This window comes from Candidatus Moraniibacteriota bacterium (genome assembly GCA_035390125.1).
Lineage (GTDB): Bacteria > Patescibacteriota > Minisyncoccia > Moranbacterales > GWC2-37-73 > DAOOTD01.
Genome location: DAOOTD010000001.1, coordinates 115,344 through 171,487, shown reverse-complemented (window position 1 = coordinate 171,487; position 56,144 = coordinate 115,344). Strand labels below are relative to the sequence as shown.

General features: G+C 36.0%; 65 protein-coding genes and 1 pseudogene (2 of these 66 cut by a window edge). 31 read left to right on the top strand and 35 right to left on the bottom strand.

What is annotated here, in order from left to right; translation table 11 throughout:
* The 15 genes from PLR68_00890 to PLR68_00820 all read left to right on the top strand — a co-directional run.
* Nucleotides 1–952, top strand: partial view of a hypothetical protein gene (locus PLR68_00890; GenBank protein HOW60299.1) — the 3' portion only. The gene continues 422 nt to the left of window position 1, outside the view; 952 of the gene's 1,374 nt are visible here — the last part of the coding sequence; its start codon lies beyond the left edge, outside the window; its stop codon occupies nucleotides 950–952.
* 62 nt (nucleotides 953–1,014) lie between these two features.
* Nucleotides 1,015–1,506, top strand: coding sequence for a hypothetical protein (locus PLR68_00885; protein ID HOW60298.1), 492 nt, complete (start codon nucleotides 1,015–1,017; stop codon nucleotides 1,504–1,506).
* A gap of 273 nt (nucleotides 1,507–1,779) precedes the next feature.
* A complete protein-coding gene (locus tag PLR68_00880) occupies nucleotides 1,780–2,832 on the top strand; it encodes a hypothetical protein (protein HOW60297.1) in 1,053 nt (350 codons plus the stop codon).
* A gap of 100 nt (nucleotides 2,833–2,932) precedes the next feature.
* The gene (locus PLR68_00875; GenBank protein HOW60296.1) at nucleotides 2,933–3,388 is read left to right on the top strand and encodes a dTDP-4-dehydrorhamnose 3,5-epimerase family protein; all 456 of its coding nucleotides are present in this window, start codon (nucleotides 2,933–2,935) and stop codon (nucleotides 3,386–3,388) included.
* Nucleotides 3,389–3,396: 8 nt separating this feature from the next.
* Complete coding sequence (gene rfbB, locus PLR68_00870) at nucleotides 3,397–4,401, top strand: dTDP-glucose 4,6-dehydratase (GenBank protein ID HOW60295.1); 1,005 nt, start codon at nucleotides 3,397–3,399, stop codon at nucleotides 4,399–4,401.
* A complete protein-coding gene (locus tag PLR68_00865) occupies nucleotides 4,391–5,086 on the top strand; it encodes a hypothetical protein (GenBank protein ID HOW60294.1) in 696 nt (231 codons plus the stop codon). Before rfbB ends, PLR68_00865 begins: the two co-directional genes overlap by 11 nt.
* Nucleotides 5,087–5,090: 4 nt before the next feature.
* Nucleotides 5,091–6,020, top strand: coding sequence for a dTDP-4-dehydrorhamnose reductase (gene rfbD / locus PLR68_00860; GenBank protein HOW60293.1), 930 nt, complete (start codon nucleotides 5,091–5,093; stop codon nucleotides 6,018–6,020).
* The gene (locus PLR68_00855) at nucleotides 6,021–6,431 is read left to right on the top strand and encodes a hypothetical protein (protein HOW60292.1); all 411 of its coding nucleotides are present in this window, start codon (nucleotides 6,021–6,023) and stop codon (nucleotides 6,429–6,431) included. It begins immediately after the preceding gene.
* Between the two features lie 7 nt (nucleotides 6,432–6,438).
* Nucleotides 6,439–7,689 (top strand): serine hydroxymethyltransferase, encoded by a 1,251-nt coding sequence (gene glyA, locus PLR68_00850; protein HOW60291.1) that lies wholly within the window; start codon nucleotides 6,439–6,441, stop codon nucleotides 7,687–7,689.
* A 42-nt stretch (nucleotides 7,690–7,731) separates the two neighbouring features.
* Nucleotides 7,732–8,529, top strand: coding sequence for a sugar phosphate nucleotidyltransferase (locus PLR68_00845; protein ID HOW60290.1), 798 nt, complete (start codon nucleotides 7,732–7,734; stop codon nucleotides 8,527–8,529).
* A 23-nt stretch (nucleotides 8,530–8,552) separates the two neighbouring features.
* On the top strand, nucleotides 8,553–10,025 hold the full coding sequence (locus tag PLR68_00840) for a hypothetical protein (GenBank protein ID HOW60289.1): 1,473 nt from the start codon (nucleotides 8,553–8,555) through the stop codon (nucleotides 10,023–10,025).
* A gap of 102 nt (nucleotides 10,026–10,127) precedes the next feature.
* Nucleotides 10,128–10,826, top strand: a complete 699-nt coding sequence (locus PLR68_00835; protein ID HOW60288.1) for a hypothetical protein — start codon at nucleotides 10,128–10,130, stop codon at nucleotides 10,824–10,826.
* Nucleotides 10,827–10,889: 63 nt separating this feature from the next.
* The gene (gene rplI, locus PLR68_00830; protein HOW60287.1) at nucleotides 10,890–11,327 is read left to right on the top strand and encodes a 50S ribosomal protein L9; all 438 of its coding nucleotides are present in this window, start codon (nucleotides 10,890–10,892) and stop codon (nucleotides 11,325–11,327) included.
* 87 nt (nucleotides 11,328–11,414) lie between these two features.
* Nucleotides 11,415–13,055, top strand: coding sequence for a CTP synthase (locus PLR68_00825; GenBank protein ID HOW60286.1), 1,641 nt, complete (start codon nucleotides 11,415–11,417; stop codon nucleotides 13,053–13,055).
* Nucleotides 13,056–13,069: 14 nt separating this feature from the next.
* Nucleotides 13,070–13,237, top strand: coding sequence for a hypothetical protein (locus PLR68_00820; protein HOW60285.1), 168 nt, complete (start codon nucleotides 13,070–13,072; stop codon nucleotides 13,235–13,237).
* 681 nt (nucleotides 13,238–13,918) lie between these two features.
* On the opposite strand, the pseudogene rpmA reads toward PLR68_00820, so the two are convergent.
* A pseudogene (rpmA, locus tag PLR68_00815) lies at nucleotides 13,919–14,146 on the bottom strand (50S ribosomal protein L27).
* A 148-nt stretch (nucleotides 14,147–14,294) separates the two neighbouring features.
* Here rpmA and PLR68_00810 point away from each other — a divergent pair.
* From PLR68_00810 to pyrH, 3 genes are read left to right on the top strand one after another with little or no spacing between them, the layout of a single operon-like run.
* A complete protein-coding gene (locus PLR68_00810) occupies nucleotides 14,295–14,726 on the top strand; it encodes a hypothetical protein (GenBank protein ID HOW60284.1) in 432 nt (143 codons plus the stop codon).
* A gap of 7 nt (nucleotides 14,727–14,733) precedes the next feature.
* Nucleotides 14,734–15,291: an alpha/beta hydrolase gene (locus PLR68_00805; GenBank protein HOW60283.1), complete on the top strand. Its 558-nt coding sequence runs from the start codon at nucleotides 14,734–14,736 to the stop codon at nucleotides 15,289–15,291.
* A gap of 24 nt (nucleotides 15,292–15,315) precedes the next feature.
* On the top strand, nucleotides 15,316–16,008 hold the full coding sequence (gene pyrH / locus PLR68_00800) for a UMP kinase (GenBank protein ID HOW60282.1): 693 nt from the start codon (nucleotides 15,316–15,318) through the stop codon (nucleotides 16,006–16,008).
* Between the two features lie 69 nt (nucleotides 16,009–16,077).
* Here the strand turns inward: pyrH and PLR68_00795 are convergent, their stop codons facing one another.
* Entirely contained in the window at nucleotides 16,078–16,536 is a 459-nt protein-coding gene (locus PLR68_00795) for a DUF2062 domain-containing protein (GenBank protein ID HOW60281.1), read from the bottom strand.
* 71 nt (nucleotides 16,537–16,607) lie between these two features.
* On the opposite strand from PLR68_00795, the gene PLR68_00790 reads away from it, so the two are divergent.
* Complete coding sequence (locus PLR68_00790) at nucleotides 16,608–17,315, top strand: ribonuclease H-like domain-containing protein (GenBank protein HOW60280.1); 708 nt, start codon at nucleotides 16,608–16,610, stop codon at nucleotides 17,313–17,315.
* Here PLR68_00790 and PLR68_00785 read toward each other — a convergent pair whose 3' ends face one another.
* Nucleotides 17,316–18,443: a PD-(D/E)XK nuclease family protein gene (locus PLR68_00785; protein HOW60279.1), complete on the bottom strand. Its 1,128-nt coding sequence runs from the start codon at nucleotides 18,441–18,443 to the stop codon at nucleotides 17,316–17,318. It lies immediately after the preceding gene.
* A gap of 116 nt (nucleotides 18,444–18,559) precedes the next feature.
* On the opposite strand from PLR68_00785, the gene PLR68_00780 reads away from it, so the two are divergent.
* The 4 genes from PLR68_00780 to PLR68_00765 are packed head-to-tail and all read left to right on the top strand — an operon-like array spanning nucleotide 18,560 to nucleotide 21,039.
* Nucleotides 18,560–18,949 (top strand): Rrf2 family transcriptional regulator, encoded by a 390-nt coding sequence (locus PLR68_00780; protein ID HOW60278.1) that lies wholly within the window; start codon nucleotides 18,560–18,562, stop codon nucleotides 18,947–18,949.
* Between the two features lie 24 nt (nucleotides 18,950–18,973).
* Complete coding sequence (locus tag PLR68_00775; protein HOW60277.1) at nucleotides 18,974–20,203, top strand: cysteine desulfurase family protein; 1,230 nt, start codon at nucleotides 18,974–18,976, stop codon at nucleotides 20,201–20,203.
* Nucleotides 20,204–20,216: 13 nt separating this feature from the next.
* A complete protein-coding gene (locus PLR68_00770) occupies nucleotides 20,217–20,648 on the top strand; it encodes an iron-sulfur cluster assembly scaffold protein (protein HOW60276.1) in 432 nt (143 codons plus the stop codon).
* The gene (locus tag PLR68_00765; GenBank protein HOW60275.1) at nucleotides 20,626–21,039 is read left to right on the top strand and encodes a GNAT family N-acetyltransferase; all 414 of its coding nucleotides are present in this window, start codon (nucleotides 20,626–20,628) and stop codon (nucleotides 21,037–21,039) included. The genes PLR68_00770 and PLR68_00765 overlap by 23 nt, the downstream gene beginning before the upstream one ends.
* Before the next feature lie 675 nt (nucleotides 21,040–21,714).
* Here PLR68_00765 and PLR68_00760 read toward each other — a convergent pair.
* The 8 genes from PLR68_00760 to PLR68_00725 all read right to left on the bottom strand — a co-directional run bounded on the left by PLR68_00760 (nucleotide 21,715) and on the right by PLR68_00725 (nucleotide 29,326).
* Entirely contained in the window at nucleotides 21,715–23,034 is a 1,320-nt protein-coding gene (locus tag PLR68_00760) for a C39 family peptidase (protein ID HOW60274.1), read from the bottom strand.
* Nucleotides 23,035–23,048: 14 nt separating this feature from the next.
* Nucleotides 23,049–25,244 carry a glutamate--tRNA ligase gene (gene gltX, locus PLR68_00755; protein ID HOW60273.1) on the bottom strand — a complete coding sequence of 732 codons (2,196 nt, stop codon included), beginning with the start codon at nucleotides 25,242–25,244 and terminating at the stop codon, nucleotides 23,049–23,051.
* A gap of 7 nt (nucleotides 25,245–25,251) precedes the next feature.
* Entirely contained in the window at nucleotides 25,252–25,791 is a 540-nt protein-coding gene (gene thpR / locus PLR68_00750; protein HOW60272.1) for an RNA 2',3'-cyclic phosphodiesterase, read from the bottom strand.
* Between the two features lie 499 nt (nucleotides 25,792–26,290).
* Entirely contained in the window at nucleotides 26,291–26,806 is a 516-nt protein-coding gene (locus PLR68_00745) for a Gmad2 immunoglobulin-like domain-containing protein (GenBank protein ID HOW60271.1), read from the bottom strand.
* Between the two features lie 20 nt (nucleotides 26,807–26,826).
* Entirely contained in the window at nucleotides 26,827–27,405 is a 579-nt protein-coding gene (locus tag PLR68_00740; GenBank protein ID HOW60270.1) for a lipoprotein, read from the bottom strand.
* Nucleotides 27,406–27,433: 28 nt separating this feature from the next.
* The gene (locus tag PLR68_00735; protein ID HOW60269.1) at nucleotides 27,434–28,492 is read right to left on the bottom strand and encodes a hypothetical protein; all 1,059 of its coding nucleotides are present in this window, start codon (nucleotides 28,490–28,492) and stop codon (nucleotides 27,434–27,436) included.
* A 72-nt stretch (nucleotides 28,493–28,564) separates the two neighbouring features.
* Nucleotides 28,565–28,909: a pyrimidine dimer DNA glycosylase/endonuclease V gene (locus PLR68_00730; GenBank protein HOW60268.1), complete on the bottom strand. Its 345-nt coding sequence runs from the start codon at nucleotides 28,907–28,909 to the stop codon at nucleotides 28,565–28,567.
* Between the two features lie 12 nt (nucleotides 28,910–28,921).
* Entirely contained in the window at nucleotides 28,922–29,326 is a 405-nt protein-coding gene (locus tag PLR68_00725; protein HOW60267.1) for a tryptophan-rich sensory protein, read from the bottom strand.
* 53 nt (nucleotides 29,327–29,379) lie between these two features.
* On the opposite strand from PLR68_00725, the gene PLR68_00720 reads away from it, so the two are divergent.
* Nucleotides 29,380–29,628 carry a hypothetical protein gene (locus PLR68_00720; protein HOW60266.1) on the top strand — a complete coding sequence of 83 codons (249 nt, stop codon included), beginning with the start codon at nucleotides 29,380–29,382 and terminating at the stop codon, nucleotides 29,626–29,628.
* Nucleotides 29,629–29,789: 161 nt separating this feature from the next.
* Here PLR68_00720 and PLR68_00715 read toward each other — a convergent pair whose 3' ends face one another.
* The 16 genes from PLR68_00715 to PLR68_00640 all read right to left on the bottom strand — a co-directional run bounded on the left by PLR68_00715 (nucleotide 29,790) and on the right by PLR68_00640 (nucleotide 42,349).
* Nucleotides 29,790–30,539, bottom strand: coding sequence for a PD-(D/E)XK nuclease family protein (locus tag PLR68_00715; protein HOW60265.1), 750 nt, complete (start codon nucleotides 30,537–30,539; stop codon nucleotides 29,790–29,792).
* 27 nt (nucleotides 30,540–30,566) lie between these two features.
* A complete protein-coding gene (locus PLR68_00710) occupies nucleotides 30,567–31,145 on the bottom strand; it encodes a hypothetical protein (protein HOW60264.1) in 579 nt (192 codons plus the stop codon).
* Nucleotides 31,146–31,621: 476 nt separating this feature from the next.
* The gene (locus PLR68_00705) at nucleotides 31,622–32,650 is read right to left on the bottom strand and encodes a metallophosphoesterase (GenBank protein HOW60263.1); all 1,029 of its coding nucleotides are present in this window, start codon (nucleotides 32,648–32,650) and stop codon (nucleotides 31,622–31,624) included.
* Between the two features lie 3 nt (nucleotides 32,651–32,653).
* Nucleotides 32,654–33,394 carry an arsenite methyltransferase gene (gene arsM / locus PLR68_00700; protein HOW60262.1) on the bottom strand — a complete coding sequence of 247 codons (741 nt, stop codon included), beginning with the start codon at nucleotides 33,392–33,394 and terminating at the stop codon, nucleotides 32,654–32,656.
* Between the two features lie 159 nt (nucleotides 33,395–33,553).
* Complete coding sequence (locus PLR68_00695) at nucleotides 33,554–33,670, bottom strand: multidrug transporter (GenBank protein HOW60261.1); 117 nt, start codon at nucleotides 33,668–33,670, stop codon at nucleotides 33,554–33,556.
* Nucleotides 33,671–33,889: 219 nt separating this feature from the next.
* The gene (locus PLR68_00690; protein HOW60260.1) at nucleotides 33,890–34,465 is read right to left on the bottom strand and encodes an ImmA/IrrE family metallo-endopeptidase; all 576 of its coding nucleotides are present in this window, start codon (nucleotides 34,463–34,465) and stop codon (nucleotides 33,890–33,892) included.
* 245 nt (nucleotides 34,466–34,710) lie between these two features.
* Nucleotides 34,711–35,952 (bottom strand): DNA (cytosine-5-)-methyltransferase, encoded by a 1,242-nt coding sequence (gene dcm, locus PLR68_00685; GenBank protein HOW60259.1) that lies wholly within the window; start codon nucleotides 35,950–35,952, stop codon nucleotides 34,711–34,713.
* 80 nt (nucleotides 35,953–36,032) lie between these two features.
* Nucleotides 36,033–36,737 carry an Eco47II family restriction endonuclease gene (locus PLR68_00680; GenBank protein HOW60258.1) on the bottom strand — a complete coding sequence of 235 codons (705 nt, stop codon included), beginning with the start codon at nucleotides 36,735–36,737 and terminating at the stop codon, nucleotides 36,033–36,035.
* Between the two features lie 59 nt (nucleotides 36,738–36,796).
* The gene (locus tag PLR68_00675) at nucleotides 36,797–37,357 is read right to left on the bottom strand and encodes a GNAT family N-acetyltransferase (protein ID HOW60257.1); all 561 of its coding nucleotides are present in this window, start codon (nucleotides 37,355–37,357) and stop codon (nucleotides 36,797–36,799) included.
* Between the two features lie 112 nt (nucleotides 37,358–37,469).
* Complete coding sequence (locus PLR68_00670; GenBank protein HOW60256.1) at nucleotides 37,470–38,093, bottom strand: HAD family hydrolase; 624 nt, start codon at nucleotides 38,091–38,093, stop codon at nucleotides 37,470–37,472.
* A gap of 132 nt (nucleotides 38,094–38,225) precedes the next feature.
* Nucleotides 38,226–38,690, bottom strand: a complete 465-nt coding sequence (locus PLR68_00665; protein ID HOW60255.1) for a GNAT family N-acetyltransferase — start codon at nucleotides 38,688–38,690, stop codon at nucleotides 38,226–38,228.
* 54 nt (nucleotides 38,691–38,744) lie between these two features.
* Complete coding sequence (locus PLR68_00660; protein HOW60254.1) at nucleotides 38,745–39,266, bottom strand: GDYXXLXY domain-containing protein; 522 nt, start codon at nucleotides 39,264–39,266, stop codon at nucleotides 38,745–38,747.
* Nucleotides 39,263–40,468, bottom strand: a complete 1,206-nt coding sequence (locus PLR68_00655; GenBank protein HOW60253.1) for a DUF2157 domain-containing protein — start codon at nucleotides 40,466–40,468, stop codon at nucleotides 39,263–39,265. The genes PLR68_00660 and PLR68_00655 overlap by 4 nt, the downstream gene beginning before the upstream one ends.
* 116 nt (nucleotides 40,469–40,584) lie before the next feature.
* The gene (locus PLR68_00650; protein HOW60252.1) at nucleotides 40,585–40,923 is read right to left on the bottom strand and encodes a hypothetical protein; all 339 of its coding nucleotides are present in this window, start codon (nucleotides 40,921–40,923) and stop codon (nucleotides 40,585–40,587) included.
* 143 nt (nucleotides 40,924–41,066) lie between these two features.
* Complete coding sequence (locus PLR68_00645; protein HOW60251.1) at nucleotides 41,067–41,375, bottom strand: hypothetical protein; 309 nt, start codon at nucleotides 41,373–41,375, stop codon at nucleotides 41,067–41,069.
* 179 nt (nucleotides 41,376–41,554) lie between these two features.
* On the bottom strand, nucleotides 41,555–42,349 hold the full coding sequence (locus PLR68_00640; protein ID HOW60250.1) for an N-acetylmuramoyl-L-alanine amidase: 795 nt from the start codon (nucleotides 42,347–42,349) through the stop codon (nucleotides 41,555–41,557).
* A gap of 172 nt (nucleotides 42,350–42,521) precedes the next feature.
* Between PLR68_00640 and PLR68_00635 the strand changes: the two genes are divergently transcribed.
* Nucleotides 42,522–43,775, top strand: a complete 1,254-nt coding sequence (locus PLR68_00635) for an insulinase family protein (protein HOW60249.1) — start codon at nucleotides 42,522–42,524, stop codon at nucleotides 43,773–43,775.
* A gap of 159 nt (nucleotides 43,776–43,934) precedes the next feature.
* Here PLR68_00635 and PLR68_00630 read toward each other — a convergent pair whose 3' ends face one another.
* Both PLR68_00630 and PLR68_00625 read right to left on the bottom strand, forming a co-directional pair.
* A complete protein-coding gene (locus PLR68_00630; GenBank protein HOW60248.1) occupies nucleotides 43,935–44,483 on the bottom strand; it encodes an isochorismatase family cysteine hydrolase in 549 nt (182 codons plus the stop codon).
* A gap of 149 nt (nucleotides 44,484–44,632) precedes the next feature.
* Nucleotides 44,633–44,917 (bottom strand): hypothetical protein, encoded by a 285-nt coding sequence (locus tag PLR68_00625; protein ID HOW60247.1) that lies wholly within the window; start codon nucleotides 44,915–44,917, stop codon nucleotides 44,633–44,635.
* 99 nt (nucleotides 44,918–45,016) lie between these two features.
* On the opposite strand from PLR68_00625, the gene PLR68_00620 reads away from it, so the two are divergent.
* The 5 genes from PLR68_00620 to PLR68_00600 all read left to right on the top strand — a co-directional run bounded on the left by PLR68_00620 (nucleotide 45,017) and on the right by PLR68_00600 (nucleotide 48,347).
* Complete coding sequence (locus PLR68_00620; GenBank protein ID HOW60246.1) at nucleotides 45,017–45,289, top strand: hypothetical protein; 273 nt, start codon at nucleotides 45,017–45,019, stop codon at nucleotides 45,287–45,289.
* A gap of 100 nt (nucleotides 45,290–45,389) precedes the next feature.
* Nucleotides 45,390–45,791: a hypothetical protein gene (locus PLR68_00615; protein ID HOW60245.1), complete on the top strand. Its 402-nt coding sequence runs from the start codon at nucleotides 45,390–45,392 to the stop codon at nucleotides 45,789–45,791.
* Between the two features lie 114 nt (nucleotides 45,792–45,905).
* Nucleotides 45,906–46,388 (top strand): peptide deformylase, encoded by a 483-nt coding sequence (gene def, locus PLR68_00610; protein HOW60244.1) that lies wholly within the window; start codon nucleotides 45,906–45,908, stop codon nucleotides 46,386–46,388.
* Nucleotides 46,361–47,350, top strand: coding sequence for a methionyl-tRNA formyltransferase (gene fmt, locus PLR68_00605; GenBank protein ID HOW60243.1), 990 nt, complete (start codon nucleotides 46,361–46,363; stop codon nucleotides 47,348–47,350). Before def ends, fmt begins: the two co-directional genes overlap by 28 nt.
* Nucleotides 47,351–47,525: 175 nt before the next feature.
* Complete coding sequence (locus tag PLR68_00600) at nucleotides 47,526–48,347, top strand: rhodanese-like domain-containing protein (GenBank protein HOW60242.1); 822 nt, start codon at nucleotides 47,526–47,528, stop codon at nucleotides 48,345–48,347.
* Nucleotides 48,348–48,432: 85 nt separating this feature from the next.
* Here the strand turns inward: PLR68_00600 and PLR68_00595 are convergent, their stop codons facing one another.
* The 6 genes from PLR68_00595 to PLR68_00570 are packed head-to-tail and all read right to left on the bottom strand — an operon-like array spanning nucleotide 48,433 to nucleotide 55,743.
* Nucleotides 48,433–49,731 (bottom strand): S41 family peptidase, encoded by a 1,299-nt coding sequence (locus tag PLR68_00595; GenBank protein ID HOW60241.1) that lies wholly within the window; start codon nucleotides 49,729–49,731, stop codon nucleotides 48,433–48,435.
* 7 nt (nucleotides 49,732–49,738) lie between these two features.
* Nucleotides 49,739–50,548, bottom strand: coding sequence for a glycosyltransferase family 2 protein (locus PLR68_00590; protein HOW60240.1), 810 nt, complete (start codon nucleotides 50,546–50,548; stop codon nucleotides 49,739–49,741).
* A gap of 39 nt (nucleotides 50,549–50,587) precedes the next feature.
* Complete coding sequence (locus PLR68_00585) at nucleotides 50,588–51,811, bottom strand: LCP family protein (GenBank protein HOW60239.1); 1,224 nt, start codon at nucleotides 51,809–51,811, stop codon at nucleotides 50,588–50,590.
* Between the two features lie 41 nt (nucleotides 51,812–51,852).
* Nucleotides 51,853–52,992: a glycosyltransferase family 1 protein gene (locus PLR68_00580; GenBank protein HOW60238.1), complete on the bottom strand. Its 1,140-nt coding sequence runs from the start codon at nucleotides 52,990–52,992 to the stop codon at nucleotides 51,853–51,855.
* Nucleotide 52,993: 1 nt separating this feature from the next.
* Complete coding sequence (locus PLR68_00575; protein HOW60237.1) at nucleotides 52,994–54,532, bottom strand: O-antigen ligase family protein; 1,539 nt, start codon at nucleotides 54,530–54,532, stop codon at nucleotides 52,994–52,996.
* Nucleotides 54,533–54,573: 41 nt separating this feature from the next.
* Entirely contained in the window at nucleotides 54,574–55,743 is a 1,170-nt protein-coding gene (locus tag PLR68_00570) for a glycosyltransferase family 1 protein (GenBank protein ID HOW60236.1), read from the bottom strand.
* Nucleotides 55,744–55,844: 101 nt separating this feature from the next.
* On the opposite strand from PLR68_00570, the gene PLR68_00565 reads away from it, so the two are divergent.
* Nucleotides 55,845–56,144, top strand: the 5' end (the start) of a protein-coding gene (locus PLR68_00565) for a nucleotide sugar dehydrogenase (protein HOW60235.1). Its footprint extends 981 nt past the window's final position; only the first 300 of its 1,281 coding nucleotides appear in the window; the start codon lies at nucleotides 55,845–55,847; its stop codon lies off the right edge, out of view.

Genomic DNA, 56,144 nt, shown 5'->3' with positions numbered 1-56,144 from the left:
TGTCTGTGATCCAGACTATAGCCAATTCACCTACGGTGAGCTGAAAACCATGGCCGATTCAGGTCGGCTAATGGATGGTCGCGGGAGTATATGGAATGCGATGACTTCTCAAAAAGTTAAAGGTTCGGTACGTAGCCGAATCAATAATCGCATTGATGATAACACTATCATTAAAGTTATAAATGTAGCCCCTAACGCTTCAGTTAGGAGACTGGGTGTTTACCAAGGCGTTGGCGACTGGAACTGGCCAGTAGATGAAGTATTGGCTAAGACGGTTTTACAGGCCGTCGAAGAAACCGGTTCCACTAACGTAGCAATTTACTGGGACTCTGTGGTTGACAGGCATAATTCCGGTTCCAGTTTAGGAATCGGTTTCACTGGCTCCGGCGTGGACGGAAAAGGTGCTGGGTCAGGCTCTTTAGGAGCCGTTACCGGCAATGCCTTTTCCCTTACAGAAGTGGCATACCAAGTTAAGGTGGTAGCGTATGCGAATGTCGGGTACCAACCTGATGTTTGTACGCCCCCTCCGCCTCCGGCGCCGAAACCTGAGCCTAAGGTCGTTCCTCCTCCGGCAGCTCCGGCACCGCAAGTGAAAGCTTGCGATCCGAGCAGTATTTTTACTCGGATTGAAGAGTTGAAACAGCGTATCAAAGAGTGCACCAGATGGTGCTTAAATAACCTCCAGTTGCGCTCCAAGTTGGCAGAAGCGTATGTTGACCTGTACCAGTGTACAGGAGATAAACGATATCTCAACTCGGCGATCGAACAGTTTAAGATCGCGGAACGCAATTACTTCCGTGGGCATGATATTCGTGCCAATCAAGCGGAAGCGGATCGGCTGATTGCCCAAGATTATTTCTTATGGGCAGGTTGCATTGATGTTCTTTATGGACCGGATGCGGCCGACCGGTTTGCGAAGGAGAAGCGGGTTGAGAAAGTCCCGCAACTGTAACACTAACCGGGTGAGCTTCTTCGGAAGCTCGCCCGAACTCAATACATAAAGAGGAGGAAAAAATGAAAAAGACTTTTCTGGCCTTAGTGGCCATTGCAGTTGTAGTGGGGTTTGTTCCTATGGGACAAGCCGTAACGATTAACGGAGAGCGCCAGGTGATAGCAGGTCCGCAATATGAAGCTCCTCCGCCTCCAGAGGCCGAGGTTTCGCCTGCTGACTTCAGAAAGCTGAAAACTGAAGTCACTAATCTTAAAAAGTCGACAAATAGTCAATTCGCCAGAATAAATGGGGAGTTGGAAGCGCAAAAAGAAGTTTCCAACGATATCGAGGCGAAAGTCGACGGCCAGCTAAAGGATCTGTCGGTTAAAATAGACAGACATGAGGGTTGGTTATCCAACCTGACTGGCGCGTACAACACGACTGCCGGAACTGTAATAAAGCAGGGCCGGTCGATAAATAAGATAGCGGGGAAATTAGTAGATTTATTCTACTTCGTCCTTGCTATGATTGGCGCTTTTATTATAATTGCGTTCTTCATAGGAAGACGGAAATAACCCCGAAACAATTTAACAAAGGGCGGGAAGTTCAAATGAACTGACCGCCCTTTTTCTATGCCAATTTTTGAAAAAAGCTCACGCTATTGACAGATAGCGTATATTTGCTATACTCCCAAGTCATCTAAAAAATCATTTTCACCCTGTTAAATAATCTTGTTCTGCAAAATTAAGATTAAAAAGAGGGGGAAAATTTACAAGTTAAATTGCAAATATATTAGAAATAAGTTGTTTCTACGATAAAGTAGACTCAAATCTTATTTAACAGGGTAAATGGAAAAAATCAATCAATATTGGCAAAAGATCAGCGTGGATTCGGAATATTTTTCTCTGAGATTTTTTGTTGCAGGCATAGTGCTTTCATTTTCATTTTTATTGCTGTTCATCAGCCTGTCCAAAACCTACACTTCCAGTGTTATAATTTTAGTAAATGCAAAATCGGAAACTGCAGCTCAGCAAAAAAACCAGATTATCCGCAATGTTTCCGAATTTCCAAAAACTTTGGCTCTCTACGACCGCTTGCTGAAATACAATTCCGATGTGAAAGATTTTGCCGCCGGAAAATCATCGGCAGAAAGAAAAGACTATTGGAATGGACTGGTTTCAACCAAAAAAATAGGCAGAGATTCTTCTTTAATAAAAATTTCAATCAACACCAAACAAAAAAATGATGCTGAAAAACTGGCAGAAAAAACTACTGAAACTCTTTTCTATTTCACCGCTTTCTATTATGACATCAAGAAGGATGTTGATTTGCTCACAGTTGAAGGACCGATCACGCATCCCCGCATTGCCGGAATTTTAAGTGTGATTCCGCTAAGCTTAATTCTCGGATTTCTGTTAGCTTTTATTTTCCAATATACACTAATAAAAAGAAAGGACTTATTGATAGAAAACTACAAGGAATCTAAGGAAAAGTTTTTATTTGATTTACAAAATAAGTCCGGAGAAAAAAAATCTGAAAAAGATGAATTGAAATCTCTTGAAAATTTATACATGTCTGATATTCCTGCCGAGATAAAGCTCGCTCCTAAAGAAGAGCTGGGAAATATATTTACCCGTAAATTCCAGGAGATGAAAAAGCTGACAAAGATTCTTGAAAAAAATACCAAATATCCTAATTTTGCAGAAGTCCCTAAATATAATGGGGGTAAAGGAGATGCACCTGACAATCTTCCTGTCGCTGACGATTTTTCATTAAATAAGACCATGGAAGAACCTAATCAGGAAAAAACTGAAGAAAAAAAGATAAATAAGACATATCCTGAACCCGACATGGAGAAGCTAAAGAAAAGACTAAATGCCTTACTGAAAGGTGAATTATAAAAAAGACAAAAGGTTGTCGCGAAGACAGCCTTTTTATTTTGCCAAAAATATCCGTTCATAGTATCATTAAAAAGCTTTAATAAAGAAAAATAAAGAAGATATGATCAAGGGAATAGTCATAAAAAACATCAGTAAAAATGAAGATGAAAGAGGCTGGCTTAGCGAAATATTCCGCCAGGATGAACTTAATGGATATCAGCCAGTGATGAGCTATGTGAGTTCGACGAAACCCGGAGTCGTCCGTGGACCGCATGAACACAAATTCCAAAGTGATTGCTTTGTTTTCATAGGTCCGGGAACTTTTGAACTTTATCTTTGGGACAGGCGGGAAGATTCAGAAACCAACGGGGAACATTTGAAAATAGAAGTGGGAGAAAAAAATCCTGTTCTTGTGATTGTTCCGCCGGGAGTCGTTCATGGATATAAATGCATAGGAGACAAGGATGCCTGGTCAATCAATCTGCCCAACAAGCTTTATAAGGGGAAAAATAAAAGCGAAGAAGTGGATGAAATAAGATGGGAAAAAGATCCTGATTCACTATATAAAATTTTATAAATAAAAATATGAAAATTTTAGTTACAGGGGGATGTGGATTTATAGGAAGTAATTTTATTCATTATTGGCTGAAAAAATATCCCGATGATCAAATCATTAATTTGGATGCTTTGACTTATGCAGGCAATTTGGAAAATTTACGTGAGATAGAAAAAAACAAAAATTACAAATTTATCAAAGGTGATATATGTGATAAAAATTTAGTTAATGATTTAATCAAAGACGCTGACTTGGTTGTTCATTTTGCCGCTGAATCTCATGTTGACCGTTCCATTTTAGACGCAGAAAATTTTGTCCGGACCAATGTCTTTGGAACATATAATTTATTGGAAGCAGCCAAAAACAACGGCAACAAAAGATTCCATCATATTTCTACAGATGAGGTTTTCGGCCATTTAGGTCCATTTGATCCTGCTTTTAGTGAAAACACGCCTTATGAACCTAGAAGCCCTTATAGCGCTTCCAAGGCAGCTTCAGACCAGTTGGTCAGGGCTTATTTCCATACCTATGGCTTGCCAATAACAATCTCCAATTGTTCCAATAATTACGGCCCCTTTCAATTTCCGGAAAAAATGATTCCGCTTTTTATTACTAATTTAATGGAAAACAAGAATGTGCCTGTTTATGGTGACGGCATGAATGTCCGCGACTGGCTTTATGTTGAAGACCATTGTGAGGCGATTGATCTTGTTATTAAAAAAGGGGAAATAGGAGAAACATATTGCGTCGGAGGAAATTCTGAAAAACCAAACATTGAAATTACAAAAAAAATAATTGGACTTATGGATAAAAGTGAAGATTTCATCGAATATGTAAAAGATCGGCCAGGACACGATAGGAGATATGCCATTAATTTTTCAAAAATTAAAAATGAGCTGGGTTGGAAACCAAAAGTTTCTTTTGAAGAGGGAATAGTTAAAACTATTGAATGGTATAAAAACAATGAAGATTGGTGGAAAAATATAAAATCAGGATCTTATAAAGAATACTATGCAAAGCAATATGGGAAATAGCAAAATTTTACTAGGGCTAACAACCACTCCCGGTTCTGATTGGAAAGATAAAATTGAAGAATGTAGGAAATTCAATATAACCGAAGTTGCTCTTTTTCCAACATTTCTTAAACTTCAGGAACGCCAGGAACTTTATGAATTATTAGAAAAAAGCACGATTAAAAGCATCCCTCACGTTCACTTGCGCAGTGACATGGAAACATGGGAGTTAGATCTTTTTATTGAAAAATATGGAACGCAAGTTTTTAATGTTCATCCGCTTAAGTCAAAATATAATTTTGACTATGAAAAACTTTCCAGATACAAAGACATGATTTATTTAGAGAATCAGGAACACATCCCTACCGACAATGAAATAAAAATGTTTGCCGGATATTGCATAGATTTTACCCACTGGGCCTCTGATTTTATTAAAGGAAGCATTACCCGAAAGAAATCTTATCGCAATTTTGAAGAAAAAATCAGAAAGTTTGGAGTGGGAGTGGGACATGTTTCTGCAATAAGATCTTTCCTTGGTTTTTTAAACTATGATAGTCACATGATGCATGAACTCAAAGACTTGGATTATATGAAAAACTATTTGGATTTTCTGCCGCCAATTATCAGCTTGGAACTTGAAAACACTTTTGAAGAACAGTTAGATGCAAAGGCTTATTTGGAAGAAATAATAAATAGTAAAAAATAAATTTATGCAAAAAATTTTAATAATCGGAGCTAAGGGAATGCTTGGGCAGGAATTAGTCTCTGTTTTCAGAAAAGATAAAGATTATAAAGTGGCAGCTTGGGATAAAGAGAAAATTGATATTACCAATCAAAAACAGGTTCAAGAAAAAATTGTAAAATTAAAGCCCGCAATTATTCTAAATGCGGCAGCATATAATAATGTTGATGGATGCGAAAAAGATAAGGCTGAATTTGAAAAAGCTAAAAAAATAAATGGTAAGGCGCCTGGATATCTGGCAAAAATTGCCAAAAAAATTGGTGCTACATTTGTACATTATTCAACAGACTATGTTTTCAACGGCATGCCTGAATTAACTGAACCAGCAGGATGTACCGGCTCTTGCGGGTCATGCGGATTACACCAAAATTTTATTCCGCAAATAGGCTTTGATGAAAATGCAATTCCTGCTCCGCTCCAAAAATACGGAAAGACAAAATTAATGGGAGAAGATGCCGTTCAGGAAAAAGGTGAAAATTATTATATTATCCGCCTTTCAAAATTATTCGGCAAACCAGGAAAAGCCAGGGATGCCAAGAAGAGTTTTTTTGACACAATGTTAAAAATAGGCAAAAAACAGAAAGAAGTCAGAGTTGTTGACGAAGAAACCAGCTGTTTCACATATGCTCCCGACTTGGCCAGAAAAACTAAGGAAATTATTGAATCAAAAAAACCTTTTGGCATATATCATGTCTCTAATACAGGTGCTTGCACATGGTATGAGGCGGTTGTAGAATTGTATAGGCAAGCCAAAATTAAAGCCAAAATTATCCCCGTAAATTCAAATGAATTCCCGCGTCCAGCTCAAAGGCCATATGTTTCCATTCTTATAAACACTAAACTCAACCCACTAAGAAACTATAAACTGGCATTAAAAGATTATTTAAAGAATAAATAAATGGAAAATATATCTAATATAAACCCAGAATCAGAAAAATCACTCAAGGTCCGTTCTAAAATGGAATACCTTGATAATTATTTTAAACAAAAATTGCTTTATCATGCCGCAGATGTTTGGGATCAGATACAACTTGCCTTGATAGATCCGGAAAGTGTTTCGGAACTTAAGCCCATGCTTCATTATGAAAAATATTACAGGGAAGAATATAAGAATGTAGAGATTTTTCCCGAAGTAATTGATAAAATTATAGAATTGAGTGATAAGGAACAAATGAAAAAATACGACACATTAGTTGATGAGTTTAACGCTGATTTGGAACTCATAAAAAAAGAGCATGATTCTCAAAAGCTTCAATATTTTTTAAATCAATTTACAGAAACAATAAAAGAAAACAAAATAAAAAATTAATAAAATTATGATTCACAAAAATCTAAAAAAATCTGATCCGCAAATTTATAAATGCATGTTAGGCGAATTAAAGCGCCAGCAGGAAGGCATGGAACTTATTGCTTCGGAAAATTATGTTTCAGAAGCTGTTTTGGAAGCACTTGGTTCTGTTTTTACCAATAAATATTCAGAAGGATATCCAGGCCATCGGTATTATGGCGGACAAAAATATACTGATGTTGCAGAAAACTTAGCGATTGAAAGAGCTAAAAAACTTTTTGGAGCTGAACACGTGAATGTCCAGCCTCATTCGGGCGCGCCAGCCAATATGATCGCTTACAGCGCAGTTCTTAAACCGGGAGACATAGTTTTGGGCATGGATCTTTCACATGGCGGCCATTTGACTCATGGGCATCCAGTTACACTTTCCGCCCAAATTTATAATTTTATCAGATACAAAACAGACAAATCAGGAAAAATTGATTATGAAGAGCTGGAAAAAATGGCAATCAAGCATAAGCCGAAACTTATTTTAGCCGGTTTCTCGGCTTACACCAGACAACTTGATTACAAAAAATTCCAAGCCATTGCCAAAAAAGTTGGAGCTATTTCTATGTTCGATATCGCGCATATTGCCGGACTTATTGCTGGCAAAGCCATCCCAAATCCGGTTCCATATTTTGACATAGTTACAACTACAACCCACAAAACACTCCGCGGTCCGCGTGGCGGAATGATAATGTGCAAGAAAGAATTTGCTAAAGCTATTGATAAAGCAGCTTTTCCGGGATTTCAAGGCGGTCCACATATGAATAATACAGCCGCTAAAGCAGTGGCTTTTGGCGAAGCTTTAAAACCGTCATTTAAAACATACGCTAAGCAGATAATTAAAAATGCTAAGGTTTTAGAAACTGAACTAAAAAAGCATGGATTTAAATTGATGTTCGGAGGCACAGATAATCACATGGTTCTTGTTGATGTTTTTGGTTCCAAGGGCGTAACTGGAAAAGAAGCTGAGGAAGCTTTGGATAAAATCGGTATCACCTTGAATAAAAATATGATTCCGGATGATCCCCGCAGTCCTTTTGATCCAAGCGGGGTTAGAATTGGCGTTCCAGCTGTGACGACGCGCGGCATGAAAGAAAAAGAAATTAAAAAAATATGTTTCTGGATCAAGGAAGCAGTTGAAAACCATAAAAATGAAAAGAAACTGAAACAACTGCATAAAGAAGTGATTGCTTTATGCAAAAAATTTCCAATTTATCCTAACACTAAATAAATTGCTTAGTAGTTTTTTATAAAAATTTAAGATAAAAAAATTATGAAGGGGATAATTTTATCAGGAGGAACAGCCACAAGACTTTTTCCTTTAACCTCAACGACATCAAAGCAATTGCTTCCTGTTTATGACAGGCAGATGATTTTTTATCCATTAAATACTCTGATAAAAGCGGGTATAAAAGATATTTTGATAATTGTAGCTCCGGAGCACAGTGGGCAATACATAAATCTCTTAGGTTCAATTTTTAAGAAATTTGGCATTAGTTTGTCTTTTGAGGTTCAAAAAGTGCCCCGCGGTTTGGCGGAGGCTTTTATTTTAGGAGAAAATTTCATCGGCAATAACAATATCGCCATGATTTTGGGAGACAATATCTTTGAGGATGATTTGGGAGAAAAAATAAAAAATTTCAAAGATGGCGGAATGGTTTTCGCTAAAAAAGTACCTGATCCGGAAAGATTCGGAGTAGTCAAGTTCGATGAAAAAGGAAAAGCTGTAGAAGTCAAGGAAAAACCAAAAGATTTTTTAAGTGATTGGGCCATTACCGGCATCTATGTTTATGACAAAAGAGTTTCTGATATTTCCAAAAACTTGTCTCCTTCCGAGAGGGGAGAAATCGAAATAACTGATATCAACAAGAAATACCTGGAAATGGGAGAACTTGCAGTAGAAAAAATTGAGGGAGAATGGCTGGATGCTGGAACCTTTGATTCTCTCCTGGAAGCTGGCAACATTGTTAAGAAAAAAGAACTTTATAAAAAATTCGACCCGATAATAAATCAGGCGATCGAAGAGTTTAATGAAGAACTGAGAACTATAGCCAAGAAAAAATTATTATAATTTAATAACTTAAAAAAGAATAAATGAACAAAAAACCAAAAATTCATCTTGAAACTTTCGAGGAATACTGCACTTCTATTCTACGCTATATAGAATGGATGCTTCATTCTTATTTTAAGAATACTCGGAATATTTCCATAGAAAACATAAAGAAGCATGAAAAAGAAATAAATGCCTATGAAAATTTCAATTATCTGTCACCAATTAATGAAAGTAAAATAACAGTTCTAGATGATGATAAAATAAATACTGCTCCAGCCGAAAAGGCCATCCTTGATGGAAAATTATTATGGGAGCATGCTGCCGCTGGTGAAGCAACTCGTCTAGGTTTGGGTACAAAATATCTGCTTAATCTTTCCAGATTTTCCTTAAACGATATTGTTTCGCATATACGCCAAGAAAATATAAAAGAATTAGAAAAAAAAGGCTTTTCAAAAGCCAAAATAGCCAAAGAAAAAATAAAAATCAATAAAAAAATAAACAGAGATAAAATTTTGAAAATTTGCAGCGTAGATCCTTTAAAAGTGGCGGATATTTCTTTAGGAAACCGACATATGCTGCAAATGGCTTTTGATATAAATGAAATTGCAAAAAGAAACAATCAGGATCCTATAAAAGTTTTAGGCAGACAAACTGCTCTCATCATACTTAACGAACAAACAGCGGAAGAAATTTTAGAAGAATTTAAAAGTTTTAATTTTTTTGGATTGAACCCGAAAAAAATTTATTTCATGATCCAGCGAAGTTTCCATGGCATTTATGTAAAAGAAGGTTGCTTATACTATGATTCTACAACTGAAAAAAATAAAAGGCTTCACAATCATGGGCAACTATTTATGCAAAAAATCCATAACAATGTTATTTTCAGGGTTAATCCAAGAAACACTGGCAAAAAAATATTCATTTCCAATACTGAATTTGAAAAAATATTATCACAACATGAAGATTTGCTCTCATATAATATTGACGATCTAGGTTATCTTACATGCGCGATTGACCTGCCAAGCCTTTCAATGGCTTTGAATTTAGGCAAAAAAGGTTACGCTATGGTAATGGAAATTGTAGGACAGAATCCTCTTAAGCCACAAAAAGGAGGAGCTTGTTTTTTCGACAAGAAGCTAAAGCGCGTGATTATGATTGAGACAAATCAGCTTAAGAATATAAAAAATGAAGATATAAAACATTTAAACAAAAATTTCAATCATTATCCTAACCCGGCAAAATCTTACCGCATTATGAAAGAAAAGGGCCTGCCAATCACTTTCGAAGTAAAAAATACTTTCAATCAAAATGGTGATCCTTGTGACTATTTATACGCTAACCCGGTACAGGGCAATATAAATTTCATGGTAAAAACAGCTTACGTAATGCGTAAAAATCTTAAACCAATTTACAATTGGAAATCGGCCTCTACCACACCTTTGGCTGTAAAGGCTATGTATGAGCAAGACAAACAGCCAGGCTTTAAAGATTTTGTAAAAAAAATAAAAAAGTAATAAAGCAAAAAACCGCCTAGGAGGCGGTTTTTTCATAATAAGTATTGACAAATTTAAAATTTTGTGAAACAATGACAGCCCAAATTGCTAAACATATTTAGTATGTATTGGCTCTATCTTATTATTTTTACGTTCATAGTTTTCGTACCAACCATTATTCAGCGTGGATTTTTTGGCTTTAATGTGACCCAAACTCAGGAATTTACGGTTCTTATTCTTGGCTCTTTCGCTTTTCTTGTTTTCACTATCCAGGAAAAAAGACTTAAAAAGAATGTTTCTGAAAAAAATGATTTTCAACGTAAAGTTAATACTATGCGAAAAGATCTGACAAATTCTTATTCCTACATAGGTGAAATAAATCGCAAGGTAGATATCTTAGAAAGCATAGCCCTAAGCTACCCGGAAAGCTTGGTTATTACGGCTAAGAAACAAAAGGAAGTATACAATTCTATAATGGAGGCTGTCAGGCTTTTTGGGAAATCCGATGAATTTATATTGCGTTTTATATGTACTTCAAGCAAAGAAGTTTTGAAAGAAATAAAAAGTTTTCCAAATGTTTCTATGAGCTTTTCTCTCAAAAATAATGATCTGGAAAATAACTTTTTTGAGTCAGATGAGTTCGTTGTTGTAAATTCCCCTAAAAGCATAGATGATGTTTCTTCCTGCATAATATTAAAAAAGAAAACCCCAAACCAAAGACTTGAGGATCTGGAGATGATACGCACTTTAGTCGCTCAAGCATTATTCTTTTTCATGTTTGTTCGCAAAGAAACAGAAAAAAAGAAACTTTTAAAAAAATAATTTGATTATTTTTTATATAAATTTTATAATACAGAACAGTCTCATAATTATTTATTAATTAAAATGGAAATAATACTTCTGCAAGATGTAAAAAACGTAGGGAAAAAAGGAGAAATAAAGAATGTTTCTGATGGTTATGCACATAATTTTCTCTTGCCAAAAAAATTTGCTAAAATTGCAACACAATCAGCCATAATTCAAACAAAAATAGAAGCTGGGAAAAGAAATCTTCAATTAGCACTTGAGAAACAAGTTGTCCAAAGGTTGGCTGAAGATCTAAAGGGAAAAAAATTTATAATCAAAGCCAAGGCAAAAAAAGGAAAGCTTTTTGGTTCTATCACTTCCAAGGAGATTGCTTTTGAAATAAAAAAGGCTGGTTACAATCTTTCTGAAAAATCCATACAAATTAGCCACATAAAAGAATTGGGTGAAAAACATGTTGATATTGACTTGGATTTTGGCATTAAAACTGAAATAATTTTAGGGGTTGAAGAAGAATAAGAAAGGATATATAATCAAGAAGGTAAAGTTTAAAAAGCACATATCTTGAAAGTCGCAGGGGAGCGGCTTTTTGCTTAATTTAATTCTATGAAAAACAGAAAATACATTTTTGTTATGGGGGGCGTAATGAGCGGAGTAGGAAAAGGAATCACAACTTCATCCATAGGGATGATATTGAAGGCACGCGGATATAATGTTACCGCCATAAAAATAGACCCTTACATAAATGTAGATGCTGGCACGATGAACCCCACGGAACACGGCGAGGTTTTCGTGCTTGATGATGGAGATGAAACAGACCAGGACATGGGGAATTATGAAAGATTTATGAATATAAGTCTTTCCCGGGATAATTATATGACTACCGGACGTGTCTATGAATCTGTCATTCAAAAGGAAAGAAATTTAGAATATAACGGGAAATGCGTTGAGGTTGTACCTCATATTCCCCTTGAGGTTATTGACCGTATTAAGCACGCTGCCAACAAAGCTGATGCAGACGTTACTATTATTGAAATCGGCGGAACAGTCGGCGAATATCAAAATATCTTGTTTTTGGAAGCGATCCGCATGATGAAAATAAAAAACTCTGATGATGTTATTTCTGTAATCGTCAGTTATGTGCCAGTGCCTAATAAGATAGGGGAGATGAAAACAAAGCCGACTCAGCATGCTGTCAGGACTGTCAATGCAGCCGGCGTCCAGCCTGATATAATCATAGCCCGCAGCGAAGTGCCGATGGACCAGCGGCGCAAGGAAAAAATCTCCATGTTCTGCAATGTGCCTGAAGAATGCGTTATAAGCGCGCCTGATATTGAAAGTCTCTATGAAGTGCCTATCAATTTTGAACGCGATAATTTGAGTAAAATTATCCTGAAAAAATTAAGACTCAAGTTAAATAATTCTGATTTGAAGGAATGGGGCACTTTGGTCAGAAACATAAAATCAGCCAAAAAGAAACTAAACATAGGCATAGTCGGCAAATACTTCGGCACTGGTGATTTTGTTTTGAGCGATGCATACATAAGCGTCATAGAAGCCGTAAAACACGCCTGTTTCAAGGCTGGAGTTAAAGCCAATATTGATTGGATAAACAGCGAACTTTTCGAAAAGGATCCGGAAAAAATTTCAACATTAAAAGAATATGACGGCATAGTTGTTCCAGGAGGATTTGGCGCCAGAGGAATAGAAGGAAAATTAAAAGCCATTCAATTTTGTCGCGAAAATAAAATTCCATATTTCGGCTTGTGTTATGGTATGCAACTTTTAGTTGTAGAATTCGCCAGGAATGTTTTGGGTCTCAAAGATGCTAACACTACCGAAATAGACCGTGAAACAAAAAATCCTGTCATAGATATTATGCCGGAACAGAAAAAGAATCTGGAAGACAGTAATTATGGAGCCACAATGCGCCTGGGCGCTTATCCAGCAATTCTTAAGAAGGGAACTATTGCCTATGAAGCTTACGGCAAAGAAAAAATTTCTGAACGGCATAGGCACAGATGGGAAGTTAATCCTGAATACATAGATAAATTGGAAAAAGCCGGCCTGGTATTTTCCGGAGAATCTCCTGACAGCAAACTTATGGAAATCGCCGAACTTCCAAAATCTGAGCATCCATTCTTCTTAGGAGTTCAATTCCATCCTGAATTCAAATCTTCACCTCTTGAATCACATCCTCTATTCTTTGAATTTATAAAAGTAGCTAAAGAAAGGAATAAGAAATAACTTATTTACAAATTATGCCAATTACACCAGGAGAATATCTTGATATAGTTAATGAGGATGGAAACTTAACTGGAGAAAAAGAAATGCGCAGCGTTGTACATGTCGAAGGATTATGGCATAGAACTGTTCATGTGTATTTTTACAAAATAAAAAATAAAAAATTAGTATTCTTGTACACCTAAGGTCAAAACTTAAAGATCAGGATCCTGACAAATGGGATACTCGTTTTGGAGGACATGTTAATACAGGAAAAGAAATACAAGAAGCGGTAGTTAGTGAAATACAAGAAGAAGTAGGGGTTAATATAAATCCAAAATATTTATTAAAAGGAGAAATAAAAAAATACGACGGCGGTAATAATAAGGAATTTTGCTATGTTTTTTATTATAACTTTTTAGAAAATGATGAGGTATTTAATTTTAATGATGGAGAAGTTCAGGAAGTAAAATGGATGAGCCAAGATGAAATTATAAAATCTATCGATAAAAATCCTGAAAAATGGTCCACAAAAAAGTATGATTTTATGGAAGTTATGAAATATTTAAAAAACAGATTATAAAAAAGAAACCTTATAAAAGATTTCTTTTTTATAATTTTTCTATAAGTTATTAGCTATAAACTTAAAAAATAGTTTATCTGATTCTTCCTTTTTCTGCCATCAAATGTTTTCTATTCTTTCGGCTGATGATAACTTTTCCGCCTGGTTTGCGTGGACCTTTTTTCTTACCTGGTTTTCTGGTCTTGAGGTTTACGCGGAGTTTAAGCCCGGCTTTCTTGGCTCCGGTTTTCTTAGGTTTAATTTCAACAGGTTTCTTTGAAGCAACAACACTGACAAACTGGCGATAAACCAATTGGCCTGTATAGTTACGAACTTTTTTATTTACAAATTTCACTGTTCCATCAATAAGCGCCATCAATGTGTCATCATTGCAGCGTTTAACATTGTTTCCTGCATGGAATTTTGTTCCACGTTGTCGTACAATAATGTTACCAGTTTTAACTTTTTGGTTACCAAAAATTTTAACACCTAGCCTTTTTGAACGCGAATCGCGTCCGAGTTGAGTAGAACCTCCTGCTTTACGATGTGCCATATTTTTATAAAAATATGTTAATATTAATAAAGTCTAAGCCGTATATAAAAACATAAAATAACCAATGGCATGATCAGCGCAAATCTGATCGGGGTATTAAATATTCTTATCAACTTATACGGAATTTATTCTAACAAATTTACCAAATATGTCAACGAGTGTATTTGCCAAAATAAGGGAATTTTTTCTAAAAAACGAGCAAAAAATAGTGCTAATTGTGGCTTTTTGCCTTGTTTCAGCTATTTCTTACGAATTTGGAATTTTACAAGGTCAAAAATGGCAACAAAAGCCCCTTATTATTGAGAAACCTGTCAACATATCTGAAGAGCAAAAAACCCTAAATTCAGCCAATTATGAGCCTTCTGGGACAGTTTTAGGTGCCACCTCACAAACAACAGTTGACAACACTGGCTCTCCTTCAAATATGGCAAAATGTGCCTATGTTGGCAGTAAGAATTCCAACAAATTTTACCCGCCGACCTGTTCATATGCCAAGCGCATAAAACCGGAAAATGTGGTATGTTTTAAGAGTGCCGAAGAAGCTATCGGACAGGGAAGGACGGAAAGCAAATGCAATTAAATAAATTATGAAAAAAAGAGTATTTATAATTCATGGTTGGGGCGGGGGACCGGAAGGCGCATGTTTGCCATGGCTTAAAAATGAATTAGAAAAAATCGGATATGAAGTTGTTGCACCTCAAATGCCGAATACCGATGAACCCGCTGTTGAAGAATGGATAAATCATATTTCTGAAATTGTTGGCACGCCTGATGAAGAGACTTATTTTGTCGGACACAGCATCGGCTGCCAGGCAATCATGAGATATCTGCAGACTATGGATCATAAAATTGGCGGAGCTGTTTTTATTGCCGGCTGGTTTGTGCTGGAAAATCTGGAACCGGAAGAAATAGAAATTGCTGCGCCATGGACTCAAAATAATATTGATTTTGAAAAACTCAGAAAAATTTCACAGAATTATGCTGAAATCATTTCCGACAATGATCCTTTCGGCGGTTTTAAAGAAAATAAGAAAATATTTTCAGAAAAGTTAGGTGCTAAAATTATTGTTTTGAACAATGCCGGACATATTGAAAACGCAGAATTGCCAGTCGCATTGGAAGAATTAATAAGAATTGCAAAATAATTAATAAATAAATTTTTTAATAATATGAACAAGAAAATGATTGTGATTTCTCTCGGGGGATCGCTGATCGTGCCGGAGGAAATTGACTGGAAATTTTTGAAGCAATTCAAGAAAATAATTGAAGGAAAGATTAAAAAAGGATTCCGTTTTATCATCGTCACGGGAGGAGGGAAGACTGCCAGAAAATATATTGAGGCTAGTGCTAAAGTCGGAGATATTGACGCTGAGGATAAAGATTGGGTCGGCATACATTCAACCAGGCTGAATGCGCATTTCATAAGGACAATTTTCAAGAAATATGCCCATCCGACAATCTGCACAAATCCCTATGACTTGGAAGGATTTTTAAAAGCCAAAGAATATATTTTGGTGGCTGCCGGATATCGCCCGGGAAATTCCACTGACTATATTTCCATACTTTTAGCTAAACATTTTGAAATCAAAAAAGTAGCCAATCTTTCCAATATTGATTATGTCTATGATAAGGATCCAAAAAAATACAAGGATGCCAAAAAAATAAAGGAAATTTGTTGGATTGATTTCCAGAAAATTGTCGGCAATAAATGGGATCCGGGTTCCAATGTGCCTTTTGATCCTGTCGCTTCCAAATTGGCAGCCAAAGAAAATATTGAAGTTGCTATTTTTAACGGAAAGAAACTGAAAAACTTGCAAAATTATCTTGATGGGAAAAGATTCATAGGAACAGTGATAAAATAATTTTCTAATCTTTAAACTAACGAATTAGCTTTTTAGAAAAACAACCCTCATGGGTTGTTTTTGGTAAAGCTATTTTATCTTATTGTATTTCAAAAGAAAATATAAAGCAGCATAAAATAAAATTGAGATAGCCCCAGCAACTATAATAAAACCAATAATAACCGGCAAGGCTAAATCCAAAAATATAACCTTACTTAAGAAATATCTATATCCCAAATGATAAGTTTGATCAAATTGACTGACAAGCTGACTGGGTTTCACGTTGAATAAAAATCCTCCAACAGCCGCAGCCAGAGGAAGCGTGGCAATAGTACCCCACATGTTTGTTGCTAAAGCGCCTGATGTTGCCGAAGCTCTGTTAAAACGAAAAATTGTTGCCAGAACAATAGCTGCCGTAATTCCTTCGCCGGGTATTATTCCTAAAAAAATTCCCAATGCAAAACCGGCTGCAATTTTGTGCGGCGTATCTTTAAGTGTAAAAAACTTAAGAAAGAAAGCCCTGATTTTTTGGTAAGTATCTTTTATCATATATGTTATTGTACAATAGACAGGAGCAATTTGAAACACTATAATAAAAACAAAGAATTAACTGCAAATTTATGGCATTAGTATTTGATATTGAAACGATAGGAGAGAATTTTGACGCTCTTGACCAAACGACCCAGGAGGTTCTTACACGTTGGATAAAAAGAGAATCAGATACTAAGGAAGAATATGAAAAAGCTCTGGAGGATCTTAAAAACGGACTTGGATTTTCTCCGCTGACTGGAGAAATCGTGGCTATTGGTGTTTATGATACTGAAAAAGATAAAGGTGCTGTATATTTTCAAGCTCCAGATGGAAAAGTAGATAATTCAGAAATGGGTAATATCAAATACAGAGTATTGGGAGAAAAAGAAATTCTGGAACAATTCTGGAATCTAGCTGAAAAATACAATGAGTTCGTAAGTTTTAATGGACGCATGTTTGACGTGCCTTTTCTAATGATACGCAGCTCTATAAATGAAATAAGACCGTCAAAAAATCTCCTAGCTAACCGCTACCTGTCAAGTCAACCTAAAAACGCCATGCATATTGATCTCTTGGATCAATTTACTTTCTATGGCGCCGTGAGAAAAAAGGGTAATCTACATCTTTGGTCACGCGCTTTTGGCATAAAAAGCCCAAAAGCCAGTGGCATAACTGGTGATGATGTGGGAAAACTATTTAAAGAAAAAAAGTTTTTCGAAATTGCCAAATACAATGCCGGCGATCTCATAGCGACCAAGGAATTATATGAGAATTGGGAAAAATTTATAAAATTCTGATTATTTTTTCTTAACAGTCAGACTTTTAGTTTCTTTATCTACAGCTTTTGCATTTTCAACTTTTTTTTGCACGGAAGGGGAAAGAACGCCCATTATATTTTTTAGAGCAATGCCATCAACTTTCAGTATTACATCCCATTTATCCAAAGGTTCCAGGATATCCCGGAGCTTTTTTTCATCGTATTTGTAAGTTTTCCTGATTGACTGTGCAATAACTCCTTCTTCGCCAAAAACCCTTTCAACGCCTTCCTGCTGCATATACTGGGTTATTTTTTCCTGGAGTTCTGCCAGTCTTTCTTTAGTGGAAGTAATAGCTGATTTTAAATTTATATAGTCGCTAATAGCCGCATTGATTTCCGCTGTATCAATTTTCCTTTCTTCTTTGAATTTATGCTTCCACATCGGACAAATTTTCTGATAGCCGCACCAATCACAGAGCGGCGTTACATTTGGTTCAAATTTTCCTTCTTCAATAGCTGCAATGACATCCAGGAAAATTTTATTGGCATTTTCCAGCTGCTCTTTTGTTCGTGTAGAACTCAGTTTTACTCCATGCTTGAGATAATAAAGACTGACTGTAATTTTATCTAAATTTTTTATTTCTTTTGGATAGCGCGCCAAAAATGCATTCAGATAAATAGACAACTGCAGATCATTGTCTACTTTTTCCTGGGATGGCATTTTTTTGGTTGTTTTATAATCAATAATTTCATATCCATCTTCAGTTTTGTCTATGCGATCAATTATCCCGGAAGTAATATGTTTTGATCCGTCAGGAGAATCAATTTCAACTGCAAACCGGCTTTCCAAATCAACTATGTTTGCATCCGCCGGATTATTTTTCTTGTAATAATCCTGGATCATGGCTACACCTTGGGAAAAAGCCGATCTTTCCTCCAGCTCATTTTCAAAAACATCACTGTTCCAATTTTTGGAAAAATAATCCAGAGCTTCTTCAAGTTTTGGCTGAAGCAGGGAAGGAGAATGGATAAATTTCAGAGTAGCGTGCATCAGCGTGCCGAAAACAGCCTCTTTGCTCTTAGGCTCTTTTATCTTGTCTACATTCTGAAATTTATATTTCAGCGAGCAATTTTGGTATGTATCCAGCGCTGAATAGGAAATACGCATTTGTTTATTTTTTTAGTTCGTACTTTTTAACCATAGTAATTATAACAGGCTAGGGAATTGACAGCAATTTAATATCGTCTTATTATTAAAGCATACTAAATTAGTAGGGATTAAATATGCAATTTTCAACTAAAGCAGGGTATGGACTGAGAGCTATAACCAATTTGGCTAAATGTTTTCCTGAACAAAAAACTATAAAAGAAATCGCCAAAGAAGAAAATATTTCCCAAAAATACTTGGAACGTATTTTGGGTATTCTAAATAAAAATAATTTAGTGATTAGCCATAAAGGAAAGAGCGGTGGATATATTCTGGCCAAAAATCCAAAAAAAATAAATGTTGGGGAAATTATTGAAATATTAGAAGGAACAATAGCTCCTATGAGATGTGTGGGTCAGTTTTGTTCAGCTAAAAAAAGGTGTCCATCCAGCATAGTCTGGGATAAACTAGGAAAACAAATAAGAAAGACTTTATACAATATAAAATTAAGTGAATTAATAAAATAATTCTTAGTTAATGCTAAAAAACCTATGAATAAGAAACGGATTTATTTAGACTATGCAGCTACAACACCAGCCGATCAAAAAGTTTTAAAGGCTATGTTGCCTTATTTTTCAGAAAAATTCGGCAATGCTATGTCTGTGCACGGTTTCGGACAGGAAGCTTTGGAGGCTGTTGATAATTCACGCGCAGAAATCGCCAATTTTTTTAATTGTTCGCCTAGTGAAATTATTTTTACTTCTGGCGCAACAGAAAGCAATAATTTAGCCATAAAGGGAAGCATACACTCTTTTTATTCAATTCCCAGAAAAGCAGGAGAAAAACCGCATATTATTACCACTAAATTCGAGCATCATTGTATTTTAGATGCTTGCAAAATAGTTGAGAAAGATGGCTTAGCCCAAATTTCATATATTTCGCCAGGTCGCGATGGCATTGTGTCTTTAAAAGAAATTGAAAAAGCTATTCAGCCAAACACTATTCTTATTTCTGTTATGTATGTAAACAACGAAGTTGGAACTGTGCAACCTATAGCAGAAATTGGAAAAATGCTGGAGAAAATAAATAGTCAAAGAATCGGCAATAAATTGCCTCACATATCATTTCATACCGACGCTACGCAGGCAGTTAATTATTTCAATTGTAATGTTAATGATCTCAATGTAGACCTACTTTCCATATCCGGACATAAAATATACGGACCAAAGGGCGTTGGCCTGCTTTATGTGCGCAAAGGAACTCCTATAAAACGCATCCAGGATGGTGGCGATCAGGAATATAAGATGCGTGCCGGAACCCATAATGTTCCGGGAATCGTGGGGCTTAGCATGGCTATCAGCATGATAAAGACTCCGGAAATGCAGAAAAAAATAAAAGAAATAAAAAGTCTGCGTGATTATACAATAAAAAGAGTGCTGAAAGAAATTCCAAAATCATATCTGAATGGCTCAGCTGAAAAACGTTCTCCTAACAATGCCAACTTCAGATTTGATGATGTAGAGGGAGAGGGCTTGATTCTTTCACTCGACATAGAAGGAATTGCCGGTTCAACAGGTTCTGCCTGTTCTTCTGGAGCCCTAGAGCCATCGCATGTGCTTCTCTCATTGGGACTTAAGCATGAGCAGGCACATGGAAGCCTTAGAGTCACATTTGGCAAGCATACAACTAAAAAAGAGATTGATATTTTTATAACTAAGCTTAAGGAAATTGTGAAAAGACTGCGAAAAATTTCCGGCAACGTTATGAAAGAATTTAAATAATTAAAATAATTTTATGAATTTAAGATATTCTAAAAAAGTCATAGAGCATTTTACCCATCCGCATAATCAGGGAGTAATAAAAAATCCTGACGGAGTTGGCATCGTTGGAAATCCCAAATGCGGAGACATTATGCGCATGTATATAAAAGTTTACAAAAATAAGAAAGGTGGGGAAATAATTAAAGATGTTAAATTTGAAACTTTAGGTTGCGGTGCAGCTATTTCCACATCTTCCATTGCCACCGAAATGTCCAAAGGCAAAAGCCTGGACGAAGTTATGACTATCACAAACAAGCAAGTCGCTGATGAACTTGGCGGTTTACCAGCAGCAAAACTGCATTGCAGCAATCTGGCCGCTGACGCACTTCATAAAGCGATTGAAAATTATAAGTACCGTAATAAAAAAACATCAAACAAAAACTATGGCAAAATTAAGAAAACTTAAACATCAAGACAAGAAGAGAGTTGAAAGACTTCTCTGCCAGCTGACAGGAAAAGAGACGAAGATAAACATAAAATCCCTTATAAAAGACAAGGGCTGTAATTGTATTGTTATTGAAGAAAATAAACAGGTAATAGGTTTCGGATCATTGATAGTCCATCAAGTTCCTTGTGAGGGTTATGTGGCAAGAATAGAAGATGTTGTCATAGACTCTGCCTGGAGGGGGAAGGGGCATGGGAAAAGGCTTACAAAAGAACTTATAGCCATAGCAAAAAATAAAAAAGTAAAAAAAATAAATTTAACCAGCAATCCCAAAAGGATAACAGCCAGAAATTTATACAAAAATATGGGATTTGAAATTTATAATACCGGAGTTTTTAAAATGGATCTATAAATTAGGGAACAATGGTCATTTGGCAGAAAAATGGCCTTTCTTTGTATGTATACTACGTCGCACAATATATCTTTTGCGACATTATATCTAAATATAAACCCCTCTAGTAATCCTTTTAACCGCTTTACTCTTTACTAAATAGCCTTTTTACATTTTCCAGAAATTAAAATTATAAAAATATTTTTTCTTATTTCTCTCTGTTTCCTATATATCTACATATGTCCAAACCTTTTTATTTTTTAATTTTTAATTTCAAGCAACTCTTAGATACATATATGTATACTCCTTTGTACCCATTTCTTTCAGAAATTGCCTCTTTCTAAAAACTTTACCTATTTTGAATACACTGAGGCATACATCTACCTATCCAAAAAACTACTCAAACCAGGCAGAAGCAAAAATGGCTAACAGGAGATATGTCTATGTATTCCCGATTTCCATTATTTTAAAAATATTTTTAAAAAAATAAAAAAAATAAAAAAATATTTTCAGAAATAAAAAATAAAAAAATCAGACCTTAAAAAAATCTGAATCAGTAGGGAAGAGCTGCTTTTAAAAATAATTTATAAGATATTTATTTTATATTGCCTTATAGCTATAGAACTATATATTCTTCCCTTTTTTATAACCTATTATATTATGTCGCACAACCTTTAATAGGTGATTCAAGTAAAATTAATTATATATTATCATCTGATCTATTGAAGTTTTACTGGAAGAACCTAAGGCACCCACCAAAGCTCTTGAAGTATCCAAGAATATATTGGCTCCAAAGTATGGATCATGAACCACATACTTCCCTGCTGCGTCCTTATGGTGAATCACAACATAATGTCCCTGACTGCCGTTGCTTTTTTTAATATATACAATGACAGGATTACCCTTTTTGATCTGGCTATCAATAGTTGACCAACTTACATTTCCATGAGACTTGCTGGAAATTAAGGATACTTTAGGACTTGACCATGAACTTGGCCAGTTTATAAGATCGCCATAAAATATGGGCTTACTGGCAAGATATCCAGGTGTTATGGAACCTCCATGTTCAGTGAAAACCATGGCTACAGAAGTCACTGCACATCCGTAATTTTTCATCTTAGTTCTTGTATTTCCTATGTTTTTATTGCCCCATCTACTGTCCCATTGTGAATAATACCAGCTGGTTGAAGCAAAGTATTTTGAATCAGGTTTGGGATATGAATCTGCACTAAGTCCGCTGGCGGAAAAATAATCATCTATGTTTAACAATTCATTCTTTTGTGCTTCAATCTTAGCCAAAAGCTTCTGATAACGCTGTTCTTCGCCTTGAGTTTCACTCAGAAGACTCTGTTTTTGATCTTTTATCGAATTCAAATCATCATTTTTTTCCTGCAATTCTTGATTCTTGCTCAAAAATTCACTTTTTTTCTGATCAAGCTGATTGTTTTCTTCATTCAGATCCTCCTTGATTTTTTTGATTATATCAATCAGCTCCTTTATTTTATCTCCTGTCTGTGAAATCCTGTCTTCTTTTACCATAAAAGATTTCAGATTTCCGCCGGAAAGGTACGTGAAAAAAGGACTTGTGTTGCTTGATTCATAATAAACCTGCATGATCTGACCGAGCAATTCTTTATTCCCTTCAATCATAGCTTCATTTTCTTTTATCTCTTTCTGTATTCTTATTATTTGGTCGTTTAAATCTTCGATTTGTTTTGAAATCATTTTCATCTGATTTTCTATCTGCCCTATACTGGCATCTGTTATAGATATCTGGTTGCTTAATGTCTCTCCTTGTTTTTGCTTGATCTCAATAATCTTTCTGTAGGTCTCGGCTTTTTCATCTAGTTCTTTTAGTTCTTCTTTGTCATCTGCAGAAAGAGAGCCTGTACCTGAAATATTGTTTATGCTCTCAGCTTTGACCCCGCAAAAAATTAAAAAGGCAGCAAAAAACAACATTGCTCCCATGAGAAATTTAATTTTATCCGTAAAGCTGTTTTTTATTTTTATATTCATCTGCACTTTTAAACTTATATTAATCCCAAGGCCTGATTGATGCGTTTTAATGTTTCTTTTTTGCCAATCACCCAAGCAACTTCAAATGGTGAGGGTGATTTTTTTTCTCCCGTTAGAGCTACTCTAAGGGGCCACAATAAATCCCCTCGTTTTTCTCCTGCAGCTTCCAGCAGCTTCTCTTCTAAATTTTTCAAATTCCAGTTCTCGCCGGAAATTCCAGCCAGGACTTTTTCCGAAGTTTCCAGTGAATTTTTAATCTCCTCATCGGTAATTGATTTCCAGCGCAGCATCTCTTTATTGCACGAAATATCCTGAAAGAAAAATTTATTCTCCTCTCCGACATCTGAAAATTTTATGAGTCTGTCTTTTTCTACTGTCAGAACTTTTTTCAAATACTCTGCTGATTTTTTTTCTTGCTGAGCATTAGTATAAAAATCCTTCTTCTCAAAAAATCGCAGTGCATTTTTATATAGATCTTCATCACTCATTTTTTTAATATATTGCGCATTGATCCAGTCTAATTTTTTCAGGTCAAAAATCGCTCCGGCTTTATGGACTTTTCCAAGCTCGAATTTATCAATCAATTCTTGTATTGAAAAAATTTCCTGCACACTTCCCTCCCCTGGATTCCATCCCAAGAGTGCTACGAAATTAATGATTGCTTCTTTAAGATATCCTTTGCTGATATAATCTTCCACCGACACATCCCCCTGCCGTTTGGAAAGTTTGGATTTGTCAGAATTCAAAAGCAACGGTAAATGTGCAAATTCAGGAATTTCCCAGCCAAAATTTTGGTACAATTGAACATATTTTGGAGTACTGGAGACATATTCCTCGCCACGGATAACATGAGTAATCCCCATCAGATGATCATCGATGACATTGGCAAAATTATAAGTCGGATAACCGTCCGATTTAAGAAGCACTTGGTCATCCAATAAATCATTTTTTATTTTTACTTTTCCGCGGATTAAATCTTCATATTCCGTAAATCCCTCCGTGTTTATTTTTTGGCGGATGACATATTTTTCTCCTTGTTCGATTCTTTTGGCAGTTTCTTCAACGCTTAATTTCAGGCAACACTTGTTATACATCGGGGCTTGTTTGCTGGCTATCTGTTCATTCCTCATCTGTTCAAGTTTTTCCGGCGTGCAGAAACAATGATAAGCCTTGCCACTTTCAACAAGTTCGTCGGCATATTTTTTATATATATCCAGACGTTCCGATTGCACATATGGCCCGAAATCCCCTTTCTGCAAAACTTTTCCATTTTCAATAAAAACTCCTTCAGAATATTCAAAGCCTGCCCAATTTATAATATCAATAAGTTTTTCTAAAGCATCCTGGACATATCTTTTTTGGTCCGTATCTTCAATCCTCAGAATAAAATCGCCTTTATTTTTTTTAGCAAAAAGATAGGCATAAAGCGCAGTACGGAAATTGCCGACATGCATATAGCCGGTCGGCGACGGTGCGAAACGTACTCTTACTTTTTTTTCTGAACTTTTCATTTGTTTGGAAAATAATATTTTTACCGGAAAAATTACAACGGCATTGATTATTCTTTTTATTCTTTTTGGCTGTAAAATGAGCCTCCAAAGCCATTCTAAGCCAAGATTTTGCATTATTTTTGGGGCACGCTTCACTTTTCCGGTGATAAAATCAAAACTGCCACCTATTCCTATGGCCAATCCGATTATATCATTTTTCAGAGAATTAATAAACTTTTCCTGCTCTGGAGCCCCGAAATTGCAAAAAAATAAATTACTATCCGAATTTAGAAGTTTATAACCAACACTTCGTGGATCAATATCATCTCCGAAAAATTGTACATTAGGGTATTTCAAACTTAAAGCACTTTTTACTTCTTTATAGGAACTTAGTCCGTTCTTGTTTACGGCCAAAAATACCGAAAAATTTTTTTCATCCGCAATTTTCAAAATTTCATGCATCAAGTCAGCTCCTGGCATTCTTTCTTTCAGCCATTTTCCGAATCTTAAAAAAGCAAACTTGATTCCTATCCCATCTCCAATATTAAGATCACAAGAATTTAAAATATTTTTAAATTCTTCATCTTTTTGTGTTTCCAGTATGAATTCTGGATTTACAGTTGCAATCTGATGGAATTTTCCGTCACTCAAAAATAATTCTATTTTTTCAAGAATTTCTTTTTTGGAAAAATTATCAATCCTGATTCCTAAAATATCCATATCCTTATCACAAAAGAATGCACTCTTCTAGTTTATTATATTCCGACTCTCCGCCTTTGCTTTCCATAACAAAAACTGAATCTGCCGTCATAGCCAAATTTATTTTTTCATCAATAACCGGTTTTTTTGGAAGTTCATCCCATTTTAATTTTCTTATCCTACCCAGAGTTATGTGCGGCCTGAAATTTTTGTGTTTTTGAGGATGCATCCCAAGAGCATCTTCGATTGCCTCGTTCAGTCTTCCGAGTTCTGGATTTGGTTCTCCACTCAGCCAAATCATTTTAGGATCTTCTGTACTAGGGCCCAGTTCAATACTGTTAAAATTTATTTCAAAAGATTCAAAATTATCAGTGACTTCCCTAATTTTCTGACAAATTTCGGGAATAATGCTTTCATCGACATAACCGATAAAAGAAACGGTTATGTGCAAATTATTTTCCTTAACCCATTTGACCGGCAAAGCAGGCCACTGGGTGGTCTTTTCTATAAGTCTTTTCCTCATTTGTTGCGGAATAGCTATTTCTACAAATATCTTTTTCTTATGCATAACCTTTATTATTGCTTAAAAAGCCTTTTTATGGAGTCAGAATAGCATCTTTTAGTCATAATTACAACAAAAAACCCGGCATTTCTCGTAAAATTTACTTGTTTCAAATTTTTTAGCAAATAAAAATAGGGCTAAAGCTATTCAGCTTAAAGCCCTATTTTCTCTCCTCCCGTTTGTTTTTCTGTTTCAATCCTCCAAGGGTCTGTACGATATCATCGAAGGAAAAAATCGGAGATATGGCACATCAGTTATTACTTCGTATCCGAGTTTTAATTTTACAACATACAACATTGGCACCTCCTGTTTCTGACTTAAAAGAATATTGCGTAAATTTTTAACTTTATTTCAAAAACTCTTATTATCTTTTCCAGCACCTGAATTATGATGCTTGTTTTCCACTGTTTGATTTTTTCCATTAGATTCTCCTTTTGGATTTATTATTAAAAGAACATCCCAATATTATAGGCTAAATATTATTTATTGTAAACAGTAAAAATCTTTAGAAATTTACAGGCAAAGAATATGATTCGGCGTTCTGTGGAAGGCCGGATGGATTATCTTTTTCAAAGATAATTTTTCCGCTCTTCGCACCTTCGGCACTAAAGTTAATGCTTCCTTTAAAAGGCACGAATTCAGTTGTCATCCAGTTTCCATCCAGGGAAACCACATTTCCCTTCCCTAATTCTTTTCCTTTTTCATCCACGATTTTTACAGGAAAAGTTCCTTCAAAATACCAGCCACTGGCCTGGCCAGAAACTATGACTGGACTTGTAATTTTATCATTTGATTTGGGAAAATAAACCCGCAAGGTTTCTGGCTGTTTTTGTTCCGGCTGACTGGAAGAGATTTTCCCACAAGGTTCTTTGGGCATTGGAGCAGAAGGATTGCCATGTTTAACCCATTTATTCTCATTGCAAACCCATCCATCTTCTGGACCGCTAAAAAATCTGACGGCCAGAATGATCAAAAACAATAAGGCAACTGCACCAATAATTATCAGGGATGTTTTTTTCATATGAATATAGGTTTGTAATATTATTTTGCACTTTGGATTTTTTCTGCAAATTTTTTGGCAATTTTGACTAGTTCTTCTCCAGTCACCGCATCATCAATAGCTTTCATTCTGATATATTTGTCATCGCCCAATGACAGAGCAACCAGCCAGATTTTGTTCACATTATTGCGGACCACGAAATTATCCATGCCAATGGAAGAATCATTCGTGTATTTACTGCCGCCCTTTTCATTTGAAATTCTGTCTTTGGCAAAATCTTTAGTGTCATATACAACTACGATTTTTGGTCCGCCCGGTTTCTTGGCTCCGGAATAACTCTTTTCATAGCCATCTTCATACTTAGTGTAATAATAGCAAGTTGGATCAACAAGATCTGATTTTTCGACTTTAGCGATTGATTTTCCCAAGGCGCTTTCCACTATCTCTTTCGGAAAATAATTGCAAATATCCGCAATGCCACCCGCTTTTGCATCTTCTTTGGCGCTAGTTTCACCGCTGTTCGTTTTTGAACCGGAAGAAGTTTCGCTTTTTTGCCCGCAACCCGAAAGAACAAAAACTGCTACTAAAATTAATACTGGTAAAATAAGATTTTTTTTCATATTTTTTACTTATTTAATTATTAGCTAGCTAGTCCAGTTTGAAGCTTGAAATGACCTCGTTAAATTGAAATGCTTTGCTGGCTTCTGCATTGCTGCTCCCTAAATCGCTGGGGACATTCTGCCATGAAGAGTAAGCAAAAACATATTTATCATTTTTTGTAATATATTTGGGAGAAAAATTATCTGATGACGCCATTGGCCAATTCTGCGGAGTATATATAAGAATTCTTAGAGGTATTGCCATATATCCAGAATTTGACCATTTTGGATCCTTAGTCGGCAACTGAATAGCTATTGTTTCTGCAATTCCACCAATAACGTCTTCTTTTTCAGTTTTATAACCCTTCCACGCATCAGTAAAAGTAATTTCAAACCCGTATTCTTTATTTTTATATATACGCCAATCAGCTTGTGCATTTATTGTATCCGTAAATTTAAATGTAGAAATAATCTGGTTAAATATTTTATTTTCATCTGCATCCAGATGGATGCCTACCATATTGAAAAAATTTCCATCGTCAAGCGTTACCCAAAAATTAGAGTACTCTGATCCGTCAAAACCGCTTATTTCTATAAATCTGTATGCAAACCCATTTCCGAATTTTGTCTCTTGAATATCATTATTCTTTATTATTCCGCTTTCCTTATCCCAGCCATATTCTTCGCTTAAAAAATCTCTCACCTGCAATTTTTTCTCATTTTTTATAATTCCAAAATTTATGCTATCCGTGCAGCTGTAATCCCCTCCCTCAATATTGCCACAAGCCTTCTGTTTTTCAGGCTCCAAATTACTGCAAGAAGTTTTTCCATTGTTACAATTTTCTGCAACGCCATCAGATGCAATGTTTGCTTTCCAATCTTTTGGATATTTAAACTCGAATCCATATTCTGCATTTGCATATGTCTGCCAACCTGCAATTTCATCAACCACTATCTGATTTGCAACTGGTTTTACTGATTTATTATTGTTTACTATCGGCTGTTGGCTGATGCTTTTTCCCTGCCACCAGAAAATTGCACCGATAATAATAGCCACGAGCAAAATAATTCCGATTGCAATTTCGCTGGCGATTTTTTTGTTAAGCATATTTTTGTTTTTTAAAATTATGTTTAAATTATATGATTTTTTAGTTTTTTTGAAAAGGAGTCATCCAATGATTTATTTGAGATGCAGGAAGCAGTCACAGGGTTTCTTGCGGAGAATTATTTTCTGCTCCGCAATGGTGTTGATGAAAACTTTTTGTCCGCCTTGTCCGACAGCCAGTTTTTTGTCCAAGGGAGAATGATGATGATAGCCGCGCCGCAAAAATTCCCGGATCAGGGTCTCGTGCCTTTCAAAAAGCGCCTTCTGTTTGCCGACCCATCGGAGCGTTTCCGGATGGCGGGAATATCCGCCTTTTCCGCCGTGCTTGGTCAGAATATTCCAAAGACCATGAAGTTCCCTGTGTTCCGCCAAAAGGTGTTTCCGGCAAAGATGTTTTGGATGTATGTCCCAAACCCGCATAATTAGATAGAATTATTTGCCTAAATTCAGATAAGTTATTGTCAGCTGCAAGACTGTAGCAAAAGAAACCCAGAGAAAATAAGGAACATTAGCATAGACAATCCAGCGATAATGCGGCCAGATAGCGATCAGCGCCCAAATAAGAGTTCCCAAAACCAGCAGAATGTCGCCCGCAGCCAGATAGTTATTTTTGAGTCCGAACTGTAAAGGAGTGAAAGCAAAATTGAAAACCAGATTGAGCGCAAAGGGCAAAGCCACCATCCAAGGCAATTTGCCGGTGAAAGTTTTCAAAAAAACCGTCCCGAATGTGAACGCTATGATGATATATAAAACTGTCCAGACGGGACCGAAAATCCAGCTGGGCGGAGACCAGGATGGCTTTATTAAAGTTGAATACCAATTGTATGCGTTGTTCATATTTTTATTTATTAATTTATTAAGCAGAAACTAAAAGAGCTTTTCTAAAAATTATGGAAACGATAAAAATAGCAATAAAAAATAAAAAACCCATGACACAAGTTGGAAGGCCGAAAAAGTATGCGCTTGGTCCATTCTGCAAAAATAAAGGCAATTCCCCTATCGAAAAATATCCAGAAAAAATTACACCGGCAAATGAAGAAAAGAATAGTGATTTTGACAAAGATTCGACATTCCATTTATTGAAAAACAGAAGCAAAGAAAAAATAAGCAATAAGCAGAACATTATAAATCCGAAATAACAAGCTGGGAATCCCAGAAACAGCGGGCATGTTTCTCCGAAAGCACAGACAGAAGAAAACATTTTAATCCAACTCATATATCCTGAAAATAAAAATCCTGCCACTGAAAAAATTAGAAAGAAAACTTTGAAATTTTTATATTTCATATTTTTATTTATTAATTATTTTTCTATTTTATTTCTGGCGTTCCAATAGGCACAATGGTCGCAATCCGCTCCTGATTTTGGAATCCGATCGCTGTCCAGGCATTTTTTGATTTCAAAAAGCGTTTTTTCCACCCAGGAATCATCGCCCTTATGTTCAATCAAATTAATATCAAACTCTATTTTTTTATCAAAAGCCTGTCGGTCCATTTTACCTGTGCAATAAACAAAATAGCCGGTATCGGAAACTTTCAGGCCATTCTGACGCAAGAGCCACTGATAGATTTCCATTTGGCGCTTGTAGCCATTTTGCCATTCCTTGTCCAGAGCTTTGACTGCTTCATCCTTGGCTGTCGCCTTGTAGTCAACGACAATGTATTCTTCTTTACCATTGATCCACAAATCGTCAATCGCGCCTGTAACCAGAAGTTCGGTCGGTTCATGCAGATATTTCACGCCGCCGAAATTTCTCCGCCACTCATCAAGTTCGGCATGCGACATCGGCCGGGCATCAATGCCATATTCTTTCTGCAGAGGATGCTGCTCATTTTTTACCCGATAGGAATCGAATTCCTGCTTCAAAAGATAGTCCACTGCACTGTTTATGGAAAACGGAAATCCTGGCACTCGTTTCACACCCAGTTTGTTGTCCAGATAAAAACATCTCGGACATTCCAGAAACAAATCGATTTTTGATCGGCTCAATTTCCAATTTTTTCCTCCGTAGTTCCAGGAAGCATCCCTGTTTGGATTATAATATTCAGACATATACCTTAAAAATGAGTAAATAATTAATTATTTATTTATAAACTTATATTTCATTCTGTACTTGGGATGAAAAACAACCTCATAATGATTAAAAAAACCAATATAACCTACTATATTAACCGCATGCTTTTTTTCTGTAAAATCAATTTTTTCTTCATAAATATTTTTATCATTTAAAATACTCATGAGAATCTTGACTCGATAAGCGTAAAATGGAATGAGCCTTTCGCTTTCGAAACCTTTGACCTTTTTCCCTTTTTTCCAATCAATTCCGATTGCTTCAGCTATTTCACTGCTGAAAGAAGAGGAATCAGCACCGGTATCGGCCACAGCTAAAGTCATTATGGACTGCATGGTTTTTGGATTATATAAAATAACCGGTAAATAATAGCAGACATCGAAGTTTCCAATTCTAGTAAAAAGCGGCCGTTTAATTTTTTCCCGATAACATAGAAGGTCTTTTAATTTTTTCGCATAATATACCTTACCTTTATTATCTTTCATCTTATCAAAATCAACTACGGACCACTCACCTAAATGGCTAAGTGCAGTTTTGTTTTTGCCAGTCATAAAAGAAATCTCGTTAAACTTATCTTTATGCTTCATATTTTTTCCCGATTTAATTATTTAATCATTTCTGCACTGCTTTTATTATAGCACCAAATGAAAAAGGCCGCTTTGAATTTGTCATGCGGCCTTTTTGGCGTTTCATTGGAAAATTAACTTACCAGCCCAACGGATCGTGTGCATAAAAAAAAGCGCGCTCTGCTGGCTTTGCGGATTAAAATGCCTGTACTGCACGGTAAACATGCATTCTCTGACGCCAGGTGTAAAAGGTTTTGTCATTCCCACGTAATGGATGAATCGCTCATTGTCCAATAGTCCATTGAATTCCTCGTGCATCATGCCTATTGCCCTCGAATTCATGCTTGTTTCTTTTTTAAACAGCCCCTTTAATCGCATCTGGAACCCCCTTTCATTATCCATTGATAATTGTTTTATTTTTATAAATTATAAAGGAACCAATTAAAATAGCACCGTATTGCCTGCTTGTCAAAATATATGAACAAAAAAATTTGGAATTACTTGGAAAAAGAAAATTCATTGATGATTTTTCCATCCACGGAAATGGTTTTAACCTTAATGTTTCTTCCATTAACTTCCACAATTCCGAAAGCTTGTCCTCTATAAGAGAAATCCGCCCCTGATTTTGGCAATTCATGATCAAAAGAGTCTGTATTGCCAAAATCAAATTGCCAAATACCCTCAACATTTCTGCGACTATGAATATGCTCATGGCCATTGAAAACGGCCGTCACGTTATATTTTTTGAAGATGGCCCAAAGCGCATCCCGGTCTTTCTTATGCTCATCCAGACTTTCACCAATCTTGCTGCTGAGCGGATAGGCCGGGGCATGGAAAAAAATAAATTTATTCTCCTTCCGCGTCGCTGCCAAATCACTTTCCAGCCAATTGCGCTGCTTGGAATCAATCAAATTTTCTTCCGGTTTTTCACTATTGAGAAAAACGAAGTGGGAATTTTTATAGTCGAAAGAATAGACTAATTCAGAATAACCGCTTGGACCATTGGTTGGAAAATTGAAAGAATCCTGAAAAACTTTGTCGGATTTATTTTCATCAGATCTGTCATGATTACCCATAGCCACATATATTTTCCCCGCCAAAGGACCCATAACATTTTTCCAGTTTTTTAATTTTTCCGCGCATTCAGATCCGCAACCGGAAATGATGTCTCCTGTTGAAACCACAAAATCAACGTTTTGCTTTTTTATTTCTGCAACAGCTTTCTGCAATGCTCCGTTTTTATCGTTCACGTTGAATCTTTGCGTGTCTCCGAGTTTTGCAAACGTAAATTTATTTTCTGAATTTTCACTTTTTTCTTCTTCCGGAATAATAACAGGGATTTCCGGCACGACTGTTTCCTGAACCACATTGACCGGCACCTCTTCTTCGGCTGCTTTTTGGACAACATTTTCCTGCTTCGTAATATTTTCTTTTTTTATTATTTCAGTGCGCCCCCAAAAAAAACCAACGGCAAAAATTGCCAGTATCAGTAAAGGCAAAACAATAATAAAAATTTTTTTACTCATATATTAATTTTTAATCGCTTTTATTTTCAAACTTTCCAGCGGCATGCCGGAATATTGTTTTTTGCTGATATCCAAATCTTCCGAAAGTATTTCGACTGCAAAACCGGCATTTTTAATTTTTGAAACATAGTCATCTTTGAGAAGCGCTCCTGCTACACAGCCGGATAAAAGTTCTTTATTATTTTTAATTTCTTCCGGCAATTCCTGAAGCAGAACAATATCGGAAACAAACATTTTTCCTCCGCTTTTTAAAACTCGATAAGCTTCGGCAAAAACTTTATCTTTGTCAGGTGATAAATTAATCACGCAGTTGCTGATAATTATATCCACCGAATTATCTTCCACCGGCAAGCTTTCAATCTCGCCTAGTTTAAATTCAACATTTTCGTATCCATATTTTTCGCTGTTCGCTTTGGCTTTGTCCACCATTTCCGGAACCATATCCACCCCAATCACTTTGCCTGTTTCTTTCACTCTTCTGGCTGCCAGAAAACAATCGAATCCCGCGCCTGATCCCAAATCCAAAACAACATCCCCTTCTTTCATTTCCGCCATAGCCACCGGATTGCCGCAACCCAGTCCCAAATTCGCTTCGGAAAATTTGGCGATATCTTCTTTGGCATAGCCGATTTCTTCGGCAATTCTTTCCTGTTCCTTTTTCGCCCCGCAGCAAGAATACCCGCTGCCCTTGGCGATTTTTGTATAACTCTCTTTTACAATTTTTTTTACTTCATCATTCTGCATAAAATTACTTTAATTTTTGCCTGCCTTGATTATATCACCAAACAAAAACAACCGCGATAGCGGTGTTTTTGTAGAAGGTTGCGCTTTTAGGCCGTCATCTCAGCAAATAATTATGCCGATCAAACGCGTCCGACTCAGTCGCATTTTCCAAGGAGACCTTTATTTTTTCTTTTTTGGCTTTTTATCCGTTTCTGCAACTGTTGTGTCTTTATGTTTTTTCGCATATTCCTCAGAAACATAGAGCCCTGTTTTAGCACTTCTATATCTTTTTTCCATTTTTATCACCTACCTTTCTATAATTAAAAAATTATCCCCTATATCCACATATTGGACATTTTCCTCGTACCGTTGGCTTGTCAGAATTACAGTTTGGGCAAACATATCTTTTAATTCTTCTTGAAGACCTTAATAAAAAACTGCCTGAACTTTTTGCAACTTTCTTTTTTGCTTTTTTCTTCGTCATTTTATTTTCACCTCCTTTTTAGAATAAAAAAATTAAACCAATTTTAATTCTTGTGCCCTAATATATACTGCCTCGCCAGATACTTTAAACAAACTAGACAGCCTTGCTTTCTTTAAAAAAATAGGTTCCTTTACTGTCCTCCATTTCTGAATAAATAATTCCGCTGGCATTAAATATGCAGCTGCAAATCGATTACAAAATCTTTCTTCTCCCCATTTGGAATATATATCCCCATCAGATAATCCATACTTTAAATCTTTATTTCTTATAATATGAGCAATTTCATGACATAAAGTAAATCTTTGCCTAAATTCTGGTTCTTTTGCATTTAACCAAATCTTATAAGTTTGTGTTGCTGGATCAAAATAAACAAGTCCGGAATGACCATTACTAAGATTTGCAGTATAAGATATGCTACCTATTTTTACATCAAAAGCTTCCTCTACCCATTTAACCAGTGAGATTATAGATGATGGAATTTCTTTTGTAATTTTATAAATATCTAAAGCGATATGTTCTGCCTTGATATTAATTATCTCATAATTGTTCATGGAATATATTTTTAAACAAAAAAAAGGAAATTGAAAAATATGTGCTGTCACAAACATACTTTTCAACTTCCTCTTTAAAATCAAACTGGACTTTAAAAATATTAAGTTCTTTTTGGTTTCGATTTGGTATTTGTCAGAATGCCGGACTAATTAATAAAATTCTTTCGTTTTTGTGTTTGGAATTGCGGCAATTTTTCCACTTTCCTTTTTTCTATTATATCACATCTGTAAAATTTGTAAAGTGTTGATACATCACTATTTATCCACAGCACAAATCAGCCTCTTTTTGCTTCAATTGGGTATTAAAATAAACTCTTCTGACTACTTGGATAAACAATTTCCATTGTTTTTAAATCTGGTTTATTTTCAAGCATCGCAATTAAACATTTTCCTATATGATAACCGAGATTGCATGGAACCGCATTTCCTATTTGTTTATATTGTGAGGAAGTTGATCCTTGAAATTTCCAGCTATCTGGAAAAGTTTGTATGCGCGCATATTCTCTAACAGTCAATGGACGTGTTTCTTTAGGATGGCATCTTTCTGTTTGTTTTTGTGCTGGGCTACAAGTAAGTGTTAGACTTGGTTCATCCCATGATAATCTTCTCGCCATACCAGTTTTTCCACCTCCCATATAAAAACTTGCTCCCATATATTCCTTCTGTAATTTTACGGGTAAATCTCTCCAATATCCTCCGGGCGGAATAAGAGACAGTATTTTTTTCTTTTTTTCTGGATATTCTTGCCCTGCTGATTTCGGACAATTTTTTAAGGCTTCTTTTATTGAAATTGTGTAATCTTTTTCTTTTGGAAAAATAAACGGAATTTTCAAATCATTTCTAATGGCAATAATAATAAGTCGCTCTCTTTTTTGAGGAACATCTAAATATTGTGATCGAACAACTCTGTATTGCACTTTATATCCAAGATCCTTCATTATTTTTACCATCGTACTAAGTGTCTTACCATTATCATGCCTGAGCAATCCTCTTACATTTTCACCAACTGCAATTTTTGGTTTAACTTCTTTCACGCATCGCGCAAACTCAAAAAACATCGTTCCTCTTGTGTCTTCAAAACCCATTTTTTTCCCAGCATAACTAAATGTTTGACAAGGGAACCCTCCCTGAACTATGTCCGCTTTAATTCCTTTAAAATCTACGTTCGCAATATCACCACCAATTACATTCCATTTTGGTTTATTGATTTTAAGAGTTTCGACTGCATCTTTATCCCATTCATTAAGCAATACATGATTTAATCCTGCATTTTCAAAACCAATAGCAGTACCACCAGTTCCTGCAAAAAGTTCTATCGTTGTATATTTAGTTTTTTTATTATCTTTAAGTATTTTATAATTATTCGCAGTAAAAGTCCCTGAAACCTTATTGTAAATGCGCTTTATTTCTTCGATATTAAATAGGCGATAATTTAAGTCTGAACGATCAGCCTTAATGAGACCTTTTTTGTCCCATCGTCTTATTGTGTCTGCTGAAACACCCAATTGAATAGCTGCATCAGAAATTGTCATTGTTTGATCCATTTTTTGTTTTCATTATTTGTTATAGTTCTATTATAACAAATAACCCTTGCATTATGCAAGGGTTATTAATTTATAGTTTCTTAGTAAGCTTTTTTGAAAAGAGCTACGAATTCATTAGATTTTACTTTATTTACCTTTTTTCCCAATACATTACTAATTGCAGTTGGAAGAGCTAAATATAATTGCTTTAGAGATTCAGGATAGCCGCTAGCTAAATCATAGAAAGTTTTACCATCAATTATTTTGATTTTTATATTTTTTGGTCTTCTTTTCCCCGTTCGATTATCTGGAGGTGTAAAAGGCTTATTATAAACATTTCGTCCTTTAGGTATAATCTCTACGTAATACGCTTCGTATCCTTTGTAATCTTTTTTAAGTAATTTTTTGAAGTCATCATAAATTGCCGTCTTGTGATTACCTTTCGTTGTATTATATTTATTTTTTACTTCGGCAATTATTTTTTTATTTTTATTAGAAAGATCTGAAACTGAACCAGTTTTTAAATTTTCCCATCCAGACATTGACCCCAATATATTTTGATGAAATTCACCTATAGCATTTTGGAGTGTTTTCTGTGTTTGTCTCGATTTTTCTTGTTTTATCCATTCAGATAATGATATGTTTTGATTTGATGCATCAAATAATGCAGAGAATGGATCTATGACATTACTATAAATTTTTTTTTCAGCATTATTTGTTGCGTTTTTTGCAACATTTAAAACCATTTTTACATGTTTATATAAGTCTTCGTTTTTTATAAATGGTAACAGTTGCTTCTTGGCCATAAATTTATATCAAATTAAATAATTTATTTTTTACTTTTATAATCACCCGTTTTTTAATGTTACTTATAAATTCTATATTCTACCAATTCCATATCTTCTCCATTTTGTTTTTTCTTTATAAATTCTCTTACTACTTTTCCGCCCAGTGATTCTGGGATTTTTCTGCTGGCAATGTTTTCTTTCACAACAGGATACAACAGATATTCGTAGTCTAAATTTTTATCAGCCCACTCCTTAAGTCCCGTAATCGCCTCTCTTCCATATTTGTTTCCATGAGCTGATTTTTTTATCCAAATCCCCAATCCAGGAGTTTTTGTATTCAAATCATGAATTCCTCCCCCGCCTAAAAATTCATTTGTCTCTTTATTGAAAATGCTTATTAAGAAATTTATACCCTTTTCCATTTCATCTATTGAATCTTTGATAAATTTTTCAGTATCTTCTATTTGCTTCGGCGTTGAAGGAAACATGAATTTTGTTACTTCATCAGTAAATGCTGAAAAAATCATATCTTTATATTCCAAAGACACTGGTTTTAATTTAAGCCGTTCGGTTTCAACTTCAACATTAAGTAGGTTTTCTATTGGTCGCTTACTTTCTTTTAATTTTTCAAAATCCATAATTTTGTTACTTAACAATTTAATTTTACTCCCAAAAATTACCTTTGGCAAAAAGAAAAAACCCTTGGAAATCTGCGGAGATCCAAGGGTTTGGAAAACATTTTTTAAAAACTTAAATTAACAGCAATTCCTTGTGGTGCTCGAATAGAAAATCCGGATCACAAGATTTCATTTTTTCAGGAGGAGTTATGCCCCAGGTTACTCCAGCAGTCCTGATACCGGCATTTTTGCCAGCCAAGATGTCCGCATCTGAATCACCTATAATAATCGTTTTGGAAGGATCAGCCTGAAAAGCTTCTGTGATCAGATGAACTCCTTCGGGGTGCGGTTTGACATTCTTTACGTGTTCATGACCTATGATCATCTTAAAAAAATGGGCATTGCCGTTTAGAGATTTAGACACACTGTTTGCAGAACTGCCGGAAAGAACGGCCAACTGATGTTTGGCAGAAAGAGTTCCCAGCACATTTCCCACCCAGGGAAACAGGTGTATTTGAGAATCATAGACTCTGTGAAAAAGTTTGTTTATTTCCGAAGTATCACTTCCCCGACAAATGCCCATGCGCTCCAGGTTTTCCTGCCAGTCAGAATTGAGCCATTTCCTGAAATCCTCAAAGTCCTGAAAAAAATCACTCGGATTTTTGTTGATAAATTTACAAATTTCCAGATAAGCCTCATAAAGAGCTCCCCATGACACTGACCGCAATACTCCGTCACAATCAAAAATTACAAGCATACGAATTCCTCCTCATTGCTATTGCTATTTTTTTTAAAAAACACGTTCGACTGAACGTTACTTCTATATAACAAACTATGAACTTTTTGTAAAGAAAAACCCCGACAAATGCCGGGGCTAGGTGTTATTTTTCTATAAATCCAGTCTCATTCTTTTCATAAAATCCTTAAAACCAAACTTTTTCCACGCGCTTCCGCCAATTTGATTTCGATAGTCTACCGAAAGCTCGATGTTTTTAATTTTTTTATCCTGACACCACTTTAAAAAATCCTCAAACATCAATTTGCCAATCCCCATCCGGCGATATTTCGGAAGAATAAAAGCCGAACTTATCATTCCTATCTTTTTCGGTTTAGCGTAAGAGCGAGGCTTGTCGATCCGGCCTGCCAGAAAACCGACTGGCTTTTCATTTTCTTCAGCAATAAGTATCCGGTATTTTCTTGTTGAGATGACATTTTTTAGATGTTTTTTGTAGTCTTTTTTAGTTTCTTTGCCCAAGCGGTAATATTTATCAAGTTTGGCATGATAATCAAACAAGCGTGCATTCATTTCCACCAGCTTTTCGATATCCTTTTTATTAGCTTTTCTTATCTTCATAATTTTGTTACTGAAGATGTTACTTAATACTTTTATTCTACTTTAAACAAGGCACTAATTTAAGTCTATTTCTTTTCCGTCTAAAACCAACGATTTTATTACAGCGTTTCCAAATTTATCAATTGCTATTTTAGCGTAAATATTGCCTATATTCTTTTCTATTTCTCTGCCCTTACCCTCTGGCACGAAATAGCTTTCAATACCATATTCTATGTTCAGTTTGTTTCCAAAAACGTTCTTGACCGTACCTTTCATAAAATAGCTGTCTTCTGGGATTTGTTTGCTTATGCTCTTAGCTTTTGCAATCTTATCGCTACCAATATCCAGCAGCACATAGACACTGTCACCAACTTTAAAAGCTGAAGCATTAGGCAAAAACGTATTTTCATTTATTGTGCTGACTTCATATCGTAAAACGACATAATCACCCCTGAATAAATCTCTTGGGTCAACAGGCAGCGTTTTCAGCAACACTTCAGTTCCTGTTCTTAAGGTAAACTCCTTAATGCCTATGAATCCGGCAATCAGCACTATCCAGAAAACACCGATTATCAAAAAAATGTTTTTTTTATTCATAAGCTTTCCTGGTTAATTTGGACAAAACTTTCTTTGAGCTGTTTCCTCTTTTTTTCAAGCGCTATTCCGCCCAACACTAAAATTAGTCCTCCGATTATAAAGAATATCGATCTGTCCAATAAATCCCAGAAAAAATCAAAATATTTCGCGAAGATAAAAACAGACATCCAAAAAATTCCGACATTAACAATTTTAATATCTGATTTATTGTAACCGATGAAAATGAAGAACAATGCCAGTAAGCCAAAAATTAAATTATATATCAAGGTATATATGATTGACTCGGATGGAAAGAAAAAGAAAAACAATGTAAACCCGACCAGCCCTAGTGACACATAGCTTTCAAGCTCGTTGGTTTCTGATTCAGAAGGATTAAAAAATAAATTCACCACAAGGCCTATGATTGCCAACACTGAAAATAGGACAACGCCTATAGCCAATTGAGTGGACATATCTCCGGCTCCCGCTGAATATGCATGAATATGTTCTTTATATTCTTTGGAAAAAAATTCAAAAGTTAGAAGAAAAAGCGAAATCATGGCCACCTCGAGACCTGCCAACCTAAAGACTCTTGCCACTTTCTGCAAGTCTGGCTTGAAATAGTGCAATCCCCCAAGACTGAGGAGCAATGCGCCTGATGTTAAATAAATGACAGGCAGTGAATGAAACATGAATGTGCTTGGATCGCCATTTCTAAAAATAAAAAATCCGATCCAAGTCAGGAGGAGCATTGCTGATAGTGCGGCAATTGATTCCGAGTTAAAAGCATACACTAGCGGAAGCACGCCTATTAGCCATATCAAAAGTAAAACATGGTTGTTTGCATTAATATTATACATCTGTGCAATCAAAAATATGCTTGCTCCAAAAAGAAGTGCCCCGAGAAAAAATAAGGCTGCTCCAACTTTTGGCAAATTTTGTTTATCATATTTAAACAAATATCCCAAGTAATATGTCCCCAAGGTACTGCCCACTAAAATTAAAATTTTAAAAAAATCATTGATGACACTCCAATTTGAAGCAACAAAAAGAATTGCCCCGATGCCAAGCAACACTGATCCGATTGTGGAAACAGCAACGATAAATTTATTGGAGCGCTCCTCTTTATTGTCCTGACTTACATCATAGAACATCTGCTGGGCTTGCTCCTGTGTTATGATTCCAGATTCAAGCCACCTGTTGATTTGGTCTTCCATTTTCATATTTTTGATTTTTAGATTTATGTTTTTATTTTACTCCCCTTCCCCCTCTTCTTCAAGCCACAAAAAAACAGGGACTCCTTATTCAAGAAGTCCCCACACGCAGTTGCGTTTTTCATTCACTTTTTCATCGCCTGTTTTACTCTTTCAAACCAGGCATCTATTTCTCTGCCCAAAAAGCGGAAAGGGCAATCCATGTGTCCGGTATATTCCACCTCAATTTCCCTCGGCCTGGTTTCCCCGATTGTCTGCAACCGCGTCGTATTGAGCGTGGCATATTTTTTGCCTGGTCTTTGAAACTTTTTCCGGAACTGCTTATCAGCTGATATCGGCACTTCTCCCCCATCAATCATGACATTAACTATCAGCTCTTCTTTTCTTGTGTTCGGAATTGTTATTAATTCCGTTGACGTCACCTCAAACCTTCTTGTAACTCTTGGCATTCTATATCGCTTCATTTTTCTTCCTCCTTATAATCAAATGCTTTTTGTTTCAAAATACAATATATTGCATCAGAGACAGATTGTCAATTCTAAAAACCTGACTTCTGTGCGCATTAAAAAGACGAGGCTATCACTTTTGTGATAGCCTCTTTTGGAGATCATCTCCTGAATTTGTCATTCTTCTTTTGGATACTGAGCTGAAGTTCATAAAGATCTTCCATCGTCCATTTTCCATGCTTTTTACCATTTTTTGAAAAAATGATTCGCATGTAATGAATAGCTTCCTTGGGAGTAAGATTTCCAAAAAACGTATGCCAAGCTATGTGGTATCTTTCGGGAAGTTTTACTGTATTATTCCTCCTTTCTCCTCCTCCTCTGGAACGTGGGATAATATGATGCTTGGTTGTTCTTCTTCCGTTTGCATTTTCATTATTATCATAATCATAATAATCTTTTTTCTTTTTCATTCATGCCTCCTGAAAAATAAAGTTCCTCCCTTATGATTTGAAACAACTATTGAAAGAACTTCCCTTGCTCCTCTTTCTTGCTTTTATTTTATCCCTATCTTTATTTATATTCAAGCCACAAAAAAAGGGAGCCTCTTATTCAAGAAACCCCCTAAGCCTTAATTGCAAAGGCGCTATGACTAACGCCTTATAGGTTGAGCATTGAGCCGGATCAACGCCCGAACCACAATTTGGGCATAGTTCTCACGAACTTTGTAGTCGCGGATCCGCCAAAGATCCTTTTCATTCTTGAAATTTCCTAATTCAATTAAAACTTTCTGTTTTATGCGATTAGTATCTCCAAGAACATAAATACGCTTTATTCCATGTGCCTTATCGCCATTTTTCACGACGGGTTTTCCGATATTGCTAACCCGGCGCTCATTTTCCAGTTCATCCTCCAACAAACTACTTAGATCATTGGCACTCTTTCCAGTTATTATCCGCGCCGATTCCAACGTTTTTTGCCCTAAAACATCAAAATGCACAGAAATAAATACTACCCGGCGCATACCAAATTTTCTGAGCGCATTATTGGCAACTGCGACTCTGTGGTAAAGACCATTAGGACCAGCTTTGACTAGTGTATTGTCCCAAGTAAAAACTGCCCTCCCATTTTCGCGTATAACCTCGTTCGGCTTATTAGCAATCGGACTAGACCAAGAACCATTCCTGGTTGTTTTGATTACTAAGGCCCCTTTCTTCTTCAGGATCTTTTCCAGACGTAAAGCTACATCGTAGCAATAAGCGCTTTCGGTTATTCGATGTTTTTTTCCATCTTTGTTAAAAAAACCAAGCGCACCCGGATCTTGCCCCCCATGTCCCGGATCAATCACGACTACCATTCCGGCCAGTTCATTGCTGGCTAAAACTGGATTGGCATACGCAAAAAGAACCATAAGGGAAAGCAACAAACTACACGTAATTTTTCTCAATTTTTCACCTCCTTTAAATTTATAAAATACAGCCTTACAGGATAGCATGGAATTAATCCCGTGTCAATAACCAATTGGGCAGTATTGACTACAACTCAATTTTGTGCTATAGTGCTTTGTTAAAACAAAAATAAGAAGTTCTTATAAAATTAAAGGAGGGAGATAAAAAGCAATGTGGGATCCATATAGCAATTTCGAGAAAATAATTTTGCCGAATGGATTAAGTCTGTTTGCTTCACAGGTAGACAGGGATTTCGAAATTTTTGGCTTCATAATCCATGCCGGCGCCCGTGAGGACATTTTCGAAAAAAGCGGTATTGCTCATTTTGTCGAGCACTGCGTCAGTGAAAATGTTTCCGGTTGGAAAAAAGAAGAAATTGAATTACATTTTCAAAAACAAGGAGGTTTTGCCGATCTAGGCAGTACTGATTATCTGAAAACATATTATACATGCAAATGCCAGGCTGTTCCCAAAAGAATACGCGAGACTTTGCAAATTTTCGGAGAAATGCTGCTTAACGCGAAGCTTTCGAAAAACATTGAGTTGGAAAGAGATATTATTATTCAAGAATATTATCTCTGCCATCCTTATGAGGCTCTGCGCGACATTGATCTTTTTGTGCAAAAATGTGTTTTCCCCAATCATCGCCTGGCCAATTTCCTGAGACCGCTCGGAGATCTTGATGGAATCAGGAACATAACTAAAAAAAATCTGCAAAGATTTTTCGATCGTTTCTATGTTCCGGCCAATATGAGCCTTGTGGCTATTGGAAAAATGCCTCCGCAAGTTATTGCCGATTTTTTAATGAAGAGCCCCTTTGGTCAGTCAAAGCCGGGCCGAAGAAATTTTTCACCGGAACCGTGCGTTCCTGATTACTCAGCCATGACAAGGTTTGATATCAAAATGTCGATGTTGTTCGGCAAGGAAAACGCTATGCAGCACGGAACCTACAAATCCTATGTGGCTTTGCCCGGAGGAATAAGCTTGGAAAAGATGCACTTTTTCAAAAATCTTCTTGGAAAAATGCTTTTTCAGGAAATTCGTGAGAAAAGAGGGTGGTCGTATGAAATAGGCACTGGTTATGATAGTTTTCAGGATTTGTACAAGTTTGAAATAGAGATTCCCTTGAAAACAGACTTTCTGCCCCATATAGAAAAATTGGTTGACTCATGCATCAAAAAGACTCCCGGCAACAAAAAATTGTTCAAACAGGTGAAGGAATTAGCTATCAATGATCCGCTGCTCATTGATAGTTCATATTCGAAAATTTGCCAAAACTCAATGAGTGACATCGGCCATTTTTCACGGATTATTCCGATGAGTGAAACGATCAGGGAAAGGAAAAAAATCAGCACGAATGATGTCGAAGAAGTTCTTTCATTTCTGGCACCAGATAAGCGATTAACGGTCATTGCTTATCCGTAAAGGACAACGCCCGGCCGGTATAACATTATACCGCGTCCGGGTGTTTTTTTATTATAAATATTTTATTTTTAAAAATTTTAAATCATTCAAGCCACAAAAAAAGCCGGCTTATGTTTTACGGGCCGGCTATGAGTTACGAGGCGGATAAAAAATATTAGGTTATTTTCCCACAAACCTGGCGATGTTGCTGACGCAACTGCCATTGTTCGCGAACCAGATGATGCTGTTGTTTTTGCTGTGATCTGGTTGGCCCGCAATGACATGCCCACTGGTTACTATTTTGTACCCCAGCTTGATCGCAGTCCTGGCAGTATCCCTTACGCAAAAATCCGCGTTTATCCCCATTATAAATATTTTTTTAATATTTAAATATTTCAGGGATGAATCAAGGTTTGTCAGGTAAAAGCCATCGTCGAAATCCTTTTCGATTACCCATTTGGATGGATTTTTGGAAATTTCATCCATGAGGATTTTGATGGTCTTCCCGAATTCCTTGACTCTCAATTCCAGGACAACTACCGGGATGCTGAGTTCGCGGCACCGCTTGAGGATTGCCAGCTGGTTGGGAATTATACGGTCAGCTTCTCCTCTTCTCAAATGCTTAACAAAATCCTCCTGCATATCAACCAACATGACAGCGATATTTTCTTCCAAAAGATTAAACGCCTTTTCTCTGCCCTTCCGTCTGGGACTGCCAACAACTTCCATTTTCTACCTCCTAGAAAACAATGCCTGTTTGTTTTTGTCCAATATTTTCTCCCTGATTTTCATCAAAGAACAACGGTCAATGATAGCACGTCGCCCCGGATTTGTCAATAAAAAAACTGCCGTTAAAAATTTTTTCCGACCGGCAGTTTTTAGGTTTGTTTTTCTTCCAAGGGAAGAAATTTGTATGTTTCGGGACCTATTTTTTTCATCCGCTGGATAATAGTTTCTTTTCCTTTCATTATGAAATAAATCTCGCAATCTATATCCAGCCCGTTCACTGCTATAAAGCCGCCGATGTCTCCCAGGCTTCCGGGAAATACGTAGGCGTCATAAACAGTGACTTCCTCCCACTCCCCGTTTTTCTTCAGGAATTTTCCTTCAGAATTTTTTATTGCAAATCCTTTTGCCACTGTTCCATCGCCTCCTTTCCCCAAGCGGCATCTTTAAACAACACCTTAAGATGGCATATTTTTGAGAAAATGTCAATGCCAATCCTCTTTTGAAAAAGAAGCGAATGCTGGTACAATTAAAGCATGCCATCAAAAAACAGTTTTCAATCTTTTTCCGAATTAATGAACAAGAGAGCAGCCAAAAAGCCGCCAGCTTTTGAGTGGCAGGACCTGGCTCTAAGAGTTATCAAGGAACTAGGCATCCCCGGCAACAAGCGGAGTTCTGTTTTTCAGATATGCAAAAAATACAAAAAAACAATTGTAGAAAAAGCCATGAGTGACACCAAAGAACTCTGCAAGACAGGTGAAAAATGGCGCTATTTCTTCAAGGTTATAAATGAGAAATTAAAAAAATAGCTTAGATAAAAATTGACTATTTTATTGTTTTTGTTATGCTGATCCAATGCTAATTTGAGCATTAAATGTTCTTAAATAATACAACAAACGGGAGGTAAATATGGAAAAGATAAAGTTATATCTTATTCAGGGTTTATTTTTTTCATTTGATTGCAGTTTTTCATTTAAAAATGATTTTTCAGATCAAATGTGTATCGTTGTCCGGGAAGGCATATTCCCATTTATGTTCGCTGGTATGTTTTTTCCTGGCCCTAAAGGAAATTTAATCGGAGGAATGTCAGATCATTATGGAGAATCTACTCTTGATAAAGTAGTCCTCTCCAAAGATAAATTATCTTTTACAAAGAAATACGAACACCGGGATGATCTGATTGATTATTCTTTCAAGCGCAAAGGTAATTTATGGGTCGGAAAGTATTCAGGCATCAAAACTGGCGATGGCAGTTCAAATTGCATGATCACCAAAGCGCCGGAGTCACTTTTTCTGCCCAAAAAAAAGTAGTGTTGTTGTTTTTCAATCCTCATGCGGTAAATCATATCGCATGAGGATTTTTTATCTCAAAATAGGCATAACTATGTACAAAAATCGTTTATTTATGATAATATTAAAACAATTATGAATTTAGAAATCAAAAAATATCCGGATCCTATTTTGCTGAAAAAAGCGGAAAAAATAAAGGACCCTATGGACGAAAAAATCCAAAGGCTCATTTTTGACATGACGGAAACATTGCATTCCAACAATAACGGGATCGGACTGGCAGCTCCGCAGGTTGGAATAGGTTTGCGTTTGTGCATAATCGAACTGGAAGGCACGCGCTATGTGCTTATCAATCCAAAAATCACAGCTAAATCAAAAAATAAGGAAACTTGCGAGGAAGGATGCTTGAGCTTTCCGGGAGAGTTTTATCCCGTTGCGCGATTTCATGAAGTTCAGGTCAGATATGATGATGAGAGCGGAAAGTCTAAAAAAATAAAAGCCCGCGGCTTGCTGGCGAGAGCTTTCCAGCACGAAATAGATCATCTTGACGGAATAGTTTTTATAAACAGGATTAAAAAATCTTCAAAAAAATGCCCAATAAAAAAGGAGACAAAGTAAAACCACATTCAAAAGAAGCAAATCTTTCAGTGGTTTTTATGGGAACTTCTGAATTATCGGCTGCCATACTTGAATCTCTGATAAAAAAATATCATGTTATTGGCGTCTTCACTAAACCTGACACTAAAGTCGGACGCCAGCATGAAGAAGCTTCTCCTCTTGTAAAAAAATTGGCAGAAATCCATAAGATTCCTGTTTTTCAGCCAGATAAATTTAATGATGAAGCAATAAGGAAACTTAGAGAATTGAATCCGGAAATGACGGTTGTTGCCGCTTATGGAAAAATTATTCCTGAGTCAGCTTTGGACATACCCAAGTTTGGTTTTATAAATGTGCATGCTTCTCTGCTTCCAAAATATCGTGGACCTTCGCCTGTTCAGAACTCCCTCATTAACGGAGAAACAGAAACGGGCGTTACTATCATGCTGATGGATAAGGGAGTTGATACCGGAGACATCCTGGCACAGGAAAAAATAGCCATATCTCCTGACGACAACACAAAAACTTTAATGGAAAAATTTTCGCTTTTAGGATCGGATTTGCTTCTGAAAACAATTCCTCAGTGGACAAAAGGAAAAATCAAACAGCAGCCTCAGGACAACAAAAATGCAACTTCCTGTCAACTCATTGAACGCGAAGATGGACATGTAAATTGGAATGGGAATGCCAAATCTATTTATAACCGTTATCGCGCGCTTACTCCCTGGCCAGGAATTTTTTCTTATTGGAAAACTGATTCAAAAACTGTCCGCATAAAACTAATCTCCATTTCTCTTCAGGAAAAGAATGCTTTGGAAAAATACAGGGAGGGAGAAGTTTTCAGAATTGGCAACGATATCGCTGTACAGGCTGCCAGCGGAATTATTCTTATCAAAGAAATCCAGCAGGAAGGAAAGAAAAAGATGAAGACCCAGGAATTTGCAAATGGAAAACCCGGTTTTATAGGAAGCATACTTCAATAAAACCCCCACACCAATCTGGTACTTTAGCAGATGAATTTTATTAAAATGTATTGCGTTAATTTTTTTAAATAAATAACTGATAGGGATATTTTTTGTGCTTATGGCACTGTGCCGAATTGGTGTGGGGGTAAAATTTATGTGCTATAATATACACAGTGATTTTTAATGTTTTTCTATGATCAACGAAAAAAAAGAAAAAATTGTCATAACTTTAGGTTTCTTTCTGATTCTTATTGTCATACTTATTACTTTGTTCCGCAGCAATTTATTTGAAAACAAAGACTCTTCAAATGATTTGAATTTAAGCGGACAAAGCTATTCCAAACCTGACTATCCGACAATTAATGTCAAAGACTTGAACAAAAAAATGCTTCTCTCTAAAGAAGATACTCCCCTTGTATTGCTCGACGTAAGATCTTTTGATTCTTATGCCAGGGAGCATATCGTAGATTCCATAAACATCACTCCCGATGAGTTTCCTTTGAATTCAAAAATTGATTTGCACAAGCAGGTTATTGTCATCGGTGCCGAAGAAAATGACGAAAACATCAAAAAGACGGTTGACGAACTGAAAAAAGAAAATTTCAAAGATTATTTGGTTTTACTTGGAGGTATGCTTTTATGGAAACAGACCGGAGGAACAACAGTAACCTACGGCGACCCGACCTCATTCGTAGATCAATCTAAGGTTTATTATGTTGAGCCAGAAAAATTAAATGAGGCTCTCAAGCAGAATGTTCCTATGTTCATTATCGATGTAAGGACGGCTGAGGAATATTCTAAAGGGCATATTCCCGGAGCAATAAACATCCCCTCTGATGATCTGGAAAAAAGACGCCGGGAAATTAAAGAGAAAAGGGTTGTGGTTGTCGGAATAAGCGAACTTCATGAATTTCAATCATCCGTAAAGATGTATGACATGCTTTTGGTTTCTCCTTTTGTCCTGAAAGGTGCAATGCCGAAATGGGAAGAAAAAGGATACCCTATAACTAAATAAATCTTTTTAAATTTAGAACAAAGAAAGTGCTGCCTATGAAGCAGCACTTTTTTAAAAATCACTGTCTATTTAAATGATGGTTATTTTATTTAAGGTTTAATTTTTCTTTTAATGTTGTTATCGCTGCCTCTAGTTGAGGGTCTCTGTTATTGTTGTAATCATCATTAGTGAGATTAACTTCTTTATCAGGCATTATCCCATGCTCGTTGATCTGCACTCCTTTTGGAGTCAGCCAGCGTCCAACAGTTATTTTTACCGCATTATTTTGAGGCAATTCAATAAATTCTTGCACTGATCCCTTGCCGAATGATTTTTTGCCCAATATTGTAACATTGTCACGATTGTCTCTTAGTGCCCCAGCTAGAATTTCGGAAGCGCTGGCACTACCTTCATTTATCAGCACCACTGTTTCAATTCCGCTGGCCATATCTCCCCCGCTTGTATACATATTTTTCTGATTTTTATCCCTGGTTTCCTCTATAACTACAATCTTGCCTTTTGGCAAAAGCATACTGGCCAGATCTATGGAAGTATCCAAATATCCGCCAGGATTGTTTCTGAGGTCTATGATAAGCCCGCTAGCTTTCCTGGTCCTGACTTGCAGAATAGCAGAAGCAAAGCCGCTTAGCGTATCATCTCCGAAACGTGTTATTTCTATGTAAGCAATATTGTTTTCCTTCCAGTCAATCGATACGCTTTTTACGTTTATAACATCTCTCTCCACTGTTACATCCCGGGTATCATTTTCTCCTTCACGAAAAATTGTAAGCTTTACTGATGAGCCTTTCGGACCACGTATGCTATTCACTGCTTCCTCAATCATCATGTCCGCAGAATTTTTGTCGTCAATTTTTATTATTTTGTCTCCGCTGCGAAGCCCAGCCTTTTCTGACGGAGTTCCCTGGAGTGGTGCAATGATTGTAAGTATGCCATTTTTAATTCCAAGTTCCGCACCTATGCCTTCAAAATTTCCGGTAATATCTTCATTGAACCTTTTGTTTTCCTCAGCAGTAAAAAATGTCGTATACGGATCATTAGTAGCTTCCATCATTCCCTTAATGGCTCCGTAATATAAATTATTTGCATCCAAGCTTTTCACGTCAACATATTTATCTTTCAACAAATCCCATACTTTCCAAAAAAGAGAGAAATCAATGGTATTGTTGTTACTTTTTTCCTTATTGGTAAAAACCGTTTTCTGAAGCTGCAGTGGAATATCTTCGTTTTGGCTTATTTTTCCCCTATTGAATCCTATCCAGAAAAAAACAGTGCAAAACAAAACCAAAATGCCCAGTTGTAAATAACTTCGCATCATTTTTTTTCTGTGCTGCTGATATTCTTCCGGAAAATTTTCCTTTATTTTATTGTTATCAATTTCCTGCATAAAAAATTCAATTATGTTTAGGCAGAGGCTTCCCCCAAAATTTTTTAAAATATTTTATGGCACTGAAAATATGAATCCAGGCATATTTATTGATCAGAAGAGCCTTTATGATTCCGCCTTTTGCGCTGCTTCTGCCATGATAGTGATGCATTAATGCTAATGGATAATAAATAACTTTATAACCATTCTCCCAAAATCTGCGGCACCAATCAACATCTTCAAAATACATGAAATAACGCGGATCCATCAGGCCTACTTTTTCAATTGCCTCGCGGGAAATCATAATGGCACTGCCCATTAGCCAATCAACTTCTTTAGGAGATTTATGGTCATAATCTTTCATTTGAAACCAGTCCAGATGTTTTTTTGCAAAGGAAAAACGCCCCAAAAAACTTCTCCTGTATATTATCGTGATAGGCTTGTAAAAACGTGAACAAGAAATCTGAAGCGTACCATTGAAGTTCAGCAGTTTTGGTCCGACCATTCCGATTAAGGAATCACTTTTTAAAAAATCTAGCATTTTTTGGACGGCATCTGATCCGACCACGATGTCACCATTCAGGATCAATATATATTCACCACTGCTGTATTCAATTCCCTTTTTGACGCAAGCCATAAAACCTATATTTTTTTTGTCGGGAAAAAACTTAACATCTGGAAAGTCCTCACGCATCATCATTTCTGTGTTTTCTTTCGTTTCACTTTCAGCAACAATCAATTCATACGTAACGCCAGTTACGCATTTCTTAATTGAATCCAGACATAATCTCAAAAGCTCTGGATTGCCATAGTTAGTAACTATAATAGAAAGCTCCATGCAGGAAAGAATTAACAGGAAATTTTAGGTTTTTTAGACTTATTTTGGTTTTATATCCGACTGCTCAGGAAGAGTGAAGATATTTTTAAACATTTCATGAATACGATCATAATTATCCCCTATCGGTTGCAAAGTATAACCTCTCTCAGGTGTTTCAGCTGGAACATATAGCAACCCTTCTTGGGAATTCTCAAGAACCCGCTGAGCTATTTGAGGGCTCTGCATCGTTTTATACAAATCATATAACCTTTTCATTTCCCAGGCCTGCATGTCTGTTTTTACATTATTTCCAAGCGCATCAAGAATGGCATTTACTTTGCTAAAATCACTTAGCGTGCCAATGCTTGTCACTTTTTTCTGAATTTCTTTAATAATTATCTGCTGCCGTTTGGCTCTTTCGAAATCACTTGATGTTTCACGTGAACGTACAAAACATAAGGTTTGTTTAGCATTCAAAGTTTGAGTGCCAGCAGGTAATTTAAAATTTCCTCCGCATTCCAATGTGCTGGATGGCGCCGTACATAAAGGATAGCTTGCAACTATTCTCTTTTTGTAAGTACGCGATGATTCACTGAAATATGTTACTGTTTTATTTTCATATTCTCCCGTTGGAACAGTAAAATAAGAATCACATACATGTGGCTTGTTAAACTGTACGCCTTCCTCAAAAGGCTTATCTAATGTAATTTCTACCCCACCGATAGCATCAACCAAATCAACAAAACCTTTGAAATCAATTTTTACAGCATAGTGTATCTGCGAACCCAAAACCTCTTCCAAAACCTTTTCCATTTGAGAAAGTCCCTGCCCTTTTCCATCTTCTTCCCCATAAGCATGCACAGCATTTATTTTGCTGTAACTCTGTGTTCCGGGATTTTTTACCCACAAATCTCTTGGGACCGATACTAGCGCAATTCTATTTGCCTTTGGCTCAATACTGGCAACTATGATCGTATCAGCTAGAGTACCACCAGAAGAATCGTTTTCACCACGCATGCCCAAGAGAGCAATGTTTATGCGATCTTCTTCTTCGCCCTTCAATGTATCTTTAACCCCAGGAATAGCATGTGCTAGGCTGTCAAAAAATCCTCCACTGCCCTTAGTCGAAATTTTGCTGAAAGTAAATCCTGTTTTCCAAGCAAAAAAGCCACCTACAAAAACAAACACTGCAATAACAATTAAAAGCGGCGCTAGCCACCTCTTCTTTTTTTTCTTTAGAGAATTATCCGAATTCTCTTTATAATCTGCATTTTCGTCTATCATAATTATGATTTATTTAACTTATTAATTTCTGCTCAATTATGCTATAAATTCTTATATATTGCAAGTAATTTTTCAGCAGACTTTTTCCAAGAAAAAAAGTTGATCCTTTCAGCGCCCGACTGCATCACCTCTTTTCTGAGTCTTTCATTAACACAAATACTATACATTACCTGAGAAAAATTATCAAGGGAGCTTGCATTAAAATATTCAGCGCCATCTCCGGCAATTTCCCTTAAGCTAGGTATATCTGAAGCAGCCACTGGTACTTTTTGGCTCATAGACTCGAGAACTGGGATTCCAAATCCTTCATAAAGTGACGGAAAGACAAAAAGATGAGCCAATTTATAAACGGATTTTTTGTCTTTTTCCTCAATAAATCCAGGAAAAATAACTTCATTTTTCAGGCCATTTGTTTCTATTGAATTTTCTATTCTCCTGTCATAATTATGGCCTTGTTTATTGCCGCATATTACTAACTTAAACTCTCCCAGCCTATCCTTAATACGCGCAAAAGCTTCGATTAGTTGCGGAATGTTTTTTCTAGGTTGTAATGTCCCGATGTATAAAATGAATTTTTCAGGCAAAGCATATTTATTCTTGACCTCTCTTAGTTTTTCTTCAGGAATATCGCCATCTAAAAATTCATCACTGATGGAATTATAGACATAATCAACTTTACCTGGAGCTATTTTGTAAAATTTTATTATTTCTTCTCTGGTAAATTGCGACACGGCAATAATTTTGTCGGCTCTTTTTAGACTTATAGGAATAAGCGTTTTTAAAAAAAACAGATCGGAAAATTTTATGAATTGCGGGAAAAAATTAAAAGAAATATCATGGATTGTAGTTATAATTTTTATTTCCCTGGGAACGAACCAAGGAGTAATATATTGCGTATGATAGACGTCCACCGGATTATTTTTTAAATATCTTGGCAAAACCCAGGCATTCCAAATAAATTTGTTCCCTGCTGATAATGAAACAGTTTTAAAATTATTTTTATTTGCAATTCCTAAATCTTTTTTTATTTCCGATATATTTTTTTCTTCTTTCGTATCTGTAAATAAAAAATATTCATTACTTTCATCAATCAAAGCCAGATTTTTCACCAAATTAAAAATTACCGTTTCATCACCGGTCCTTTTTTTGCCTATCAGCCTTATATCGATGCCTATTCGCATATTATTCCTGTTTATTTTCAGTTAAGGAAACAGCTATCGCTAGATATACCCATAAAAATCCGAGGAATATTCCTGAGTTGAAAATATTCGGAACTACAACTGCCGCCCAACCGAGAAGAAGGAAAACTGCAATAGTTTTGTCTTCGTTTTTTTTATCCAAGAATATTATCGCACCTTTGATAAAAATATACCCCAATAAAAACAAAAATGAAACTATTCCGATCAATCCTGCCCCCAGCCAAATTTCCAGGAATATATTGCTGGCGTTGAGGCCTGCACCGCGTTCATCCGTGCCTAAGACTTCACTGATATTCCCCCACCCGATTCCCAAAATCGGATGCTGTTTGATTTGTTCAATTGATTTTCTGTAAATTCCGGCACGGATATTTACATTCGGATCCGGCCTGTAAATTTCTCTTATTTCTTTTCCTAAATCCTTTTCTTTTCTAATATCTTCCAAATTTATGTGCCTGCATCCATATTTTTCTAATTCATTAATATTGGCAATTTTTTCAGGGACACTTGAATTTTGTGCTATGCAAGCAACAGTTATTTTTTGCAAACCTCCTGTACTCGCCGCACGATTCCAAATTTGGAAACGTGAGAGATTGAAAATATAAATAACACCAATACTTATAATTAATACCGCTATAACATTTATTAATGCACGCGTAAATTTTTTCCAATCCCATTCGGACACTTTCAATAACCCTCCTGTAAGCATTATTTTCAGGAAAAATATCGTAACCAGTAAAGTACCCAGCCAGGAACTGCGGGAAACGGTTAGCATTAAAGCTATGAAAGTAAAAGTGATAATTATCCAGCAAATTACAATTAGCAACTTATTTTTATTTTTTTCAAAATAATAAATTAAAGAAAAAATGGCTGCTGTCAAAAATACCAAAAATATTCCCAGCCAGTCAGGTTCTGCGAAAGTACCATTCGGCCTGCCAGGCATTATTTCATGAGAATCTCCTCCCTGAATGAAAATAATATTCTGCAAAATCGCATAAAGAGCAACAAGCAATCCTCCGCCAATAAAAAAAGGGGCTATGCGTTTAAGATCATCAAGAGATTGAATGTAAATTCTTGCCAAGAAGTAAAGAACTACAAAAGATAATGCAACAACTGACTGTTTAAACCCCACTAATTTATTTTGCGCCAAAAGAATACTCAAAAAACCTCCAGAAACAAAAATGATTGGCAACGCATCATGCCATCCAAATTTCGGAAAATAAAAATTTATTTTTTTCATTACAAATCTGACACCCAAAGCAACAGCTATCAATCCTCCGAGTATCTGATATGGCCTGACAAATAAACCGAAATTCTGCGAAGCAACATTCACATTTTCCATTCCTATTGATCCAATAAGGAAAACAAATGCCCAACCAGGGCGATAGACGGCAAAAAGAAGACCCAAAAAGGCAAAAAACAGGAAGTCAATTGTATTTGAAAAAGGCAAAAGACCAATATTAGAAAACCAGATTAAAAAAATTATTATTACTAAACAAGCAAAAAAAAGATATTTTTTTGTCATTTTGTCTTGAAATTTACTGGCAAAATTTTCTATAAAATTTATCACTTCAAATTTTTTATTATGTTAAAAAATTTCTCTAAAAAATTTTCGAAAGAAAAGTGATTTGCACGTTCCCTGCCTTTCATTGAAAGTGCCGCTTTTAGATGATTATTATTCAAGACGTTTTTTATTACCATCGCTATATCTTCGGCTTTCTTGGGATCACAATACAAAACAGAATCGCTTCCAATTTCAGGCAACGAGGAAACTTTTGAAGTAATAACAGGGATTCCCTGATTCATAGCTTCAAGTATAGGAAGTCCGAAACCTTCATAGAGAGACGGGTAGACAAACAAGACAGCATTATTATAAATAGCAGGCAAATCCTCCTGAGGAACATAATCCAGAAGTATCACGCGATTTTCTAAATTCAATTCTTTGACAAGTTTCTTTGCGTCTGTCACAAGCGGAGCCAATTCAGGCATTAATTTTCCAGATATAACAAGTTTTGGCAGCCAACCATTTTGTCCGTATTTATCCCAAAGTAATTTATAGGCTTTTAAAACATTCTCGGTGTTTTTACGGATTTCCATTCCTCCACCATTATATATATATCCTGCCTCTAGATTGTATTTATTGAGAATGTGCTGACTTTCGAATTGCGAAACGTTTCTTTTATAAATCTCATCAACATCAACATGGGAAACAGATATTTTTTTCGGATTGATTTCAAGGTGTTGGATGAGATCTTTTTCTGTACGATGAGAAACGGAAATTATTTTGTCAGCTTTCTTGATTGCTTGTTTGCTAAGATACCAAAAATATTTTTTACGTAAATTATTAATATATTGGGGAAAAAATTCTAACAATATGTCATGCACAACCATAATATGCCTTATGTTTTTAGGCATAATTGTAGCGCATTGATATAAGCTCAGGAAGACATTGCATCCGTCTTCTGCAGCTTTTTTTGGAAGAATAAATTTTTGCCACCATATTGAGCGTATAATGTCGTCTCTTTTATATGGCGGAAGAAAAACTCTTTCATGGAAATTTTCCGGTAATTTTATGTTTTTTTGCAATTTTTCTTCAAGATATAAAAAGTATTCAAACTTTTGGTTTCTGTCTTTTAATGTTTGACATTCTGCCACTTTTTTGACAAAATTAGCAGTTACCTGGCCTATGCCTGTATTTTGTTTGCGTAAAAATGACGCATTAATTCCTATTTTCATATGATTTAATTATATAGTAAAAAAAGAAAAATGAAAAACATCTTGTATAATTAATGCAGATGTTTTAATATGTAAGATGTAATTTGTTAAGAAAATCATTCATGGAAAAAAAATCCCAGTCAGTTTGTATTATAGGTTTAGGTTATGTAGGTCTTCCTTTAGCTGTTCAATGTGCCCTGAAAGGATATACAGTATATGGGCTTGAAAATGACATCGAAAAAAATAATCTTATTAATGCAGGCAAAAGTCCTATAAAAGAGGATTTTCTGGAAAAAAATCTTCCCAATATAAAGGTAGAAGCAACAAATGATCCGTCTGTAATACAAAAAGCAGATGTTGTTATTATGTGCGTTCCGACTCCGGTTGATGAAAATTATTATCCTGATTTGACTCCAGTTAAA

What these genes read in the sequence shown, in the direction of transcription:
- PLR68_00885 (HOW60298.1), top strand. Translation starts at nt 1,015, where the DNA reads ATGAAAAAGACTTTTCTGGCCTTAGTGGCCATTGCAGTTGTAGTGGGG.
- PLR68_00880 (HOW60297.1), top strand. Translation starts at nt 1,780, where the DNA reads ATGGAAAAAATCAATCAATATTGGCAAAAGATCAGCGTGGATTCGGAA.
- PLR68_00875 (HOW60296.1), top strand. Translation starts at nt 2,933, where the DNA reads ATGATCAAGGGAATAGTCATAAAAAACATCAGTAAAAATGAAGATGAA.
- rfbB (HOW60295.1), top strand. Translation starts at nt 3,397, where the DNA reads ATGAAAATTTTAGTTACAGGGGGATGTGGATTTATAGGAAGTAATTTT.
- PLR68_00865 (HOW60294.1), top strand. Translation starts at nt 4,391, where the DNA reads ATGGGAAATAGCAAAATTTTACTAGGGCTAACAACCACTCCCGGTTCT.
- rfbD (HOW60293.1), top strand. Translation starts at nt 5,091, where the DNA reads ATGCAAAAAATTTTAATAATCGGAGCTAAGGGAATGCTTGGGCAGGAA.
- PLR68_00855 (HOW60292.1), top strand. Translation starts at nt 6,021, where the DNA reads ATGGAAAATATATCTAATATAAACCCAGAATCAGAAAAATCACTCAAG.
- glyA (HOW60291.1), top strand. Translation starts at nt 6,439, where the DNA reads ATGATTCACAAAAATCTAAAAAAATCTGATCCGCAAATTTATAAATGC.
- PLR68_00845 (HOW60290.1), top strand. Translation starts at nt 7,732, where the DNA reads ATGAAGGGGATAATTTTATCAGGAGGAACAGCCACAAGACTTTTTCCT.
- PLR68_00840 (HOW60289.1), top strand. Translation starts at nt 8,553, where the DNA reads ATGAACAAAAAACCAAAAATTCATCTTGAAACTTTCGAGGAATACTGC.
- PLR68_00835 (HOW60288.1), top strand. Translation starts at nt 10,128, where the DNA reads ATGTATTGGCTCTATCTTATTATTTTTACGTTCATAGTTTTCGTACCA.
- rplI (HOW60287.1), top strand. Translation starts at nt 10,890, where the DNA reads ATGGAAATAATACTTCTGCAAGATGTAAAAAACGTAGGGAAAAAAGGA.
- PLR68_00825 (HOW60286.1), top strand. Translation starts at nt 11,415, where the DNA reads ATGAAAAACAGAAAATACATTTTTGTTATGGGGGGCGTAATGAGCGGA.
- PLR68_00820 (HOW60285.1), top strand. Translation starts at nt 13,070, where the DNA reads ATGCCAATTACACCAGGAGAATATCTTGATATAGTTAATGAGGATGGA.
- PLR68_00810 (HOW60284.1), top strand. Translation starts at nt 14,295, where the DNA reads ATGTCAACGAGTGTATTTGCCAAAATAAGGGAATTTTTTCTAAAAAAC.
- PLR68_00805 (HOW60283.1), top strand. Translation starts at nt 14,734, where the DNA reads ATGAAAAAAAGAGTATTTATAATTCATGGTTGGGGCGGGGGACCGGAA.
- pyrH (HOW60282.1), top strand. Translation starts at nt 15,316, where the DNA reads ATGAACAAGAAAATGATTGTGATTTCTCTCGGGGGATCGCTGATCGTG.
- PLR68_00795 (HOW60281.1), bottom strand. Translation starts at nt 16,536, where the DNA reads ATGATAAAAGATACTTACCAAAAAATCAGGGCTTTCTTTCTTAAGTTT.
- PLR68_00790 (HOW60280.1), top strand. Translation starts at nt 16,608, where the DNA reads ATGGCATTAGTATTTGATATTGAAACGATAGGAGAGAATTTTGACGCT.
- PLR68_00785 (HOW60279.1), bottom strand. Translation starts at nt 18,443, where the DNA reads ATGCGTATTTCCTATTCAGCGCTGGATACATACCAAAATTGCTCGCTG.
- PLR68_00780 (HOW60278.1), top strand. Translation starts at nt 18,560, where the DNA reads ATGCAATTTTCAACTAAAGCAGGGTATGGACTGAGAGCTATAACCAAT.
- PLR68_00775 (HOW60277.1), top strand. Translation starts at nt 18,974, where the DNA reads ATGAATAAGAAACGGATTTATTTAGACTATGCAGCTACAACACCAGCC.
- PLR68_00770 (HOW60276.1), top strand. Translation starts at nt 20,217, where the DNA reads ATGAATTTAAGATATTCTAAAAAAGTCATAGAGCATTTTACCCATCCG.
- PLR68_00765 (HOW60275.1), top strand. Translation starts at nt 20,626, where the DNA reads ATGGCAAAATTAAGAAAACTTAAACATCAAGACAAGAAGAGAGTTGAA.
- PLR68_00760 (HOW60274.1), bottom strand. Translation starts at nt 23,034, where the DNA reads ATGAATATAAAAATAAAAAACAGCTTTACGGATAAAATTAAATTTCTC.
- gltX (HOW60273.1), bottom strand. Translation starts at nt 25,244, where the DNA reads ATGGATATTTTAGGAATCAGGATTGATAATTTTTCCAAAAAAGAAATT.
- thpR (HOW60272.1), bottom strand. Translation starts at nt 25,791, where the DNA reads ATGCATAAGAAAAAGATATTTGTAGAAATAGCTATTCCGCAACAAATG.
- PLR68_00745 (HOW60271.1), bottom strand. Translation starts at nt 26,806, where the DNA reads ATGAAAAAAACATCCCTGATAATTATTGGTGCAGTTGCCTTATTGTTT.
- PLR68_00740 (HOW60270.1), bottom strand. Translation starts at nt 27,405, where the DNA reads ATGAAAAAAAATCTTATTTTACCAGTATTAATTTTAGTAGCAGTTTTT.
- PLR68_00735 (HOW60269.1), bottom strand. Translation starts at nt 28,492, where the DNA reads ATGCTTAACAAAAAAATCGCCAGCGAAATTGCAATCGGAATTATTTTG.
- PLR68_00730 (HOW60268.1), bottom strand. Translation starts at nt 28,909, where the DNA reads ATGCGGGTTTGGGACATACATCCAAAACATCTTTGCCGGAAACACCTT.
- PLR68_00725 (HOW60267.1), bottom strand. Translation starts at nt 29,326, where the DNA reads ATGAACAACGCATACAATTGGTATTCAACTTTAATAAAGCCATCCTGG.
- PLR68_00720 (HOW60266.1), top strand. Translation starts at nt 29,380, where the DNA reads ATGGAAACGATAAAAATAGCAATAAAAAATAAAAAACCCATGACACAA.
- PLR68_00715 (HOW60265.1), bottom strand. Translation starts at nt 30,539, where the DNA reads ATGTCTGAATATTATAATCCAAACAGGGATGCTTCCTGGAACTACGGA.
- PLR68_00710 (HOW60264.1), bottom strand. Translation starts at nt 31,145, where the DNA reads ATGAAGCATAAAGATAAGTTTAACGAGATTTCTTTTATGACTGGCAAA.
- PLR68_00705 (HOW60263.1), bottom strand. Translation starts at nt 32,650, where the DNA reads ATGAGTAAAAAAATTTTTATTATTGTTTTGCCTTTACTGATACTGGCA.
- arsM (HOW60262.1), bottom strand. Translation starts at nt 33,394, where the DNA reads ATGCAGAATGATGAAGTAAAAAAAATTGTAAAAGAGAGTTATACAAAA.
- PLR68_00695 (HOW60261.1), bottom strand. Translation starts at nt 33,670, where the DNA reads ATGGAAAAAAGATATAGAAGTGCTAAAACAGGGCTCTATGTTTCTGAG.
- PLR68_00690 (HOW60260.1), bottom strand. Translation starts at nt 34,465, where the DNA reads ATGTTTGTGACAGCACATATTTTTCAATTTCCTTTTTTTTGTTTAAAA.
- dcm (HOW60259.1), bottom strand. Translation starts at nt 35,952, where the DNA reads ATGGATCAAACAATGACAATTTCTGATGCAGCTATTCAATTGGGTGTT.
- PLR68_00680 (HOW60258.1), bottom strand. Translation starts at nt 36,737, where the DNA reads ATGGCCAAGAAGCAACTGTTACCATTTATAAAAAACGAAGACTTATAT.
- PLR68_00675 (HOW60257.1), bottom strand. Translation starts at nt 37,357, where the DNA reads ATGGATTTTGAAAAATTAAAAGAAAGTAAGCGACCAATAGAAAACCTA.
- PLR68_00670 (HOW60256.1), bottom strand. Translation starts at nt 38,093, where the DNA reads ATGCTTGTAATTTTTGATTGTGACGGAGTATTGCGGTCAGTGTCATGG.
- PLR68_00665 (HOW60255.1), bottom strand. Translation starts at nt 38,690, where the DNA reads ATGAAGATAAGAAAAGCTAATAAAAAGGATATCGAAAAGCTGGTGGAA.
- PLR68_00660 (HOW60254.1), bottom strand. Translation starts at nt 39,266, where the DNA reads ATGAATAAAAAAAACATTTTTTTGATAATCGGTGTTTTCTGGATAGTG.
- PLR68_00655 (HOW60253.1), bottom strand. Translation starts at nt 40,468, where the DNA reads ATGAAAATGGAAGACCAAATCAACAGGTGGCTTGAATCTGGAATCATA.
- PLR68_00650 (HOW60252.1), bottom strand. Translation starts at nt 40,923, where the DNA reads ATGAAGCGATATAGAATGCCAAGAGTTACAAGAAGGTTTGAGGTGACG.
- PLR68_00645 (HOW60251.1), bottom strand. Translation starts at nt 41,375, where the DNA reads ATGAAAAAGAAAAAAGATTATTATGATTATGATAATAATGAAAATGCA.
- PLR68_00635 (HOW60249.1), top strand. Translation starts at nt 42,522, where the DNA reads ATGTGGGATCCATATAGCAATTTCGAGAAAATAATTTTGCCGAATGGA.
- PLR68_00630 (HOW60248.1), bottom strand. Translation starts at nt 44,483, where the DNA reads ATGGAAGTTGTTGGCAGTCCCAGACGGAAGGGCAGAGAAAAGGCGTTT.
- PLR68_00620 (HOW60246.1), top strand. Translation starts at nt 45,017, where the DNA reads ATGCCATCAAAAAACAGTTTTCAATCTTTTTCCGAATTAATGAACAAG.
- PLR68_00615 (HOW60245.1), top strand. Translation starts at nt 45,390, where the DNA reads ATGGAAAAGATAAAGTTATATCTTATTCAGGGTTTATTTTTTTCATTT.
- def (HOW60244.1), top strand. Translation starts at nt 45,906, where the DNA reads ATGAATTTAGAAATCAAAAAATATCCGGATCCTATTTTGCTGAAAAAA.
- fmt (HOW60243.1), top strand. Translation starts at nt 46,361, where the DNA reads ATGCCCAATAAAAAAGGAGACAAAGTAAAACCACATTCAAAAGAAGCA.
- PLR68_00600 (HOW60242.1), top strand. Translation starts at nt 47,526, where the DNA reads ATGATCAACGAAAAAAAAGAAAAAATTGTCATAACTTTAGGTTTCTTT.
- PLR68_00595 (HOW60241.1), bottom strand. Translation starts at nt 49,731, where the DNA reads ATGCAGGAAATTGATAACAATAAAATAAAGGAAAATTTTCCGGAAGAA.
- PLR68_00590 (HOW60240.1), bottom strand. Translation starts at nt 50,548, where the DNA reads ATGGAGCTTTCTATTATAGTTACTAACTATGGCAATCCAGAGCTTTTG.
- PLR68_00585 (HOW60239.1), bottom strand. Translation starts at nt 51,811, where the DNA reads ATGATAGACGAAAATGCAGATTATAAAGAGAATTCGGATAATTCTCTA.
- PLR68_00580 (HOW60238.1), bottom strand. Translation starts at nt 52,992, where the DNA reads ATGCGAATAGGCATCGATATAAGGCTGATAGGCAAAAAAAGGACCGGT.
- PLR68_00575 (HOW60237.1), bottom strand. Translation starts at nt 54,532, where the DNA reads ATGACAAAAAAATATCTTTTTTTTGCTTGTTTAGTAATAATAATTTTT.
- PLR68_00570 (HOW60236.1), bottom strand. Translation starts at nt 55,743, where the DNA reads ATGAAAATAGGAATTAATGCGTCATTTTTACGCAAACAAAATACAGGC.